General features: G+C 69.7%; 56 protein-coding genes, 2 tRNA genes and 1 pseudogene (1 of these 59 running past the window's edge). 25 read left to right on the plus strand and 34 right to left on the minus strand.

Annotated features, from left to right (window positions below):
- Positions 1 to 704 precede the first annotated feature (704 nt).
- The 3 genes from JNB50_RS20310 to JNB50_RS20320 are packed head-to-tail and all read right to left on the minus strand — an operon-like array spanning position 705 to position 2,981.
- Positions 705 to 1,274 carry a dihydrofolate reductase family protein gene (locus tag JNB50_RS20310; protein WP_307794814.1) on the minus strand — a complete coding sequence of 190 codons (570 nt, stop codon included), beginning with the start codon at positions 1,272 to 1,274 and terminating at the stop codon, positions 705 to 707.
- Positions 1,275 to 1,317: 43 nt separating this feature from the next.
- Positions 1,318 to 2,052: an AraC family transcriptional regulator gene (locus JNB50_RS20315; RefSeq protein WP_208041969.1), complete on the minus strand. Its 735-nt coding sequence runs from the start codon at positions 2,050 to 2,052 to the stop codon at positions 1,318 to 1,320.
- A gap of 47 nt (positions 2,053 to 2,099) precedes the next feature.
- The gene (locus JNB50_RS20320) at positions 2,100 to 2,981 is read right to left on the minus strand and encodes an AraC family transcriptional regulator (protein ID WP_208041970.1); all 882 of its coding nucleotides are present in this window, start codon (positions 2,979 to 2,981) and stop codon (positions 2,100 to 2,102) included.
- 122 nt (positions 2,982 to 3,103) lie between these two features.
- Between JNB50_RS20320 and JNB50_RS20325 the strand changes: the two genes are divergently transcribed.
- Genes JNB50_RS20325 through JNB50_RS20335 form a run of 3 tightly spaced genes read left to right on the plus strand, consistent with a single transcriptional unit; the run spans position 3,104 to position 5,945 of the window.
- Entirely contained in the window at positions 3,104 to 3,883 is a 780-nt protein-coding gene (locus tag JNB50_RS20325; RefSeq protein ID WP_208041971.1) for an SDR family NAD(P)-dependent oxidoreductase, read from the plus strand.
- Positions 3,880 to 4,695 carry an SDR family NAD(P)-dependent oxidoreductase gene (locus JNB50_RS20330; protein WP_208041972.1) on the plus strand — a complete coding sequence of 272 codons (816 nt, stop codon included), beginning with the start codon at positions 3,880 to 3,882 and terminating at the stop codon, positions 4,693 to 4,695. The genes JNB50_RS20325 and JNB50_RS20330 overlap by 4 nt, the downstream gene beginning before the upstream one ends.
- The gene (locus tag JNB50_RS20335; protein ID WP_208041973.1) at positions 4,692 to 5,945 is read left to right on the plus strand and encodes a low temperature requirement protein A; all 1,254 of its coding nucleotides are present in this window, start codon (positions 4,692 to 4,694) and stop codon (positions 5,943 to 5,945) included. Before JNB50_RS20330 ends, JNB50_RS20335 begins: the two co-directional genes overlap by 4 nt.
- Here the strand turns inward: JNB50_RS20335 and JNB50_RS25230 are convergent.
- Positions 5,905 to 5,997: pseudogene (locus JNB50_RS25230) on the minus strand (AraC family transcriptional regulator); the annotation flags it as partial. The gene JNB50_RS20335 and the pseudogene JNB50_RS25230 sit on opposite strands and share 41 nt — an antisense overlap.
- Before the next feature lie 38 nt (positions 5,998 to 6,035).
- Here JNB50_RS25230 and JNB50_RS20340 point away from each other — a divergent pair.
- Complete coding sequence (locus JNB50_RS20340) at positions 6,036 to 6,752, plus strand: class I SAM-dependent methyltransferase (RefSeq protein WP_208041974.1); 717 nt, start codon at positions 6,036 to 6,038, stop codon at positions 6,750 to 6,752.
- 25 nt (positions 6,753 to 6,777) lie between these two features.
- Here the strand turns inward: JNB50_RS20340 and JNB50_RS20345 are convergent, their stop codons facing one another.
- A complete protein-coding gene (locus tag JNB50_RS20345; RefSeq protein WP_208041975.1) occupies positions 6,778 to 7,299 on the minus strand; it encodes a hypothetical protein in 522 nt (173 codons plus the stop codon).
- Between the two features lie 68 nt (positions 7,300 to 7,367).
- Here JNB50_RS20345 and JNB50_RS20350 point away from each other — a divergent pair, with 68 nt between their 5' ends.
- A complete protein-coding gene (locus tag JNB50_RS20350) occupies positions 7,368 to 7,709 on the plus strand; it encodes a hypothetical protein (protein ID WP_208041976.1) in 342 nt (113 codons plus the stop codon).
- 48 nt (positions 7,710 to 7,757) lie between these two features.
- On the plus strand, positions 7,758 to 8,390 hold the full coding sequence (locus JNB50_RS25855) for a septum formation family protein (protein WP_208041977.1): 633 nt from the start codon (positions 7,758 to 7,760) through the stop codon (positions 8,388 to 8,390).
- Positions 8,391 to 8,397: 7 nt separating this feature from the next.
- Here JNB50_RS25855 and JNB50_RS20360 read toward each other — a convergent pair whose 3' ends face one another.
- Positions 8,398 to 10,782 (minus strand): excinuclease ABC subunit UvrA, encoded by a 2,385-nt coding sequence (locus JNB50_RS20360; RefSeq protein ID WP_208041978.1) that lies wholly within the window; start codon positions 10,780 to 10,782, stop codon positions 8,398 to 8,400.
- A gap of 176 nt (positions 10,783 to 10,958) precedes the next feature.
- Here JNB50_RS20360 and JNB50_RS20365 point away from each other — a divergent pair, with 176 nt between their 5' ends.
- Entirely contained in the window at positions 10,959 to 11,591 is a 633-nt protein-coding gene (locus JNB50_RS20365) for an HdeD family acid-resistance protein (RefSeq protein ID WP_208041979.1), read from the plus strand.
- Here the strand turns inward: JNB50_RS20365 and JNB50_RS20370 are convergent.
- A complete protein-coding gene (locus JNB50_RS20370) occupies positions 11,588 to 13,585 on the minus strand; it encodes a S9 family peptidase (protein WP_208041980.1) in 1,998 nt (665 codons plus the stop codon). The genes JNB50_RS20365 and JNB50_RS20370 overlap by 4 nt on opposite strands.
- The gene (locus tag JNB50_RS20375; RefSeq protein WP_208041981.1) at positions 13,582 to 14,370 is read right to left on the minus strand and encodes an SDR family oxidoreductase; all 789 of its coding nucleotides are present in this window, start codon (positions 14,368 to 14,370) and stop codon (positions 13,582 to 13,584) included. The genes JNB50_RS20370 and JNB50_RS20375 overlap by 4 nt, the downstream gene beginning before the upstream one ends.
- Before the next feature lie 127 nt (positions 14,371 to 14,497).
- On the opposite strand from JNB50_RS20375, the gene JNB50_RS20380 reads away from it, so the two are divergent.
- From JNB50_RS20380 to JNB50_RS20395, 4 genes are all read left to right on the plus strand, one after another.
- Positions 14,498 to 14,998, plus strand: coding sequence for an NfeD family protein (locus tag JNB50_RS20380; RefSeq protein WP_208041982.1), 501 nt, complete (start codon positions 14,498 to 14,500; stop codon positions 14,996 to 14,998).
- Positions 14,995 to 15,960, plus strand: a complete 966-nt coding sequence (locus JNB50_RS20385; RefSeq protein WP_208041983.1) for an SPFH domain-containing protein — start codon at positions 14,995 to 14,997, stop codon at positions 15,958 to 15,960. The genes JNB50_RS20380 and JNB50_RS20385 overlap by 4 nt, the downstream gene beginning before the upstream one ends.
- Positions 15,957 to 16,706, plus strand: coding sequence for a glycerophosphodiester phosphodiesterase family protein (locus JNB50_RS25860; protein WP_208041984.1), 750 nt, complete (start codon positions 15,957 to 15,959; stop codon positions 16,704 to 16,706). The genes JNB50_RS20385 and JNB50_RS25860 overlap by 4 nt, the downstream gene beginning before the upstream one ends.
- A gap of 116 nt (positions 16,707 to 16,822) precedes the next feature.
- Entirely contained in the window at positions 16,823 to 17,194 is a 372-nt protein-coding gene (locus JNB50_RS20395; protein WP_208041985.1) for an RNA polymerase-binding protein RbpA, read from the plus strand.
- A 60-nt stretch (positions 17,195 to 17,254) separates the two neighbouring features.
- On the opposite strand, the gene lnt is transcribed toward JNB50_RS20395, so the two are convergent.
- The 10 genes from lnt to JNB50_RS20445 all read right to left on the minus strand — a co-directional run bounded on the left by lnt (position 17,255) and on the right by JNB50_RS20445 (position 27,516).
- On the minus strand, positions 17,255 to 18,829 hold the full coding sequence (gene lnt, locus JNB50_RS20400; RefSeq protein WP_307794815.1) for an apolipoprotein N-acyltransferase: 1,575 nt from the start codon (positions 18,827 to 18,829) through the stop codon (positions 17,255 to 17,257).
- A 59-nt stretch (positions 18,830 to 18,888) separates the two neighbouring features.
- Positions 18,889 to 21,324 carry an RNA helicase gene (locus JNB50_RS20405; RefSeq protein WP_208041986.1) on the minus strand — a complete coding sequence of 812 codons (2,436 nt, stop codon included), beginning with the start codon at positions 21,322 to 21,324 and terminating at the stop codon, positions 18,889 to 18,891.
- 9 nt (positions 21,325 to 21,333) lie between these two features.
- Positions 21,334 to 22,086: a twin-arginine translocase subunit TatC gene (tatC, locus tag JNB50_RS20410; protein WP_208042072.1), complete on the minus strand. Its 753-nt coding sequence runs from the start codon at positions 22,084 to 22,086 to the stop codon at positions 21,334 to 21,336.
- 43 nt (positions 22,087 to 22,129) lie between these two features.
- Positions 22,130 to 22,354, minus strand: coding sequence for a Sec-independent protein translocase subunit TatA (gene tatA, locus JNB50_RS20415; protein WP_208041987.1), 225 nt, complete (start codon positions 22,352 to 22,354; stop codon positions 22,130 to 22,132).
- A gap of 3 nt (positions 22,355 to 22,357) precedes the next feature.
- A complete protein-coding gene (locus tag JNB50_RS20420; RefSeq protein WP_208041988.1) occupies positions 22,358 to 22,708 on the minus strand; it encodes a hypothetical protein in 351 nt (116 codons plus the stop codon).
- Between the two features lie 9 nt (positions 22,709 to 22,717).
- Positions 22,718 to 23,692 carry a YafY family protein gene (locus tag JNB50_RS20425; protein WP_208041989.1) on the minus strand — a complete coding sequence of 325 codons (975 nt, stop codon included), beginning with the start codon at positions 23,690 to 23,692 and terminating at the stop codon, positions 22,718 to 22,720.
- A complete protein-coding gene (locus JNB50_RS20430; protein ID WP_208041990.1) occupies positions 23,685 to 24,743 on the minus strand; it encodes a YafY family protein in 1,059 nt (352 codons plus the stop codon). Before JNB50_RS20430 ends, JNB50_RS20425 begins: the two co-directional genes overlap by 8 nt.
- Before the next feature lie 55 nt (positions 24,744 to 24,798).
- Positions 24,799 to 25,749: a peptidylprolyl isomerase gene (locus JNB50_RS20435; RefSeq protein ID WP_208041991.1), complete on the minus strand. Its 951-nt coding sequence runs from the start codon at positions 25,747 to 25,749 to the stop codon at positions 24,799 to 24,801.
- Between the two features lie 64 nt (positions 25,750 to 25,813).
- Complete coding sequence (locus JNB50_RS20440; RefSeq protein WP_243768760.1) at positions 25,814 to 26,857, minus strand: tRNA (adenine-N1)-methyltransferase; 1,044 nt, start codon at positions 26,855 to 26,857, stop codon at positions 25,814 to 25,816.
- Positions 26,854 to 27,516, minus strand: coding sequence for an HAD family phosphatase (locus JNB50_RS20445; protein ID WP_208042073.1), 663 nt, complete (start codon positions 27,514 to 27,516; stop codon positions 26,854 to 26,856). Before JNB50_RS20445 ends, JNB50_RS20440 begins: the two co-directional genes overlap by 4 nt.
- Before the next feature lie 110 nt (positions 27,517 to 27,626).
- On the opposite strand from JNB50_RS20445, the gene JNB50_RS20450 reads away from it, so the two are divergent.
- On the plus strand, positions 27,627 to 28,568 hold the full coding sequence (locus tag JNB50_RS20450) for a proteasome assembly chaperone family protein (RefSeq protein WP_208041992.1): 942 nt from the start codon (positions 27,627 to 27,629) through the stop codon (positions 28,566 to 28,568).
- A 48-nt stretch (positions 28,569 to 28,616) separates the two neighbouring features.
- On the opposite strand, the gene JNB50_RS20455 is transcribed toward JNB50_RS20450, so the two are convergent.
- Entirely contained in the window at positions 28,617 to 29,480 is an 864-nt protein-coding gene (locus JNB50_RS20455; protein WP_208041993.1) for an undecaprenyl-diphosphate phosphatase, read from the minus strand.
- Positions 29,481 to 29,488: 8 nt separating this feature from the next.
- Positions 29,489 to 30,826 (minus strand): M20/M25/M40 family metallo-hydrolase, encoded by a 1,338-nt coding sequence (locus tag JNB50_RS20460; RefSeq protein WP_208041994.1) that lies wholly within the window; start codon positions 30,824 to 30,826, stop codon positions 29,489 to 29,491.
- Between the two features lie 123 nt (positions 30,827 to 30,949).
- On the opposite strand from JNB50_RS20460, the gene JNB50_RS20465 reads away from it, so the two are divergent.
- The 4 genes from JNB50_RS20465 (at position 30,950) to JNB50_RS20480 (ending at position 34,167) form a co-directional block, all read left to right on the plus strand.
- Positions 30,950 to 31,034, plus strand: a tRNA-Leu gene (locus JNB50_RS20465).
- 72 nt (positions 31,035 to 31,106) lie between these two features.
- Positions 31,107 to 32,102: a cation diffusion facilitator family transporter gene (locus JNB50_RS20470; protein WP_208041995.1), complete on the plus strand. Its 996-nt coding sequence runs from the start codon at positions 31,107 to 31,109 to the stop codon at positions 32,100 to 32,102.
- Positions 32,103 to 32,119: 17 nt separating this feature from the next.
- Complete coding sequence (locus JNB50_RS20475) at positions 32,120 to 33,085, plus strand: YafY family protein (protein ID WP_208041996.1); 966 nt, start codon at positions 32,120 to 32,122, stop codon at positions 33,083 to 33,085.
- On the plus strand, positions 33,082 to 34,167 hold the full coding sequence (locus JNB50_RS20480) for a VIT1/CCC1 transporter family protein (protein WP_208041997.1): 1,086 nt from the start codon (positions 33,082 to 33,084) through the stop codon (positions 34,165 to 34,167). The genes JNB50_RS20475 and JNB50_RS20480 overlap by 4 nt, the downstream gene beginning before the upstream one ends.
- 25 nt (positions 34,168 to 34,192) lie before the next feature.
- Here JNB50_RS20480 and JNB50_RS20485 read toward each other — a convergent pair whose 3' ends face one another.
- Positions 34,193 to 34,708 (minus strand): DUF1707 domain-containing protein, encoded by a 516-nt coding sequence (locus JNB50_RS20485; protein ID WP_208041998.1) that lies wholly within the window; start codon positions 34,706 to 34,708, stop codon positions 34,193 to 34,195.
- Positions 34,709 to 34,794: 86 nt separating this feature from the next.
- On the opposite strand from JNB50_RS20485, the gene JNB50_RS20490 reads away from it, so the two are divergent.
- On the plus strand, positions 34,795 to 35,085 hold the full coding sequence (locus JNB50_RS20490) for a DUF6504 family protein (protein WP_208041999.1): 291 nt from the start codon (positions 34,795 to 34,797) through the stop codon (positions 35,083 to 35,085).
- 30 nt (positions 35,086 to 35,115) lie between these two features.
- Here JNB50_RS20490 and JNB50_RS20495 read toward each other — a convergent pair whose 3' ends face one another.
- The 3 genes from JNB50_RS20495 to JNB50_RS20505 are packed head-to-tail and all read right to left on the minus strand — an operon-like array spanning position 35,116 to position 37,710.
- Positions 35,116 to 35,718: a TetR/AcrR family transcriptional regulator gene (locus JNB50_RS20495; RefSeq protein WP_208042000.1), complete on the minus strand. Its 603-nt coding sequence runs from the start codon at positions 35,716 to 35,718 to the stop codon at positions 35,116 to 35,118.
- 16 nt (positions 35,719 to 35,734) lie between these two features.
- Positions 35,735 to 37,027, minus strand: coding sequence for an ABC transporter permease (locus tag JNB50_RS20500; protein ID WP_208042001.1), 1,293 nt, complete (start codon positions 37,025 to 37,027; stop codon positions 35,735 to 35,737).
- Entirely contained in the window at positions 37,024 to 37,710 is a 687-nt protein-coding gene (locus JNB50_RS20505; RefSeq protein ID WP_208042002.1) for an ABC transporter ATP-binding protein, read from the minus strand. The genes JNB50_RS20500 and JNB50_RS20505 overlap by 4 nt, the downstream gene beginning before the upstream one ends.
- A 162-nt stretch (positions 37,711 to 37,872) precedes the next feature.
- Here JNB50_RS20505 and JNB50_RS20510 point away from each other — a divergent pair, with 162 nt between their 5' ends.
- The 5 genes from JNB50_RS20510 (at position 37,873) to JNB50_RS20530 (ending at position 45,477) form a co-directional block, all read left to right on the plus strand.
- A complete protein-coding gene (locus JNB50_RS20510) occupies positions 37,873 to 38,712 on the plus strand; it encodes a DUF3097 domain-containing protein (protein ID WP_208042074.1) in 840 nt (279 codons plus the stop codon).
- A 66-nt stretch (positions 38,713 to 38,778) separates the two neighbouring features.
- Entirely contained in the window at positions 38,779 to 39,489 is a 711-nt protein-coding gene (locus tag JNB50_RS20515; RefSeq protein WP_208042003.1) for a hypothetical protein, read from the plus strand.
- The gene (locus JNB50_RS20520) at positions 39,490 to 41,058 is read left to right on the plus strand and encodes a DNA polymerase Y family protein (RefSeq protein WP_208042004.1); all 1,569 of its coding nucleotides are present in this window, start codon (positions 39,490 to 39,492) and stop codon (positions 41,056 to 41,058) included. It abuts the gene before it with no gap.
- Entirely contained in the window at positions 41,058 to 44,447 is a 3,390-nt protein-coding gene (locus tag JNB50_RS20525) for an error-prone DNA polymerase (protein ID WP_208042005.1), read from the plus strand. Before JNB50_RS20520 ends, JNB50_RS20525 begins: the two co-directional genes overlap by 1 nt.
- A 124-nt stretch (positions 44,448 to 44,571) precedes the next feature.
- Positions 44,572 to 45,477 carry a hypothetical protein gene (locus tag JNB50_RS20530; protein WP_208042006.1) on the plus strand — a complete coding sequence of 302 codons (906 nt, stop codon included), beginning with the start codon at positions 44,572 to 44,574 and terminating at the stop codon, positions 45,475 to 45,477.
- Positions 45,478 to 45,561: 84 nt separating this feature from the next.
- Here the strand turns inward: JNB50_RS20530 and JNB50_RS20535 are convergent, their stop codons facing one another.
- The 3 genes from JNB50_RS20535 to JNB50_RS25240 all read right to left on the minus strand — a co-directional run bounded on the left by JNB50_RS20535 (position 45,562) and on the right by JNB50_RS25240 (position 47,392).
- A complete protein-coding gene (locus JNB50_RS20535) occupies positions 45,562 to 46,113 on the minus strand; it encodes a YceI family protein (RefSeq protein WP_208042007.1) in 552 nt (183 codons plus the stop codon).
- 108 nt (positions 46,114 to 46,221) lie between these two features.
- Positions 46,222 to 47,046, minus strand: a complete 825-nt coding sequence (locus JNB50_RS20540; protein WP_307794821.1) for a glycoside hydrolase family 3 N-terminal domain-containing protein — start codon at positions 47,044 to 47,046, stop codon at positions 46,222 to 46,224.
- Between the two features lies 1 nt (position 47,047).
- Entirely contained in the window at positions 47,048 to 47,392 is a 345-nt protein-coding gene (locus JNB50_RS25240; RefSeq protein WP_243768762.1) for a hypothetical protein, read from the minus strand.
- A 109-nt stretch (positions 47,393 to 47,501) separates the two neighbouring features.
- On the opposite strand from JNB50_RS25240, the gene JNB50_RS20545 reads away from it, so the two are divergent.
- Positions 47,502 to 48,335, plus strand: coding sequence for a UbiA family prenyltransferase (locus JNB50_RS20545; protein WP_208042008.1), 834 nt, complete (start codon positions 47,502 to 47,504; stop codon positions 48,333 to 48,335).
- Here the strand turns inward: JNB50_RS20545 and JNB50_RS20550 are convergent.
- The gene (locus JNB50_RS20550; RefSeq protein WP_243768763.1) at positions 48,317 to 49,705 is read right to left on the minus strand and encodes an MFS transporter; all 1,389 of its coding nucleotides are present in this window, start codon (positions 49,703 to 49,705) and stop codon (positions 48,317 to 48,319) included. The genes JNB50_RS20545 and JNB50_RS20550 overlap by 19 nt on opposite strands.
- A gap of 67 nt (positions 49,706 to 49,772) precedes the next feature.
- Here JNB50_RS20550 and JNB50_RS20555 point away from each other — a divergent pair, with 67 nt between their 5' ends.
- Together JNB50_RS20555 and JNB50_RS20560 are read left to right on the plus strand one after the other, a co-directional pair.
- Positions 49,773 to 50,399 (plus strand): hypothetical protein, encoded by a 627-nt coding sequence (locus JNB50_RS20555; protein WP_208042009.1) that lies wholly within the window; start codon positions 49,773 to 49,775, stop codon positions 50,397 to 50,399.
- Positions 50,396 to 50,599, plus strand: coding sequence for a DUF6186 family protein (locus tag JNB50_RS20560; protein WP_208042010.1), 204 nt, complete (start codon positions 50,396 to 50,398; stop codon positions 50,597 to 50,599). The genes JNB50_RS20555 and JNB50_RS20560 overlap by 4 nt, the downstream gene beginning before the upstream one ends.
- Positions 50,600 to 50,625: 26 nt before the next feature.
- Here JNB50_RS20560 and JNB50_RS20565 read toward each other — a convergent pair whose 3' ends face one another.
- The 6 genes from JNB50_RS20565 to nadD all read right to left on the minus strand — a co-directional run.
- Positions 50,626 to 51,942, minus strand: coding sequence for an LCP family protein (locus JNB50_RS20565; RefSeq protein WP_208042011.1), 1,317 nt, complete (start codon positions 51,940 to 51,942; stop codon positions 50,626 to 50,628).
- Between the two features lie 106 nt (positions 51,943 to 52,048).
- Complete coding sequence (locus JNB50_RS20570; RefSeq protein WP_208042012.1) at positions 52,049 to 52,465, minus strand: hypothetical protein; 417 nt, start codon at positions 52,463 to 52,465, stop codon at positions 52,049 to 52,051.
- A gap of 133 nt (positions 52,466 to 52,598) precedes the next feature.
- A tRNA-Ala gene (locus JNB50_RS20575) sits at positions 52,599 to 52,671 on the minus strand.
- A 114-nt stretch (positions 52,672 to 52,785) separates the two neighbouring features.
- Complete coding sequence (rsfS, locus tag JNB50_RS20580; protein WP_208042013.1) at positions 52,786 to 53,160, minus strand: ribosome silencing factor; 375 nt, start codon at positions 53,158 to 53,160, stop codon at positions 52,786 to 52,788.
- Between the two features lie 73 nt (positions 53,161 to 53,233).
- Complete coding sequence (locus JNB50_RS20585; protein WP_208042014.1) at positions 53,234 to 54,559, minus strand: hypothetical protein; 1,326 nt, start codon at positions 54,557 to 54,559, stop codon at positions 53,234 to 53,236.
- Positions 54,556 to 55,067: the 3' portion of a nicotinate-nucleotide adenylyltransferase gene (gene nadD, locus JNB50_RS20590; protein ID WP_208042015.1), read on the minus strand. The gene runs 91 nt beyond the window's last position; 512 of the gene's 603 nt are visible here — the last part of the coding sequence; its start codon lies off the right edge, out of view — the gene reads right to left on this strand; it ends in the stop codon at positions 54,556 to 54,558. The genes JNB50_RS20585 and nadD overlap by 4 nt, the downstream gene beginning before the upstream one ends.

Raw genomic sequence — 55,067 nt, forward strand, 5'->3', positions numbered from 1 at the left:
CGCGACCAGATCCAGGGCTCGACGCCGGAACTCCGGCGGGTGAGCAGCAGGCATCTCACGGACTCCTCTCCGAGACGATCATCGCCTCAACTCAGGTGCCCGGAAAAGCGGGTCAGGCTCCGTTGGCTCTCTAGGGCTGTTGATCTGCACTCGCTCGTTTGGCGAGGTAGTCGATGAATTGGGCGCCGGCGTTGCGGCGGTGTTGTTCGGTGACGGTGTAGCTGTAGTTGAACGAGTCCGCGACGATGGGGCGGGCATTGGAGGACGAGTTCGCGGAGGGCGGCGTTCTTGGTTCCGCGGAGGGCGGCGTTGTTGGTTCCGCGGAGGTCGACGCCGGCGTCGCGGAGCAGGTTCATCAGGGTGCCCTGGTGGATGTGCTTCGTATTCGCATCCAATGGGGATAAGCCATCTTCATTCTGACATAATGTGCATTATCAGCGCTTCGAAGTGGTCACACGAAGTCAGGGCCGGCTCTCCGTCCGTGGGCCGGCGGGTTGCGCAATCGCCGTGATCAGCGACGCAGTTTGGGAGTCGTCATCGTCACTCAACGTCTCGTCAAGAAGCCGGTTCGGTCGATGGCTGGTAAGCGCCACGGCGGCCAGCTTCTTCAGAAGATCGACAAGCGCAGCGCCAGGTCCTCTCACCGCGAATTCCGTCATCCAATAGCCAAAGCTGACATAACGAACGGCTACATCTCCAGGACGTCACGCCTGGCGTCGGTACTGCAGCAGCAGGCATCCGCCCGAGCGTTCCACATCCACCAGGTCGAACCTCCGCAGCTGCTCGCCACTGCCGAACAGGCGCACCCCGTCTCCGGCGAGGCTGGGCGCCAGCACGATCCGCAGGTCGTCGACGAGTCCGGCCGCCAGAAGATCGCGGGCGACCGACAAGCTGCCGTGGATGCCGATATCGCCTCCAGGCGTCTCCTTCAGGTCCGCGACGAACGAAGCAGCGGGCGCCGCGACCGCTCGCGAGTTCGACCAGTCGAGCTCCTGGCGCGTCGAGGTGAAGACGTACTTGGGCGTCGAGTTGATGAAGTCGGCGAACGGCTGGACAGCGGAGGTCGGCCAATACGGTGCCCACTTCTCGTAGGTGCGTCGGCCGAGGAGCACGGCGTCCTGTGTCGCAATCGTGGCGGCGAGGAAGTCTCCAAGCTTCGGTCCGGTGTCGCGCAGCCAATCCCGTTCGCCTGGCTCGTCCGCGAACCCGTCGAGGGACATGAGTTCGTAGAGCACCACACGTCGGGGGGCGGAAGGCGGCTGGGTCTCGGTCACGATGGTCTCCTCTTCTGCGCCACGGGAGGGGCGCCTTCGGAAGCTACTGGGCGACTCCCCCATGCGTCTTGTACAGCAACGACAGAGGACGGCCGGTCGAGTCGCTGCGGGCGAGTTCCGTGGCGGACGGCCCGATGAAGCGGCGCAGCGACCTCGCGAGATGCGGCTGGTCGAAGTAGCCGGCATCCTGAGCGACAGCGGCGGGAGGCTCCCCCGACTGCAGGCGGACGGCAGCGTCCTGCGCGCGCGTGATCTGCTGCACGGTGCGCCGCGACAGGCCGATCGCGTTCAGGTGGTGGCGCTGCCGCGTCCGCTCGGTGGCCCGTTCACCGGGCTGCTCGGCGACGACGAGTAGTCCTTTCGCGACCAACAGCGCCACGAAATCCTCCGCTTGCGCGTACGACGGGATGGCAAAGCGTTCGCCTCCGAGATGAAGCCATCGACCATCCACGGGAAGCGCGACGAAACGGTCCACCAGCTGCGACGGAGGAAGCTTCGGAATCAGCACACCGAGCGCCAGCCTCACACCCACGAACTCCGTCTGTGGCGGCACGGGAGCCTCCGACGCCATGGACTCCGGACCCTGAATACCGGCGTGGCGGCCATCCGGCCCCTCCCAGAACACGAAGTCCCAGTGCGCTCGGGCAACCGACGTCATCCTGGAGGTGTCGCCACTTCGGCTGGTCCACGCGCGCTCGATCAGGTTCGAGTCGGCGGACCGATGCTGGAACCGCAAAGGCCGTCCGGTCTCCCCTCCACCGTTCTCCTTCGCCCCCATGAGCGAATCGTAGACCGTCGTGACCCCGTCGCTGCAGTTGAGCACTGCTACCGACGCAGGGATGCTACGTCCTCACTCGGGGATGCCCCGAATGCGCGCCGGTACTCCCGGCTGAACTGCGAAGGGCTCTCGTAGCCGACCGCGTACGCCGTCGCGCCGATGTCGCCGGGACCGGCGATCAGGCGCAGCCGTGCCTCCTGAAGCCGGATGGTCTTCTGATACTGGATCGGGCTCATGGACGTCACCGCATGGAACGCTCGATGGAATGCGGAGGGGCTCATCCTGGCGAGTTCGGCGAGCTGATCGACACGAAGCGGCTCCGTGAAGTGCTCACGCATCCACCGAACCACGTGCCGGACGCGGCTGAGACTGCTGTCGGCGAGGCCGAGCTGACGCACCGTCGCGCCCTGCTCCCCTGTCATGATCAGCCAGAGGATCTCCCGCTCGATCATCGGGGCGAGCACCGGGATGTCACGGGGGTGGTCGAGGAGTCGCAGCATACGGACCGCCGCGTCGAGCAGTCGTGGCGACACCTCCCCCACCGTGATCGCCGGTGGCGAAGACTCGCCCCGGGCTGCGCGGTGGAAATCGGCGGCTGAGCTGAGCATCAGCTCGGCGATCACCTCCGGGCGCAGCTCCAGGCCCAGACCCAGGGCGGGATGCCGAGGCGTCGCGTCGGTGAACTGCCCCGACACGGGGAGGTCGACGGACGCCACGAGGTATTGGCCGACACCGTAGTCGTGGACGCTGCCGCCGACGGAGAGCCGTTTGGTGCCCTGGGCGACGATCGCCAGGACGGTTCCTGTTGTCGATTCGTCCGGTGATCCGCCGTCGTCCATGCGGGAGACCAGCACTCCCGGGATCGCCGTGGCGCTGATGCCGCCGGGAGCGTGCTGTGCGACCAACCGCCGAAACTCTTCGAAGGACATGTCAAGAGTCAACCAGGAGCGCACGAACCAGACGCCGATTCCTGGCGGGAAAGGCAGGATCGTGCAAGGAGTCGCGCGGATCGCCCTAACCCGCGACGGGTGCCCGACGGTTGGCTTGAATCATGAGCGAACGGAAACCTGACCAGAAGATCGTCGTCGTCACCGGAGGGAGCTCCGGTATCGGCCGCGGCGCGGCGATCGAGATCGCTGCCCGCGGCATGGGCGTCGTCGTCACCTACAACGCCCGCCGGGAAGGCGCCGAGCGGACCGTCGCGGAGATCGGCGAGGCGGGCGGCCGTGCCGCGGCACTCCCCCTCGACCTCTCGCGCACCGACACCTTCCCCGACTTCACGGATGCCCTTCGCGAAGCGCTCGCGACGGAGTGGGGCGCGGATCGAATCCACGCCCTGGTGAACAATGCCGGCTTCGGAGGAGGCCGGAGCTTCGAGGACATGGGTGTGGACGCCTTCGACGCCTACTACCGTGTCCTCCTGCGCGGTCCGTACTTTCTCACTCAGGCGCTGCTGCCCCTGATCGAAGACGGCGGCGCGATCGTGAACACCTCCAGCAGTTCCACGCGACCCGGAGACACCGAACCCGGCTTCTCCGGGTACACGGCGATGAAGGGCGGCCTCTCCGTCGCCACCCGCTTCCTCGCGAAGGAACTCAGCAGCCGGGCGATCCGTGTCAACACGGTCTCCCCCGGCCCCACCCGAACCCGCCTCGGAGACAACGCCTTCGAGCGCTTCCCGGAGGTCATCGACGGGCTCGCTGCCAAGACCGCCTTCGGCCGGATCGGCGAACCGGCCGACATCGGCACGGTCATCGCCTTCCTCGTCTCCGACGACTCCGCCTGGATCACCGGGGAAGACATCCACGCGTCCGGAGGGTACGCCCTATGAGCGCACGGTTCGGAACCGTGGTCCTCACCGGGGCAACAAGCGGCATCGGTGCGGCGACCGCCCTCCGGCTCGCCGCTGCGGTGAACACGCTGATCCTCCTCGGTGTCGAGTCGGAGGAGGCCGCCGGCATCATCGGGCGCCTCCGACGCGCGGGAGCGGCCCACGTCCACTACATCGCAGCGGACTTCACGCACCTCGCGGAGGTGGCCGACGCCGCTCGACAGGTCATCGGCCTGGAATTGCCGATCGACCTGCTCATCAACGACGCCGGGGTCCCCGGTGCGGGGCAGAGGATTCTCACGGATGACGGGTTCGAGAGGACTCTGCAGGTGAACGCGCTTGCCGCCGCGCTCTTCACCCGACTGCTGATTCCGTCCCTCGCTGTCGGCGCCCGGATCGTCAACGTCGGCTCGTCGGCGCACCGACTCGAGCACTTCGACTTCGAGGACGTCGACCTGCAGCACGACTACGACCCGGTCTCCGCCTACGGCAGGGCGAAACTCGCAATGGTCACCTGGTCGTCACTCCTCGCCGAGGAGGAAGCTGGAACGGGCGTCCACGTCGTCTCGCTGTGCCCCGGGTTGAACGACACGCCCCTGAGCGCTGCGATGACCGGCGGCATCGGCGGCCCGCCCTCCCAGGGGGCCGACCGGGTGCTGTTCGCCGCCACTGCCGCGGTGCCCTCGGGCTCCTATCTGGAGAACGACCGAGTCGTAGCGCCGAGCTCAGATGTCGTGGACCCGGCCAACCGCTCCCGACTGTCCGCGCTGTTTCTCACGCGCCTGTCGCGTTTTGCCGGAACGAGACCATGAGAGGCGGCAGCATCGGTTCGAGCCGGACGCCCGGCGGGGCGGTGGCCAGTCGCGAGGGCGACCGCGTCACCACCCTCGAGCTCTTCTTCGACCTCGCCTACGTCTTCGCGTTCACGCAGCTGAGCCGACTGATGGCCCAGCAGCACGATGCGTTGGGAACGGTGCAGGCGTTGGTGATCCTCGCGCTGCTGTGGTGGGCGTGGACCTCCTATGGGTGGCTCACGAACCGCGCCCACGCCGACCAGGGCGTTGTACGCGTTGCCATTATCGTCGGCATGACGTCGATGTTCATCGCGGGCGTCGTCGTGCTCGAGGCGTATCATGACCTCCCCGGCGGCCTGTCCGGGCCCCTGGTGTTCGTCGGCGCGTATCTGGTCGCCCGAGTCACCCACGCGATCGTCTTCGTGTGGCTTGCAGAGCCTGGACTCCGTCGACGCACTCTCGTGACCGTCACGCTGTCGATGCTGCCGTCGGGAACCCTCCTGCTCGTCGGCGCCCTGCTCGGTGCGCCCTGGCAGCTCTGGTTCACCATAGCGGCGGTCGCTATCGAGCCGATCGTGTCGTATCGCACCAGCGCCGGCATCGCGTGGCCCGTGCGGTCCACCGCGCACTTCACCGAGCGTCACGGACTCATCGTCATTCTCGCCCTGGGCGAGTCGATCCTGGGCATCGGCGCGGGAGCGGCGACCCGGCCGATCAGCATCGGCATCCTTCTCGGTGTAGTTCTGTCGATGCTCATCTGCATCGCCCTCTGGTGGGCGTACTTCACCCGGCTGGCGGGCGACGCCGAGCACGCCCTCACGTCCCTGCCGGCGCGGGATCGCGGCCGGACGGCGACCGATGCTTACACGTACCTCCACCTCTCGCTGGTCGGTGGCATCGTTCTCGCCGCCGTGGGACTCGAGGTCGCGATGGCGCACATCGAGTCCGCCTCCGGGCTCGGACTCTTCGGGGCAGCCGCCATCGGCGGAGGCGTCGCCTGCTACCTCGCGGGAACCGCGTTCTTCGAACGACGCCTGCTCGGCACGTGGAACATCGTGCGTCTCGTCACCGCCGCCCTCCTACTGGTGCTGACGCCCGTCATCGGGATCCTGTGGCCGCTCCTCTCCCTGACCGCCGTGGTAGCCGCGCTGGTCGGTGTGTTCGTGGCAGAACGCAACTTCTCCCCCGCGACCCCCGAACGAAGAGACCGGGCCCGTCTCAGCCGACGCGCTCAGCAGGCAGCCAGAGTTCGCAGGTGGCGGTCGTGAAGTCGTCGGAGTGGTAGAGGACCGCGACGATGGATGGCCCCGGCACAAGCCTCGCTCGGGCTTGCTCGCACCTGTGGCACGATCGACCACATGACTCACGCCTATGACTCGATCGCCGAAGGCTACGCTGCGCTGAACGAGACCAGTCTCCTGAACGAGTTCTACAACCGGCCGGCCATCGTCGAGCTCGCCGGCGACGTCAGCGGGCGGCGGATCCTCGACGCGGGGTGCGGATCCGGTCCGATCCTCGCGGACCTTCGCGCCGGCGGAGCCGAGATAACGGGGGTCGACGCCAGTGCCGGCATGTTGGAGCAGGCCAAGCTCCGACTCGGCACGCAGACGGATCTCCTCGTCGCCGATCTCGCCGACCGCCTGCCGTTCGACGACGACACGTTCGACGACATCGTGGCCTCGCAGGTGCTCCACTACCTCGAGGACTGGGCGCCGACGCTGGCCGAGTTCCGGCGCGTGCTGAAGCCCGGCGGCCGGCTCATCGTCTCCGAGGAGCATCCGGCGGCGACATTCCTCGGCGACCGGTTGTCCGGCGGCACATCCGAGTACTTCGGCGTGCGGGCTCGAACCGAGGAATGGAACCTGGGCGGGCAGAGCACCCAGCTGGTGTTCTGGGACCGTCCGCTCCACGCGATGACCGATGCGTTCGCCGCTGCCGGATTCCGGATCACGACGATCAGCGAGCCCGCGCCGTCGCCCGCCGCCCGCGAGCGGTTTCCCGAGGAGTTCGCCGATCGACCGAGCGGCCGGTTCCTCGCCTTCCTGCTGTTCGTGCTGGATTCGACGAAGGTCTGAGCCCGTCGCGCTCCCCCGCGCTCGATCAGCCCCGGAACGCGAACCGATCCCCCGGCTCGTACACGTACTCGTCGTCGCAGCGGTAGCCGCGCAGCCACTGCTGGTGGTCGACGACCCGCAGGTAGAAGCCCTTGGGGTACTCCACGTCGTCGCTCAGCGGCGCCGAGGCAACCTTGAGCGAGCCCGCGGGCGATCTCCCGGCCGACAACACCGTGTCCGGTGCGTTCGGCTGGGAGGTCCACGCCAGTCGGAGGTACGGGCCGGTGTCGGGCGGGCACAGCGCGAGTCCGTGGGACTGAGCGGCCGCATAGACGTCGGGCAACGTTGCGCCCTCCGCGAACCCCAGGTCACCCACGTCCCGCACGACGATCCGGATGGTCTCCGGTTCCCGTGTATCGAAGACGGCATGTTCGAGCAAAGTCTCGGCATGCGCGTTCAGGAGCACACCGCCGGCATTCAACGCGGTCCGCAGCTCGGCGCGGGTGAGACCGCCGACCCGGACGGACTCGTGAGGGTTGCCCTCGTCGGAGCGGTCGGATTCCAGCACACGACCAGGCTAACCGTCCTGCGCCGGTCGGACCCGTTTCGCGTCGGCGACCTGGCAGGATGTGGGCCATGGAGACCGTCACCCTCTGGCGCCCCACCGGACCGGAGGAGCTCGCACTCGTCGAGGCCTCGGGCTGGAGGGAATGGCCGCCGCGCTTGCCCGACCAGCCGATCTTCTATCCGGTTCTCAACGAGGAGTACGCGACGATGATCGCGCGCGACTGGAACGTGAAAGCCAGCGGTGTCGGATTCGTCACGCGATTCGAGGTTCGCCGCGAGTTCCTGGACCGTTACGACGTCCACCAGGTCGGCGGCCAGAGCATCCTGGAGTACTGGATCCCCGCCGAGGAGCTGTCCGACCTCAACGCCCACATCGTGGGTGAGATCGAGGTCGTCGCCGAATACCGGTGACGTCTCGGCGGCCAGGTTCGGCGAGGGACGCGCACGTAGGATGAGCCGGTGAGAGACAGCCGGCCGAACAGAGAGATCTCCGATGGCCTGTCGCGGCGAGGGTGGCTGGTCCTGGTGTCCGTCACCGCCGCAGTACTGGTCGTCGGCGCCGGCGCGGCGGCTTTCGCGCTCGGCCTCCCCAGCGGACACACCGGCCCCGCGTCGTCGTCGACGTCGCCCGGCGCCGCGAGCGCTCCGCAGTTCGACCCTGCGCCCACACCCCTCGGTCTTCCGGCGCGCCCGACCCCGACCCCGGCCCCGTCGGTGACGGTCCCCATGCGGCCCCTCAGTACCCTCGCGGCCGGAGACTGCCTGCAGACCTACCCGTCCAAGTCGGAGGCCGCCTACCCGGTGATCGACTGCGCGTCGCCGCACATCGCCCAGCTGCTGGCGGAGGGCACCCTCCCCTCGTCCGCCGGCGCGGCGTTCCCGGGGAAGGATGCGCTCGACGCGCAGGTCGGCAGCCTCTGCGAGAAGCATCTGGACTGGGCGTGGGTGGCAGTCTGGAACGAGGACGTGCAGGTCGACCTGCGCTACGCCGACACACCGGCGCTCTGGGCGTCGGGAGACCGGTCGTACTACTGCTTCGTCTACACGTACTCGCGCCACGAACTGACGGGAAGCGCTGTCGCGTCCAGCTGACCCGCCCTTACGCTCCGACGTACTCCGCGAGGTGCTTCGCGGTCAGGGTGGAGCGGGCGGCGACCAGGTCGGCCGGCGTGCCCTCGAAGACGATGCGGCCACCGTCGTGGCCCGCACCCGGGCCGAGATCGACGATCCAGTCGGCGTGCGCCATGACGGCCTGATGGTGCTCGATCACGATGACCGACTTGCCGGAGTCGACCAGCCGGTCCAGGAGGCCGAGAAGCTGCTCGACGTCGGCCAGGTGGAGGCCGGTCGTCGGCTCGTCGAGCACGTAGACGCCGCCCTTCTCAGCCATGTGCGTCGCGAGCTTGAGCCGCTGACGCTCGCCGCCGGACAGAGTCGTCAACGGCTGACCGATGCTCAGATAGCCCAGCCCGACGTCGGACAGGCGCTGGAGGATGGCGTGGGCGGCAGGAAGGCGCCCCTCCCCGCCCGAGAAGAACGACTCGGCGTCGTCGACCGACAGGGCCAGCACTTCGCTGATGTCGAGCCCGCCGAAGCGGTACTCCAGCACGGAGGCGTCGAAGCGCTTTCCCTCGCACACCTCACAGACGGTGGAGACGCCGGCCATCACGCCCAAATCGGTGTAGATGACGCCGGCGCCGTTGCAGTTGGGACAGGCGCCTTCCGAGTTGGCGCTGAAGAGAGCCGGCTTCACGCCGTTCGCCTTCGCGAAGGCCTTGCGGATGGGCTCCAGCAGCCCGGTGTAGGTGGCAGGGTTGCTGCGCCGCGATCCCCGGATGGCGGCCTGGTCGATGGAGACGACACCGTCGCGCGTGCCGACCGAGCCGTGGATGAGCGAGCTCTTGCCCGAGCCTGCGACACCGGTGACCACCACCAGCACGCCGAGCGGGATGTCCACGTCGACGTCCCGGAGGTTGTGCTCGGTGGCGCCGCGGACCTCCAGCACGCCCGTCCGGTCACGTACCGACTCCTTGACCGACGCGCGGTCGTCGAGGTGCCGGCCGGTGAGTGTGCCGCTCCCGCGCAACCCCTCGATCGTCCCCTCGTAGACGATCTCTCCCCCTCCGGAGCCCGCACGCGGCCCCAGATCGACGACGTGGTCGGCGATCGCGATCATCTCGGGCTTGTGCTCGACCACGAGCACCGTGTTGCCTTTGTCGCGCAGCTGGACGAGCAGCCTGTTCATCCGCTGCATGTCATGCGGGTGCAGCCCCACCGACGGCTCGTCGAAGACGTAGGTGATGTCGGTGAGCGACGACCCGAGGTGGCGGATCATCTTGGTGCGCTGGGCCTCGCCGCCCGACAGCGTGCCGGAGGCGCGGTCGAGCGAGAGGTAGCCGAGGCCGATGTCGACGAACGAGTCGAGGGTGCCCTGCAGGTTCGCGAGCAGCGGGGCGACGGTCGGCTCGTCGAGTCCGCGTACCCATTCGGCGAGGTCGCTCAGCTGCATCGCGCACACGTCCGCGATGCTCACGCCGGCGATCAGCGACGACCGGGCGCCCGCGTTGAGCCGCGTACCGTGGCACTCCGGGCACGGGGCGAACGTCACCGCACGCTCCACGAACGCCCGGATGTGGGGCTGCATCGCGTCCACGTCTTTGGACAGCATCGACTTCTGCACCCGCGGAACGAGCCCCTCGTAGGTGAGGTTGATGCCGTTGATCTTGACCTTCAGCGGCTCCTTGTAGAGGAAGTCGTGGAGCTCGGTCTCCGAATAGTCCCGGATCGGCTTGTCCGGGTCGAAGAAGCCCGACTCGCTGAACATGCGCACGGACCAGCCGTCCGCTGTGTAGCCCGGGACGGTGATGGCTCCACCGCTCAGCGACTTCGTCTCGTCGTACAGCTGTGTCAGGTCGATCTCCGACGCCGTTCCCATGCCCTCGCACCGGGGGCACATGCCGCCCGTCTGCTCGAAGGTCCGGCGGACAGTGGAGTCTTCCTTGCCCTCGATAGTGATGGCCCCGGTGCCGCGCACCGTCGGGATGTTGAACGAGAACGCCTGCGGGGAACCGATGTGCGGCTGCCCGAGTCGGCTGAACAGGATGCGGAGCATCGCGTTCGCGTCGGTGACGGTGCCGACGGTCGAACGCGCGTTGGCGCCCATGCGCTCCTGGTCGACCAGGATGGCCGTGGTGAGCCCCTCGAGCACGTCGACGTCCGGTCGCGCGAGCGACGGCATGAACCCCTGCACGAAAGCGCTGTAGGTCTCGTTGATGAGCCGCTGCGACTCGGCGGCGATGGTGCCGAAGACGAGCGAGCTCTTGCCAGAGCCGGACACCCCCGTGAACACGGTCAGGCGGCGCTTGGGAAGGTCGACGCTCACGTTCTTGAGGTTGTTCTCGCGCGCTCCCCGCACCCGGATGACGTCATGAGCGTCCGCTGCCGCGATGTCGGACGAGGTGCTCTCGCTCGTGGCCGTGGTCATTCCTGTGCTCCGTCCGTTCGGTCTCCCTCGATCTAAGCAGGTGCGTCCGACGCGGCGCCGCTCCCCCACGCCCGCCGAATCGCCGAATGACGTCTGACGTTCACAGCGGATTGTCAGTATCGTCGGCTTCACGGCCCGGTAACGCCGCGGCCGCAGACTCTGAAAGGGTGTTCGCGATGTCCTCCACCGATCCACTGCAGTCCGCCGTCCACGATCTCTCCCTCGACGCCTCGGAGATGACCCGCTCGGCCATCAACGGAATCCGGGCCGTGCTCGGGGTCAGCGGCGCCGTCGCGGTCATCCTCGGCGTCGTGCTGCTCTTCTGGCCGGCCAAGACCATCGCCGTGCTGGCGGTCTTCCTCGGCATCTACTTCGTCATCGCGGGGATCATGCGCCTGGGCGTCGGGATCTTCGCCCGCGGGATCGGCGGAGGCATCCGCACCCTCAACATCATCCTGGGCATCCTGCTGGTCATCGCGGGCGTCGTCGCGCTCAAGAACGTGTCGACAGCCGCGACGGTCCTGGTCATCTTCGCCCTGGCGTTCATCGGCGTCGGCTGGATCATCGAGGGTGTGATGGCGCTGGTCGAGTCCGGCCGTGCGGCGTCCTCCGGCTGGGCGATCGCCTACGGGATCCTCAGCATCATCGCCGGACTCGTCGTGCTGTTCCTGCCCGCGTCCTCCGCGGTCTTCCTCATCCTCTTCGCGGCGATCGCCCTGATCGTCCTCGGAATCATCGGAATCGTCCGCGCCTTCACCTTCGGCCGAGATGCGCTCAAAGCGACGACCGCGGCAGCAGCAGCCGCCTAGCGACCGCCGCCCGGCACCGGGAGGTGGCGCTGCCACCAGTCGAGGATGATCTCGAAGCGCTCACGACGGTGCCGGGGGCGACCGCTGCGGCTGAGCTCGTGGTCTTCTCCCGGGAAGATCACGAGCTCGGTCTCCACCCCGTTGCGCTGCAGGGCCGCGTAGTACCGCTCCGCCTGGCCGAGCGGGCACCGCAGGTCGTTGGCGGAGTGCATGACGAGCGTGGGCGTCGTGACGGCGTCCACCACTGCCTGGGGGCTCTGAGCGGCGATCTGTGCGGCGTCGGTTCCCGTGTACTCGTCGCTGAAGAAGCTGCCGATGTCGCTGGTGCCCATGAACGCGGCGGGATCGAGGAACCCGCGCTCCACGATCGCTGCAGCGAAACGGTGGTCGTGCGCGATGGTCCACGCAGTGAGGTAGCCGCCGTAGGAGCCGCCCATCACGCCGACGCGGTCCGCGTCGAGCCCGGGCACTTCGGCGCACGCGGCGTCGAGGAAGTCGAGCACGTCGTCGAGATCGACCGTGCCCATCCGCTGCCGGATGCTGCGGCCGTGCTCCTGTCCGTAGCCGGCCGACCCGCGCGGGTTGCACATCACCACGGCGTAGCCGGCCGCGGCGTACACCTGGGCCTCGTCGAACAGCGCCGCGGTGTAAGCGGCGAACGGGCCGCCGTGGATGTTGAGGAGAACGGGATGCGGCCCCGCGCCGTGCGGGGACACGACCCAGCCGTGGATCGGGTAGCCATCGCGACCGTCGACCGTGAGCTCACGCGGGGCGATGATCCCGGCCGCGCGCAGTTGGCGCGAGAAGTCGGTGAGCGTACGCACTCCGCCGTCGTCGACCACGGCCACGTCGCCCGCCGTGGCGGCGGTCGAGACGCTGGCGACGATCGTGTCACCGGCGGTGCCGACCGCGTTGACGACCGTCGCGCTGTCGGTGAGGCGTCGAGTGGATCCGTCGGCGCGGACTTCGGTCAGCACCAGCGCGCCTCGGGCGCGGTCGGTCACGAGCACGGTGTCGTCGCGGTAGGCGACGATCTCCGACTCCGTCAGGTCGACCGTCTCGGGGTCGGTCAGCCGCCGAGGGGCGGAGCCCGGTCGATCGATCGCGTAGAGCGCGGTGTTCCGTGCAACGAAGTCGCGGCCGCTCTCGCCCACGTCCTGGGCGCTGAAGTAGAGGACGCCGTTGAGCCCGTAGGCCACGGCGACGATCGAGAGGCTGCCGTGCTCCCCCGTCGCATCCACCGGGTCGCCGCTGCCGTCGAGCGGCACCAGGAACACGCTCGAGCGCAGGTCGTGGTCGCGGCTCGCGTGGCGGGCGGAGACGAAAGCCAGGGTGTTCCCGTCCGGCGAGAACGCGATGGTCGTGTCGTCCCACTCCCCCGAGGTCAGCGCGCGCGGCGTCGCGACCGCCGGCGCCGGCGGCAGAGAGCCGTCCGGTTCGGCGACAGGTGCGACCGCGGGCTCCGCCCAGACGTCGGGAGCCGGCACGACATAGACGTGGGCACGACGATCGGTGATGTAGCCGAGCCCGTTCTGCTGATATTTCACCGTGTCGATCCGGCGCGGGCGCTCCGCGTTCGCATCGATCCCGTCGACCGTGCCGTAGCGACCCTGCTCCGGTTCCCGGCTGACGAACGCCAGCGAGCGGCCGTCGGGCGCCCAGGCGAACTCCGTCACGCCGAGCGTGCGGTCGGTGACCGCCACGGGCTCGCCGCCGCCGGCGTCCACCACGTGCAGCTGCGGCGGCGCCTTCGGGGCCGCGCGCAGGAAGGCGATCAGCCGCCCGTCCGGCGAGAAGCGCGGAGCGGTGTCGCGGAATCCGCGCGTGAGCCGTCGGGGCGCGGCATGACCGGAGAGGGGGATGTTCCACAGCTGCCCGACGACGGCGTCCGCGGCGAGCGAGGGATGCGTCACCGAGACGACAGCGCGGGAATTGCCCGGGTGCACGGTGGGGCGCGACACCCCGGTCAGGAGATCGAGATCGGACGGCCTCATTCGGAGACCGGAGCGAAGCTCGAGACGTCACCGACCAGGCGGGTGTGGTCGGCCGGAACCGGGTCGACGACGGCCGCAGCGACCTCGGCGGCGAACTCGCCGACGTTGTAGAGTCGGCCTGCCGCCTCCTTGCGCGCGTCGATGGCGCCGGGGTTCAGACGGTTCAGCAGTGTCGCGGTGATCGTGCCCTCGATCATGTCGCCCGAGACGACGACGAACTCGATGCCCTTCTCGGTCAGAGCGGGGAGCAGGGCGCGCAGGGCGTCCTCGCCCGCGCGCTTGCTGAGCGCGACCGCCTCGTACTCCGGCATCGTGGGAGTGCTGCGGATGAAGTGCGCCTGGTGGCTGGTGACGAACACCACCCGCGATCCCGGTCCCATCAGCGGCAGCGCCGCGTTCAGGACGTTCACCTGGGCGTCGCGGTTCAGCTGCATCGCGTAATCCTCTGCCATGCCGGACTCCATGCCGCCCGAGGCGTTGAGGACCAGGATGTCGAGACCGCCCCACGCGTCGCCGACCGCCTGGAACAGGCCCGCAACCGACGCGGGATCGGTGAGATCGGCGCCGACCGTGATGGCCGTGCCGCCCTTCTCGCGGATGGCGTCGGCCAGCTTGACCGCACGCGCCTCCTTGTTGCGGTAGTTGATCGCGACGGAGGCGCCGGCGTCGGCGAGGTACTGCACCGTGTCGGCGCCGATCCCGCGGGAGGAACCGGTGACGAGGGCGCGCTTGCCGCGGAGGCTGCCGGGCTCGAGGGGGCTGGCGGACGCGGACGGGTTGGACACGGATACTCCTAGAGCGTTGGACGACACGGCTTTCTGAGACTACCAAGTGGGTTCCCTGCAGCCGAGCGCCCTGATGCTAGCTTCGTATTAAGTTAGTGACATAGCGAATGCTGGGAGGGGGCCGCTGATGGACATCACATCGTTCGCCTGGATCGCGTGGTTGGTCCTCATTCTCGTCTTCGTCATCATCGAGATGCTGACGCTCGACTTCGTCTTCCTGATGATCGCCGTCGGCAGCCTCGGCGGCTTGATCTCCGGGCTCTTCGGCGCGCCCTGGTGGCTCCAGCTCGTGATCGCCGCAGCGCTCTCCGTCGTGCTGCTCTTCTTCATCCGCCCGCCGTTGCTGCACAGGCTGAAGCGCGGAGGCGACCCGACCAAGAGCAACGTCGACGCCCTGATCGGGATGTCGGGCGTCGTGGTCTCGACCGTCTCGCGCACCGCGGGGCTGGTCAAGCTCGCCGTCGGTGAGACCTGGACCTCGCGCCTCGCCACCGCATCCGGCGGCCCCGTCGAGCTCGTGCCCGGCGAGCACGTCATCGTTCTGAGCATCGAGGGCGCGACAGCCGTCGTCGCCCCATCACCCGTGTCGGCGGGAGCCGACGGCCTCACCGAGAGGAGCATCCCGTGACCGATGTCACCCAGCTCGTCGTGACCATCGTGGTCTCGATCATCATTCTGGTGATCGCGATCTTCGTGCTGGTCACGCTGTTCCGTGCCATCCGGATCATCCCGCAGGCACGGGCAGGGGTGGTGGAGCGGCTCGGCCGCTATCACAAGACGCTCACCCCTGGGCTGAACGTGGTCGTCCCCTTCATCGACAAGGTGCGCCCGCTCATCGACTTGCGCGAGCAGGTCGTCTCCTTCCCGCCGCAGCCGGTGATCACCGAGGACAACCTGGTCGTCTCGATCGACACGGTCGTGTACTTCCAGGTCACCGACGCGCGCGCCGCGACCTACGAGATCGCGAACTACCTCGGCGCCGTCGAGCAGCTCACAACGACCACGCTCCGCAACGTGGTCGGCGGCCTCAACCTCGAGGCGGCGCTGACCAGCCGCGACAACATCAACGGCCAGCTGCGCCTGGTGCTGGATGAAGCGACGGGCAAGTGGGGCATCCGAGTATCGCGCGTCGAGCTGAAGGCGATCGACCCGCCCGTGTCGATCCAGGACTCGATGGAGAAGCAGATGCGTGCGGAGCGGGACCGTCGCGCGCTGATTCTGACGGCCGAGGGCACGAAGCAGTCCGAGATCCTCAACGCAGAGGGGCTGCGCCAGGCGGCGATCCTCAAGGCGGAGGGTGACGCGAAGGCGGCTGTGCTGCGGGCGGAGGGCGAGGCGAAGGCGATCACGACGGTCTTCGGCGCGATCCACGAGGGCAACCCCGACAATCTGCTGCTCGCGTACCAGTACCTGCAGACCCTGCCGAAGCTCGCCGAGGGCTCTGCGAACAAGCTCTGGGTGATCCCGAGCGAGCTCACGGAGGCGCTGAAGGGCATCGGGCAGGCGTTCGGGCCCAAGGGCGCTCCGGCAGCGTCTCCTGACACGGCCGCAGTGGTGCCGGCCTCGACCCAGGCCGCTCCCCCGGCGTGACGTTCCTCGACGGGCCGCGGCCGCGCATCATCGCGCACCGCGGCCTCGCGATCGACGCACCCGAGAACACGCTGCTCGCCTTCCTGAAGGCGCTCAGCGCGGGTGCGACCCATCTCGAGACCGACGTGCACTGCTCGGCCGACGGCGTCGCCGTGATCAGCCACGACCCCGACCTCAGCCGGGTCGCCGGCCGCAGCATCCGCGTCGAGCAGCTCACGATGCCCGAACTGCGGCGCATCTCGCTCGGTCACGGCCAGAGCCTGCCGTCGCTGGCGGAGGCACTGGACGCGTTCCCGGAGGCCCGCTTCAACATCGACATCAAGGACGAGCGGGCCGCAGCTCCGACGGCCGCGGCGATCCTCGCGGCGCGGGCGACCGACCGGGTGCTCCTCACGAGCTTCTCGGCCGCGCGCAGGACGGCCGCGGCCGCCGCGCTCTCCGGCGTCGCCGTGTCGCCGTCGGTCTCCGAGTTCGTTCCGGCGCTCGTCGGTGCGAAACTCGGCCTTCGGGCCCTGACGGCACGCACGCTCCGCCCGTTCGCGGCCGTCCAGATCCCCGAGCGACGCGGTCCGCTGCGGCTGGTCACTCCGCGCACGGTCCGCGCCGTGCACCGTGCGGGCGCCGAGCTCCACGTCTGGACGGTTGACGAGGTCGACGCGATGACCCGGCTGCTCGATCTCGGCGTCGACGGAATCGTCACCAATCGTTGCGACCTCCTGAAAGACCTGGTCAGCGCGCGAAACTGAATCGCTTCCCTGTCTTGACGCTGTGAGCCTACTGAGAGTGCAGGGCTCCGCGGAAAGATAATCCCCAGCTTGCTGGTTTATAAAAGTGAGGATTCGCGCGAAGAGGAGACCACACGATGGCAGATCGCAGTTTGCGCGGAATGAGACTTGGCGCTCAGAGCTTACAAAGCGAAGAAGGCGTCGTCTACTCTCCGCGTTCCCGTTACACCTACCTGTGCCCGAGCTGCGGCAAGGAGACCGAAATGGTCTTCGCAGCCGAGGCCGAAGCTCCCGATGCCTGGGAGTGCAAGCACTGCGGCCACGAGGCCCACTTGCTGATCGACGACAAGCCCGTCGAGATCGACCACTCGGACGTCAAGGCGCCGCGGAGCCACTGGGACATGCTCCTGGAGCGCCGCACGCGCGCCGAGCTCGAAGAGCTGCTCGAGGAGCGCCTCCAGTATCTGCGCGCCCGCCGCGGCACGAGCGAGCACAAGCACACCGCCTGACGCGGCTGTCGCTTCCCGACTCGGCCCCTCCCGCTCTCGCAGCGGGAGGGGCTTTCGCTGTCACAGGGCGCGGAGGATGAGCGGATCCGACCGGCGCCGGGACCCTGCGGCGACGATCAGACCGAACAGTCCGAGGCCCGCGACGAGGAACTCGATCCCCCGGCTGAGCAGCGTGGCCGGGGTCGTCGTCGTCCCCAGCGGCACGTCCGCGACCATGTGGCCCGGCGTGAACGGCGGGATCTCGCTGATGGTGCGCCCGTCGGGGCCGATGATCTGGCTGCTCCCGACGGTGGAGATGTTGACGAGGGCCCGTCCCGACTCGATCGCGCGCAGACGCGCGATGGCGAGCTGCTGCTGGTTCTCGTCCGTCTCGCCGAAGTCGGCGTTGTTGGTCTGCGCGAGGATCACCTGCGCGCCGTCCTGCATCATGTCGGTGAGCAGCTGGTCGTCGACGATGTCGAAGCAGATCGAGATCCCCGCCCGCACGCCGCCCACGTCGAAGACGTTGTCGCGGGTGCCCGGCGTGTAGTCACGAGCGATGAGGTCGATCAACGAAGGGGCGAACGGTCGCCAGAACGCTCGGTCGGGCACGTACTCGCCGAACGGCACCGGGTGCTTCTTGTCGTAATAGTCGACGGCGCCCTTGCCCGCCTCCCACTGCAGCGAGGAGTTGTAGTACTTGCCGTCACGGTAGGTGACCGTGCCGACGATGAAGGGGGCGTCGAAGCTGCGGGCCAGCGCATCGAGGGCCGCGGCACTCGCCGGGTCGCGCGTGGGATCGGGGAGGACAGAGCCCTCCGGCCACACCACCATGTCGACACGGCGGTCCCCGGTCACCTGGCTCGTCGGGATCTTCCTGGTCGCGTCGACCTGGGCGTTCAGCACCGCGTACGGCTGGTTGTTCGGGTCGAAGAAGCCGGCCGGCCCGTTGCCCTGCACAGCGGCGATCCTGGTCGTGCCGTGCGTGGTTGCCGGCCAGGAGGGCACGGCCAGGACGAGGGCGATCGCTGCAGCGGCCAGCACCGCCCGCACGGACGGCCGCACATCGACAGCGAACGCCGACTCGATGGCCAGAGCGACCAGCCATACCATCACGAAGCTCACTCCGGAGATGCCGAGCCACGCCGTCAGCGGAGCGAACGGGCTCTCCGACTGCGACTCGGCGACCCGACCCCAGGAGAACCCGCCGTACGGCCAGTTCCCGGTGACGTACTCCCGAAGGACCCACAGACCGGCCACGATCACCGGCACGAGCCCCAGCCGACCGGCGATCCCGGGCCACGCCCGCGGCACCCAGCGATACGCGAGCGTGATCAGGATGCCGCCCGCGCCCCAGAACAGGGCCTCGAGGGTCGACAAAGCCACCCAGGGAACCGGGCCGAGGTAGAGGGCCGTCCACGACACGTGGACCAGATAGAACGACTCTCCGGCCAGCCAGCCGACCAGGAACGCCGAGCCGGCACTCCGGCCGCGCTGGGCGATCAGCACCATCCCGATGCCGACGAACGTGAGCGGCCACCAGTCGCGGTCGGGGAACCCCGCGTCGAGCACCGGGCCGGCCGCAAGCGCCACCAGGACCGCGAGCCACAACGGCAACGGAGCACGCGGCAGCGGGGCGCGCAGCGATCGGGTCACGAAGGGAGAGCCTAAGGCATCCCGCTCTGTGCGCCGCTCAGGCTGACCGTCGCGATCGCTCACGCCACGGCCGAGTAGGCGACGATCCCCCGGCGGATGGACTCGAGCGCCTGTCGGGCGGTTCGGCCGACATTCCCCTGCGCGACCAGCGAGAGCTGATCCAGGAGGTCGATGGTCTGCTTGGCCCAGCGTACGAAGTCGCCCGCGGCCATGTCCGCCTCGCGCAGCACGACGTCGAGGGACGCGCCGCGGGCCCACTGGTACATCGCCAGCGCGAGAGCCGTGGAGATCGGGTCGCTTCCCGGCAGCCGGTTCTCACGCTCAAGGTCGTCGAGCCGCGCCCACAGATCGGTCGTGCGGTCCAAAGCCGGCCGGAAGGCACCGCGCGGCAGGTTACGGTCGTGCGCCAGCCCCTCGTCGCGCCGCGGTTCGAACACCAGAGCACACGCCATCGCGGCGAGGCTCGGCGCGTCGAGCTCCTTCCACACTCCGCGGCGCAGGCACTCGGCGACCAGGAGATCGCGCTCGCCGTAGATCCGCTTGAGCGTTCGCCCGTGCACGGTCAGGCTCGTCTCGCCCGCGTCGTCCGTGAGGTAGCCCAGCTCGAGGAGGACATCGGAGACGCGGTCGAAGACCTTCGCGACCGCGCCGGTGCGCGACTGGATCTGCGCGCTCAGGCGGTCCGTCTCGCGCTTGAGCTTCCACCAGCGCTCCGACCAGCGCGCGTGCTGCTCGCGGTCGGGGCAGCGGTGACAGGGGTGTTCCCGCAGCCGTTTGCGGAGCGCGGCCAGCTGGCGCTGACGCTTGTCGCGATCGGACCGGGAGGCGTTCTCGGCCCGCTGGCCCTTCTTCTCCAGGTCGCTGAGCTCGCGCCGGATGCGGGAGTATTCGCGGAAGTCGCCCAGATGGCACTGCATCGCCTTCTCGTAGCCGGCGAGCGACTCCTCCTGCTGCTTGACCTTGCGCGCGAGGTCGACGACTGCGCGGTCGGCCTGGAACTGCGCGAACGACGACTCCAGGATCTCGCGTGTGCGCTGGCGACCGAACTGGTCGACGAGGTTCACCGCCATGTTGTACGTGGGGCGGAAGCTCGAGTTCAGCGGATAGCTGCGGCGGGAGGCGAGAGACGCCACCGATTGCGGGTCCAGGCCGTCCTCCCACTGGATGACGGAGTGGCCCTCGACGTCGATGCCGCGCCGGCCGGCCCGACCGGTGAGCTGGGTATACTCCCCCGGCGTGATCGGCACTCGCGATTCGCCGTTGAACTTCTCGAGCTTCTCGAGCACCACCGTGCGCGCGGGCATGTTGATGCCGAGCGCGAGCGTCTCCGTCGCGAAGACGACCTTCACCAGCTTGCGGCGGAACAGCTCCTCCACGACCTCCTTGAAGGCAGGGAGGAGTCCCGCGTGATGGGCCGCGACGCCGCGCTCGAGGCCCTCCAGCCACTCCCAGTAGCCCAGCACCGCCAGGTCCTCGTCGAGGAGGGTACGGCAGCGCTCCTCGACGATCGCCCTGATCTCGTCGCGCTCACGCGCTTCGGTGAGCCGGATGCCCTCCCTGAGCGTCTGCCGGACCGCCGCGTCGCACCCGTTGCGGCTGAAGATGAAGAAGATCGCGGGCAGCAGGTTGTGCTCGCCGAGCAGACGCACGACGTCGGCGCGATTCATCCGGAACGAGTCCGGCCGGCCGCCGCGGGAGTGGTAGCGGCCCACATCCCGCGTCTGGCGACTGCTGAGCACCCGGCCGCCGTAGCGGGCCATCTGCACCAGCTCCGGGTTCACCCGGTTCGTGGCTGCGAGCCCCGACGAGTCGAACAGATCGATGAGCTTGGAGCGCATGAGGATGTGCTGCTCGAGCGGGACGGGCCGCTCCTCCGAGACGACGACATCGGTGTCTCCGCGAACCGCCTGCAGCCAGTCGCCGAACTCCTCCGCGTTGGACACGGTCGCGCTGAGCGAGACCATGCGCACGGCGGGAGGGAGGTGGATGATGACCTCCTCCCAGACCGCGCCGCGGAACCGGTCGGCCAGGTAGTGCACCTCGTCCATCACGACGTACGCCAGGTCGGTCAGCAGATCGGAGTCGGCGTAGAGCATGTTGCGCAGCACCTCGGTCGTCATCACGACGATCCTGGCGTGCGAGTTGATGTTGGTGTCGCCGGTGAGCAGCCCGACGGACTCCGCGCCGTAGGCCTGGACGAACTCCTGGAACTTCTGATTGCTCAGCGCCTTCATCGGCGTCGTATAGAACACCTTCGAATTCGCCTCGCGCATGGCCAGGAACACCGCGAACTCGGCCACGATCGTCTTGCCCGCGCCGGTCGGCGCCGCGACCAGCACGCTGCGACCGTTCTCGAGGCTCGCGCACGCCTCGCGCTGGAACGGGTCGAGGTCGAAACGCAGCCCGGCGCGGAACGTCTCGAGGAGCGGTTGCTTCGCACGCTGTCGAGAGGCGGCGAAGCGCTCGGCCGGAGAGAGCTGCTGCTGGTCGGTCACGCGACCAGCCTATGCCGCGAGCTCCGCCTCCAGCCGCATCGCGGCCTTCGCCGCCCGGCGGTCGTGCAACCACGACACCGCGTAGGCGGCGAAGTAGAGCACCACCATCGGCACCGCGAGCAGGAACATCGAGAGCACGTCGGCGGCCGGCGTCGCGATCGCCGTGAACAGCGCGATCAGGATGATCGCCCACCGCCAGGAGCCGATGATCGACTTGGCGCTGAGCACGCCGACGAAGTTGAGCAGCACCAGGAAGACCGGCAGGACGAAGGCGACGCCCACCGCGATCACCAGCTTGGTCACGAAGTCGATGTAGGTCTTGGCGTCGATGATCGCGGAGTCCTGCTCCGGCGCGAAGCTGGTGAGCAGACCGACCATGTGCGGCACGAGCAACCAGCCGACAACTCCGCCGGCGATGAAGAGCGGCACTGCGGTGAAGAAGAACCCGAAGGCGTACTTGAGCTCCTTGCGCGTGAGCGCCGGCACGAAGAACGCCCAGATCTGCCAGAGCCAGATGGGGCTGGAGATGACCACGCCGATGGTGATGGCCACCTGCATCTTGAGGTCGAACGCTCCGGTGATGGTGCCGTAGTTGAGCATCGCCTCGCGGCCCTGCTGCTTGGCGATCTCGGTGATGGGACCGCGCAGCGCGTTCATCACCGGATCGGCGAGGAGCCAACCCGCGATCGCGCCGACCAGAAGTCCGATCGCAGCGCGGAACAGACGTTTGCGAAGCTCGATGAAATGCTCGGCCAGCGACATCCGGCCTTCGCGGTTCTTGCCTCGCTTGGTGGAGGCCACGCGGTTACTGCTTCGGCTTGGAATCGGTCGTGTCGGCGGAGGCGGACGAAGCGGCGTCGTCGGCACTGCCGTCCTTTCCGTCCTTCTTCATTTCATCGACCTCGCCCTTGAAGATACGCATCGACTGGCCGATGCTCCGGGCGAGTGCGGGCAGCTTCGGCGCGCCGAAGAGGAGGAGGATGACCGCGAGAATGATGAGCAGGTGCCATCCGGTGAGGCCGCCGAGCATGATTTACGTCCTTTTGCCTAAGTCGGAGTAGCGGAACGGATCCGCTGTGACAAGTATTTTACCGCGCCGGACTCGCTGATCTCTGCGAGCTTGCCGTGCGACACGGCGGTCGGCGATGGCTTGCTCACGGTGAGCGCGGAGTTCATCCGGGTCGTCGAAGACCGCGCTGTGAAACTCAGCGTACCGCATGTCAGCCGAGCGTTCGCTGAGGACCTCCGCCTTCTCCATCAGCGCACCGGCTTCCCGCGCGGCCGCCATCACCTTGCGGAACAGCGACCACCCGAAGTATGCGAGCATGCCGAACAGACCGAGCACGAGCACGGTCCAGATGACCACCCACGACCACCACGGCATGGTGGGAGCCTAGCGGTAGCGGTCGGCGCCCGCACGCGCCCACTCGGCCACGATGGTGCGTGCCTCGGGAGGGTCGAGCACCGTGAGAACTCCGGAGAGACCCGCCACCAGCCGCTTGAGACCGTGGAAGTGCGCCACCCGAACGCTGGTGCGCACCCGCCCGTCGCGCTCCTCGCGCGCCGCTCCCTCCGGGATGTAGTCCTCGATGAGCGGGATCGCCGACGCCGACACCTCGATGGTGACGAGCTGGTCCTCCGGCGTCCCCTCGAACAGCGTCTCCGGGAGCCGCAGGTCGCCGGGGCGATAGGTGATCGGGTCGTCGGTGGTCACCAGATCGTCGATGCGGTCGAGACGGAACGTCCTGATCGCCGTGCGCAGATGGTCCCAGCCGCGCAGGTACCAGTCCTGGTCGGCCGACTCGACGCGCAACGGGTCCACGCGACGCCGCTCCCGCTCGCCGCGGGAGTTGAGGTAGTCGAACTCCAGCTGGGTGCCGGCGATGACGGCGTCGCGGATCGTCGCGAGCGCCTCGTCGGACTCCGAGCGCGCCACGGCCACCTGACTCGGTGCCGCGGAGGCGCCGCGCGCCAGCTTGGCCATCAGCGACCCGATCACGTCGCGGTCGGCGTTCTCGGGGAGCGCGGTCAGGTACTGGAGGCCGGCGATCAGGGCAGCGGCCTCCCTGGCGGAGAACCGCGGGGAGTCGTCGATGGCCACCTGATGCGTGAGGACGATCCGGTCGTTCTCCTCGAAGTCGTCCCACGAGATGTCGAAGAGGTCGCCCGGCTGGTACGCGTTGGTCTCGCCGGGGATGCCGGAGACCGCGATCAGCCGCACGGCGTCGCGCATGCTCTCCTCGTCGACGGCGAAGTGCTCGGCCGCCTCCGCGACGCTCACCCGGTCGCGGTCCATCAGGTACGGCACGAGGGCCAGGAGGAACGCCAGCTTGTCCTGCGCCTGCATCGGGCGCCTGCGTTCAGCCATCAGAGCCCCCGCTCTGGTCGTCGTGCGCGTCGTGCGCGTCTTCGTGCGCGCGCGCCACGATCAGGAGGCGCTCGAGGACCTTCTCGCGCAGCTCCGCCGGCGAGAGCACGAGCACCTCCGGGCCGAAGGCCGCGAGCTGGTCGGCGAGGATGTTGATGTCGGAGAAGTTCACCGTGAGCGGGAAGGCCTCGCCGTCGTGGGCCGACGGCACGGCGTCGCCGTAGCGCTTGCGCAGCCGGGTGGCGGCGTCGGTGCCGGCGGTGACCTCGATCTCCGCGACGTTCGCCGTCCAGATGCGTTCGAGGTCGTCGAGCGCGCGCTCCGCGAAGTCGGACCCCTCCGGCTGGAAGGTGCGCGCGGTGACCTTGACCGGCCCGACCATGCGCGAGAGCAGGAAGGTGCGGGATCCTCCCGCATCCTGATCGATGCCCTGCAGGTGCCACCGCCCTTGGTGCTGCACGAGCGCGAGAGGGGCGACCGTGCGCACCCGCGACGCGCTCTCCCCCGGTTTCAGGTACGGGAACTGGACGATCGCGTGCCGTTCCAGCGCCTGGCTCAGCGGGTCGAACGCACTCTCCCGCGCCCGCAGCCGCGGCGCGTAGCCGACCACGGGGTCGTCGGCCTCCACGCCGAGCGAGCGCAGCTTCATCAGGGCGCGCCGGGACTCGCCGGACAGCGACCCTTCGCGCCACACGGTCGCGGCGAGGCCGAGCAGTGTGATCTCCTCCGGAGAGAACACGACGTCCGACGGGAGGTCGTATGCGCCCTTCGGGATGCGATAGCGCAACAGCTGGTTGTTGCCCGCTGCCTCCGGCGACTCCACGGTCTCGAGCGGGACGCCGAGTTCGCGGATGTCGTCCTTGTCGCGCTCGAACTGCCGCTCGAGGCTGCTGTTGTCACCGTGGGCATCGTACCGCTGGCGGTAACCCTGCACCGTCGAGAGGATCTCGCTCTTCGTCAGGCCGTTCTCGGTCGCGAGCAGCGCCAGCACGAGGCTGAAGAGACGCTCCTCGACCGGGACGCGCGACGGCGAAGACGAGGATCGGGGCACCCGTCCATCCTAGTCGCCTGGCCGTCGCCCGGCAGGCGACGACCGGCCGTTCGGCTCAGCGGACGCCGAGGATGTCGACGACCCAGGCCTGCGCGTCCATCGCGCTGTCCTTGGGCGTCTCGATCACGAGCTGCGAGCCGACCTTCTGGCCCACGAGCTGCTTCAGCATCGACTGCGGGAGCGCCGGCACGTTGTCGTTGTTCTGGATCTGCAGCTGGCCCGTCGCCATGTTGACGAGGGCGGGTCCGCCGTTGCTCCAGCTCTTCGTGGTCACGGACTTCGACTCCCAGCCGACGGCCGTGTACTGCAGCGTGACGATGCTGTCCTTCTTCACCGTGGCCCCGTCGCCGGCCTTCAGCAGCTCGCTGCGCGCGGTGGTGGGCGCGCCGCCGGACGACGGGATGGTGATGCCGGGCTGGCCGGTCGGTGCGAGGACGACGGTCGGGAAGCCCGACACGGACGGCCGGACGGCGCCGTTCGCCGCCGCGAGCGACGTGTCGATCACGTCCACGACGAAGATCTGGGTACCGCCGGCGCCCGACGCGTCAGAGCCGTTGTCCTTTGGCGAGACCACGACGGAGACCCGCGAGCCGACGGTCGTGCACTGGAGACCGCGGGCGATCGCGCCCGTCACACCGCTGGCGGAGGTGTCGAGCGGGAGCACGACGGCACTGTTGCCGTAACCGCTGCCGCCGATCTGGCCCGTCTGGCCGTCGTACATCGTGTAGCCGAACTCCACCAGCTGACCGGAGTGCACCGTCGTGCCGGAACCCGCGGTGATCACCGTGCGCTCGGAGCTCGACGAGTCGATCGGCGTCGGGAGCTCGACCTTCGGCTTCTCACCGATCTTCCCGGTCGCGCTCACCAGGTTCGATGCCTGGCCGCTCGTCAGGGCGGTGCTGCAGTCGGCGTTCGGGTTGGAGGAGCATCCGGTGAGCGCCACGGCGGCGATGCCGACGGCGAGAAGGGCGACGGACGATCTTCCGAGTGCGGTGATTCTGCGCACGGGTCCTCTTTCGATGCGATCGGTGGGGAGGCGGGGAGGCACACGCCTCACGACCCCATTCATGCTAGTCGACGTGCGGGTCGCGCTCGTCACCGGGGGCGTCGCCGGCGTCGGAGACGGCCTCCTGCTCGGTTCCGCGCGCCAGCTCGGCACTGGCCGTGGCCTCGCGCATGCGCTTGCGCAGGCTCTTCGGGCTCGACTGCCGCTCGCCGAGCGCCCCGGGGGTCCAGGCTTCGACGTCCGCGTCGTCGTAGTCGCTCTTGGACGGCCGCCGCTTGAGCTCGGGGAGCACGGTGCCCGGCGCGAGCCGCCGTGCCGTGATCAGGAAGCCCGTGTGCGCGATCATCCGGTGGTCGGGGCGCACGGCGAGGCCCTCCACGTGCCAGCCGCGGACCATCGTCTCGCTCGACTGGGGGTGCGTGTAGTGGCCGGTCGCCCTGATCGCCTCCGCGACTCGGGAGAGCTGCGTCACGGTGGCGACGTAGCAGAGCACCACGCCTCCGGGCTTGAGCGCCTCGGTCACCACGTCCAGCGTCTCCCAGGGCGCGAGCATGTCGAGCACGACGCGGTCGACACTGGCCGGCTCGACCGCGGCGGGCAGCGCGTCCTGCAGGTCGCCGACGGTCACGGTCCAGTTGTCGGGGTCGGAGCCGAGGAACGTCGCGGCGTTGGCCTTCGCGACGTCGGCGAACTCGTCCCTGCGCTCGAACGAGAACAACCGCCCCTCGCTGCCGATCGCGCGCAGGAGCCACAGCGACAGCGCTCCGGACCCGACACCGGCCTCGACGACCGTGGCTCCGGGGAAGATGTCGGCCAGCGCCAGGATCTGTGCGGCGTCCTTCGGATAGATGATCGCCGCACCGCGCGGCATCGACATCACGAAGTCGTTCAGCAGCGGACGCAGCGCCAAGTGCTCGACGCCCGCGTTGTTGGTCACCACCGAGCCGTCGGGCAGGCCGATGATGGAGTCGTGCGCCAGCACGCCGCGGTGGCTGTGGAACAGCTTGCCCGGCTCGAGCGTGATGGTGTTCATCCGGCCCTTCGGCCCGGTCAGCTGCACCCGGTCCCCCACCCGGAACGGACCGGAACTGCGGCGATCGACGCTCATCGCGCTTCCTCCCGTGCCGCTGCGACCGCGGCGATGTCGTCGGCCGTGCGCCCGTCGAGCGACTCCCACAGCGTGTGCTCGTCGGACTCCGGCAGCGGGACGATGTGCGGGACGCCGATCGTCGTCGCCCCGGAGGCCACGGCGGAGGCCAGCCCGACGAGCGAGTCCTCGATCGCCACCGCATGGCCCGGTTCGATGCCGAGGATCTCCGCGGCGCGCAGGTACGGCTCCGGGTGCGGCTTGGGCTCGGAGACCTCGTCGCCGCTGACGATGACGTCGAACGCGTCGAACGGGATGGCCCCGACGATCTGCTCGGCCATGCTGCGGACCGACATCGTCACCAGGGCCGTGCGCACCCCGCGCTCGCGTAGCGACTGCAACAGCTCGCGGGCACCGGGCCGCCACGGGACGCCCTCGCCGGCCAGCTTCTCGCGCACGCGCTCCGTCAGCCCGTACACGATCTCGTCGGCGGGCAGCTCGACACCGCGCGACTGCAGGATGGCCGCGGAGGTCCAGAGTCCCTGCCCGACCAGCAGCAGGCCGTCGTCATGGGTCCAGGTGCCCCCGAACGAGCGGACGAGCTCCTGTTCGGACGCCATCCAGTAGGGTTCGGTGTCGACGAGGGTGCCGTCCATGTCCCAGAGGACGGCGGCCGGCATCGCGTGCGTGGTCAGTTCGGTCACGACCGGCAAGTCTATCGCGACGGGGTCGGGCCTATCCTGGATGGATGGCGCCCGACCGGTCGCCGACGAGAGGACGAGGAAGCCACGTGACTGACGCGAAGAACATCCTCGGCGGCCGCATCCTGGTGGTGGCCTTCGAAGGGTGGAACGACGCCGGCGAGGCGGCCAGCGGCGCGGTGAGGACACTCAAGGAGCAGCTCGACGTCGTCCCGATCGCCGAAGTGGACCCTGAGCTGTACTTCGACTTCCAGTTCAACCGCCCTGTCGTCTCCGACGACGACGGCCGACGCCGGCTGGTCTGGCCGTCGGCCGTGATGATGGGTCCCGCGCGACCCGGGCGCGTCGGGGATGCGCTCGCCGGCGACGCCGAACTCGATATCACCGGCGACAACGCGGGCAATATCTTCCTGCTGCTCGGCACGGAGCCGTCACGCAGCTGGCGCAGCTTCACCGCAGAGATCATGGATGCCGCCCTCGCCGAAGACATCGGAGTGATCGTCTTCCTCGGGGCGATGCTCGCCGACGTCCCGCACACCCGGCCGATCTCGGTGTTCGCGTCCAGCGAGTCGGCGGCCGTGCGCGCAGAGCTCGGCATCGAGCGCTCGACGTACGAAGGTCCCGTCGGCATTCTCAGTGCGCTCGCCGAGGGCGCGGAGGACGTCGGCATCCCGACGGTCTCGATCTGGGCGTCGGTGCCGCACTACGTCCACAACGCACCGAGCCCCAAGGCGGTCCTCGCGCTCATCGACAAGCTGGAGGAGCTCGTCGACGTCACGATCCCGCGCGGCTCCCTCGTCGAGGAAGCTGCGGCGTGGGAGGCGGGCATCGACGCGCTCGCCTCGGACGACGAGGAGATGGCCGCCTACATCCAGCAGTTGGAGCAGGCGCGCGACACCGTGGACTCCCCCGAGGCGAGCGGCGAGGCCATCGCCCAGGAGTTCGAGCGCTACCTGCGTCGCCGCGGCGACGGAAGGGACGGCCGGGACGGGCGGGACGGTCACGCCGGAGACGACCCCCGGCGCGGCTGACGCCGCGGTTCCGCACCCGATATCACCCGTGCGTCGCGCTCGGGAGGATCAGGCCGCGAGCACTCCGGTGGCGAGCAGGATCATCAGGAGCACGCCGAGCACGATGCGGTAGATCACGAACGGCAGGAAGCTGCGCCGGGAGATGTAACCCATGAAGAAGGCGATCACGACCAGGCCGACCACGAAGGCGACGATGGTCGCGACGGCGGTCTCGACCGGCCCGAACACCTCGGGCGTGCACGTGCCCGCCGCTTCGAGCGCCTTCGTGCACGGCTCCTTGAACGCTTTGTAGAGCTGGTAGAGCCCGCTGCCGAACACGGCGGGGATCGCCAGCAGGAACGAGTAGCGCGCGGCCGCACGTCGCTGGTAGCCCATGAACAGACCGGCGGTGATGGTGCCGCCGGAGCGGGACACTCCCGGGATGAGCGCGAGCGCCTGGGCGAACCCGAAGATGATGCCGTGACCCCAGGTGAGCTCCCGCAACCGCCGCGTCTTCGCACCCACCCAGTCGGCGATCCCCAGCAGGATGCCGAAGACGATGAGGGTCGTCGCGACGATCCAGAGCGAGCGGAAGGTGGTCTCGATCGCATCCTGGAGGAGCAGTCCGAGCACCACGATCGGGATGCTGCCCACGATGACGAGCCACCCCATCCGCGCGTCGGGGTCGTTGCGCGGCACCCGCCCGAAGAGCGACTGGAACCAGCGCGACACGATCCGCGTGATGTCCTTCCAGAAGTACAGCAGGACGGCCGCCTCGGTGCCCAGCTGGATGATCGCCGTGAAGCGCGCGCCGGGGTCGGCCCCGGTGCCCAGCAACTCCCCGACGATGCGGATGTGCGCGCTCGAGGAGACCGGCAGGAACTCGGTCAGTCCCTGGACGAGTCCGAGGATGACGGCGTTGATGAAGTCCATGTGCTCTTTCAGTAGCTGCGCAGGAGATCGCGCAAGACGGTCCTGCCGAACACTAGCGCGTCCAGCGGGACCCGCTCGTCGACGCCGTGGAACATCCCCGGGAAGTCGAGGTCGCTCGGGAGGCGCAGCGGAGCGAAGCCGTAGCCGGTGATGCCGAGGCGGCTGAGCGCCTTGTTGTCGGTTCCGCCGGAGAGCAGATAGGGCAGCACGGGCGCGCCGGGATCGTGTCGCTCGAGGGTCCCGGTGATCGCCTCGACGAGGTCGCCGTCGAACGACGCCTCCAGGCCGATGTCGCGGTGCAGGATCTCGATCTCGATGTCGTCGCCGACCAACTCGCGCACCTCGGCGAGGACGCGGTCCTCGTCGCCCGGCAGCGTGCGGATGTCGACGAGCGCCTCAGCGGTGTCGGGGATGACGTTGTGCTTGTAGCCGGCCTCCAGGAGGGTCGGGTTGCTCGTCGCCCGCAGCGTGGCGAGGATGAATCCTGCGGCGGTGCCCGTCCGCAGGACGACCTCGTCGGGGCCGACGCGCTCCGCGTCGACGTCGAGCAGGCGCGCGAGCTCGGCGATGAGCCGCGTCGTGGTGTCCGTGAGCTGCACCGGCCAGTCGCGGCGGCCGATGGCGACGACCGCTTCGGCGAGCTTCGTGATCGCGTTGTCGCGGATGAGCCGGGAGCCGTGCGCCGCGCGCCCTCGGGCGATCAGCTTGATCCAGACGAGCGACTTCTCCCCCGTCTGCAGCAGGTACGCGCGACGGCCGGCGAGGTCGATCGAGTAGCCGCCCACTTCGCTGATGGCCTCGGTCGCCCCCGCGAAGAGCTCTGGCTGCGTGTCCACGAGGAAGTGCGAACCGCGTCGGCCGCCGTCCTCCTCGTCGGCGAAGAAGCCGAGGACGAGGTCGCGCTCCGGCTGCTCCCCCGCGCTCAGGATGTCGCCGACCGCGGTGAGGATCATGGCGTCCATGTTCTTCATGTCGACCGCTCCGCGGCCCCAGAGCAGCCCGTCGCGGACGACGCCGCCGAACGGATCCACCGACCAGTTGCGCGGGTCGGCCGGCACGACGTCGAGGTGTCCGTGCACGACGAGCGCCGGCTTGCTGCGGTTGCGGCCCTCCACCCGGGCGACCACGCTGGTGCGCCCTGGGTCGGACTCGAACATCCGCGGGGCCAGTCCGAGCCCCCTCAGCCGCGCCTCGACGTACTCCGCCGCGTCGGTCTCCCCGTTGGAGCGGCCCTCGCCGTAGTTCGTGGTGTCGAACCGGATGAGGTCACGCGCGATGATGGCGGTCTCGTCGAGGTCGGCCGGGTCGGAGGCGGTCGCGTCGGAGGTGTCGGGAACGTCGGTCATGGCTCCACGCTACCGGGGGCCGTTCCGCCACGCCCGGGCTGCGCAACGATGTGAAACCGCGGCAGCGTTTCGTGCTAGTGTCTTTCTTCGGCAGCCGGAACCGCGGCGGCCGAAGAAACACCTGTCCGGGTGGCGGAAATGGCAGACGCGCTAGCTTGAGGTGCTAGTGCCCGTATAGGGCGTGGGGGTTCAAGTCCCCCCTCGGACACCGAACCAAGAAGGCCCCGATCGAGAGATCGGGGCCTTCTTGGTTTCGGTCACCGGCCGTAGTGTGTCCTGCATGGCGTCCCGCAAGCGCTCGACGGACAGTCTCTTCACTGTTCTGCTCGCCTTCGGCGCGAACATCGTCGTCGCCATCGCGAAGAGCGTCGCAGCACTGCTGACCGGCTCGGCGTCGATGGTCGCGGAAGCGGCGCACTCCTGGGCCGACACCGGCAACGAGGTGTTCCTGCTCCAGGCCGAACGCCGAGCGGCACGCCCGCGGGACGAGCTCCACCCTGGAGGCTACGGCCGGGAGGCGTACGTCTGGTCGCTGTTCGCCGCCGTCGGGCTCTTCACGGCGGGTGCGGTCGTGTCCATTCTCCACGGGGTGTCGGAGCTGGGCTCCGACGCGCCCGACACGGACTACCTCATCAATTACGTCGTTCTGGCCGTGGCGTTCGTCTTCGAGAGCATCTCGTTCCTGCAGTCGTACCGCCAAGCGAGCGCCACCGCCTCCCGGTGGGGCACCGGCACCCTCGAGCACGTGATCAGCACCTCCAACCCGACCCTCCGAGCGGTGTTCGCCGAGGACGCCGCCGCGCTGGTCGGTCTGGTCATCGCCTTCCTCGGCGTGCTGCTGCACGAGCTCACCGGCGACGCCGTCTTCGACGCGATCGGCTCCATCCTGGTGGGCGTCCTCCTCGCCGTGGTCGCGGTGGTCCTGATCGACCGCAATCGGCGCTTCCTGCTCGGCGAGCCGGCTCCCGACCGGGTGAACCAGGCAGCGCTGGCTCTGCTGCTGCGCCACCCCGAAGTGGAGCGGGTCACCTACCTGCACCTGGAGTACGTCGGACCGGAGCGCGTCTTCCTCGTGGCCGCCGTCGACCTGCGCGGGAACGACCGCGAATCGGATGTCGCAGAGGACCTCTACGCCGTCGAGCAGGAGCTCGAGCGCGACGATCACATCGCCGAGGCCGTCCTGACCCTGTCCCGTGCGGGAGCGCCGGCACTGCTGCCCCGTCCTGATCCCGACCCCGACCTCGACCTCGATAGCGGTCACATTCCGACCGGTTGAGGCGCCAGACTGGTGACATGGCCAGCACCGGTTCCCGCACCCTCCAGTTGCTGTCGCTGCTGCAGACCCACCGGTACTGGCCGGGCCAGGAGCTCGCCGACCGACTGGAGGTCTCGCCGCGCACCCTCCGCCGCGATGTCGAGCGACTGCGCGACCTCGGCTACCCGGTGGACGCCACCCGCGGCGTCGCGGGCGGCTATCAGCTCGCCGCCGGCGCCTCGCTGCCGCCGCTCGTGGTGGACGACGAGGAGGCCGTCGCGCTCGCGGTCGGACTGCGGACGGCCGCCCAGAGCGGGATCGCCGGCGTCGCCGACGCCTCGGTCCGTGCGCTCGCCAAAGTGGTGCAGGTCATGCCGCCCCGCCTGAAGCGGAGGGTGGACGCCCTGCGGGTGGCGACCCTCGCAGCCGAACTGCGCCCGGGGCCCGTCGTGGACGCCGAGGCGCTCACCGTCGTCGCTCAGGCCTGCAGAGACGAGGAGCGGATCACCTTCGCGTACGTCCGGCGCGACGGGGAGGCCTCCCAGCGCGCCGTGGAGCCGCATCGTCTCGTCTCGGTCGGGCGCCGGTGGTACCTCGTCGCCTACGACCTCGAGCGGCACGATTGGCGGAGCTTCCGCCTCGACCGCATCGCAGAGCCCCGGTCGACGGGCGCGCGATTCCGGCCGCGCACCCTCCCGGCCGCCGACGCGGCCGAGTACGTCAGGGACTCGCTGGCCGGCGCGGCCGACGCCCTCGTCGTCGATGCGGTGATCGAGGCGCCGCTCGCCGACGTCGAGCGGGCCATCGGCCGGTGGGCGGCGGTCGAGGCGGCCGGGCCGACGCGCACGCGCGTGCGGATGACGGCGGATTCGCCCGAGTGGGCGCTCTTCGGCCTCGCCGCCGTCGACGCGCCGTTCCGCATCGAGGGTCCGCGCGAGGTGCGCGAGCTGGCTGAGCGCTGGGGGCGGCGGTTCAGCGCCGCAACTAGACTCGTCAACCGATGACCCCCGCCGAACGCACCCCCTCACCCGCAGACATCAAGCGCTGGCGGCGGTATCTCGCCGATGAGCGCGCCGAGGCCGCGGTCTATCGCGACCTCGCCGGCCGCCGGGAGGGCGAGGAGCGGGAGATCCTGCTCGCCCTCGCCGAGGCGGAGGGCCGTCACGAACAGCACTGGCTCACGCTGCTCGGCAACCAGGTCGGCCGGCCGCTCCGGGGCGACATCCGCACGCGGATGCTCGGCTTCCTCGCCCGGCGGTTCGGCTCGGTCTTCGTCCTCGCGCTCGCGCAGCGGGCGGAGGCTCGATCGCCCTACGCGGACGACGTCGACGCCACCCCGCAGATGGCCGCGGACGAGCAGGTGCACGAGGAGGTCGTGCGCGCGCTCGCCGCCCGCGGACGCCAACGCCTCTCCGGCACCTTCCGCGCCGCCGTGTTCGGCGCGAACGACGGCCTGGTCAGCAACCTGGCCCTCGTGCTCGGCGTCAGCGCGAGCGGCGTTCCGACGCACGTCGTGCTGCTCACCGGTATCTCGGGGCTGCTCGCCGGCGCGCTGTCGATGGGCGCGGGCGAGTACGTGTCGGTGCGTTCGCAGCGGGAGCTCCTGGAGGCCTCCAGCCCGAACCCCGCCACCACCTCCGCACTGCCGCACCTCGACGTCGACGCCAACGAACTGACGCTGGTCTACCGCGCGCGCGGAATGGACGAGGCGGACGCGCAGGCCCGTGCGCGCGAGGTGCTGGCGACGCTCGGCGCCTACACCTCCCCCGTGGCGGTGCAGGGCACGCCCGCCGACGAGCACGAGGCCATCGGCAACGGCTGGAGTGCGGCGGTGTCGAGCTTCTGCTTCTTCGCCTCCGGCGCGCTCATCCCGATCCTGCCGTTCCTGTTCGGCCTGACCGGAACGGCCGCGATCATCACCTCCGCCGTGCTCGTCGGCCTCGTGCTCCTCGGGACCGGCGCTGTCGTGGGCCTGCTCTCCGGAGCCTCGCCGCTCCGGCGCGCTCTGCGCCAGCTCGCGATCGGCTACGGGGCCGCCGCGGCCACCTACCTGCTCGGCCTGCTCTTCGGTGCCACCGTCGGCTGAGGCCGAGCCGACACTCGCCGGGTCGTCAGCGCCTGCGGCGGTCGCCCCCGTCGACGCCGTAGACGATCGCACCGGCGAGCGGGATGAGCAGGAACCACAGCCAGCTGTACTGGTAGCCCCAGGCCATCCCGCTCACGAAGAACAGGATGACCGCGACGAAGGGCATGATCGACACGATCAGAAGGCCCCAGCGGTTGACCGACCGGCCGTGATCGCCGGGAGCGGGACCCGTGCTGTACGGCGTCTGGCCGTACGGGTTCGAGCCCGGCTGCGACGCCTGCCCTGCCGCGGCGGCCGGGCCTGCTGCCGCGCCGTGTTGCGCGGCGGCATCGTCGAGGTGCAGTGCTCCCGGCAGATCGGCGAAGAGCGGTGCGAGATCACCGCGTGTCACCGCCGCGCGTGCGGCGGCCGTGCGTGACTGCAGTTCGGCGTCGTTCAGCCGGCCCTGGCCCGCGTGCGCCTGAAGCGCTGCGACCGCGCGCTCCCTCTCGTCGTTGCTGAGGCGCAGCGATGCGCCGGACGGGTCCCCGAAGTCAGTCATGCGGCCCAGTATGCCAGTGTGCGATCGTCGCAGGTGAGGCGTACACTGGTCTTCGAACATATGTTCGAATCAGGAGGATCGCACTCATGACCGAGATCGACGAGGCGGTCGCCGTCTGGACGACGGAGGAGGGCGTCCCGACCCGCCTGGTCTGGCGCTCCACCCGGTACCGGGTGAGCGACACCCCGACGGTGTGGGCCGAGATCAGCACGTGGTGGCGACCGTTCGGCGAACACCGCTACGGGGTCGGCACCCTGCCGAGGGAGATCGGCGGCTGGCGGTTCCAGGCGACCAGCGAGCGCGGGGTGGCGCACGTGTTCGACGTGCGCCACGACGCCGACGACCGCAGTTGGCGCCTGGTGCGCATCTTCGACTGATCGGCTCCGGGCAGCGGGGAGCCGGCGCTTTCAGACGAGGGGGATACCGAGATCGCGGAGCAGCTCTGCGATGCGGGCCGGTGTGACAGGTGCCTTCCCACCGGTTCGCGTGGTCGACTCGGCGAGGTAGCGGAAAAGTCCGGCGAGGAGCGCAGCCAGAAGCCTGGCCTGCTCCTGGCGCGTCGACTCGTCCGCCCCCGGGTTCTCGTTGAGGAGCCGCAGCCGGAGGATGTCGGTGATCTCGGCCTCGATGAGCGTGAAGCGCTGCATCTGGCGAGCCATCAGTTCAGGATGGCTGCCGACGGCACGGATACGCGCGGCCACCTGCTCCGGCGCGGCGACCTGGGGCAGCACCACGAGGCGGAAAGCGTCGGGCAGGAGGGGATCGTGGGCGACGATGAACTCACGCGCGAACTGCTGGTCGACGACGGGGCCGGCACTGCCGATCACGGCGGCGTCCTTCGTCTTGAAGTGATTGAAGAAGGTGCGCTGGGAGATCTCGGCACGTTCGCAGATCATGTCGACCGTGACGGCGTCATAGCCCAACTCGTTCACCAGGGCCACGGCGGCGGACTCGATGGCCGCAGTGGTCTGGGAGCGGGTGCGGCGCGGCGCGGCGTCAGCGGTCGACATGATCCTCCTGAAGTGATTACTCGTAGCGTAGCGAGTCGATCGGGTTCTGCCTGGCCGCACGGCGAGCCGGGAGCACACCCGCCAGGAAGGCGATGAGCATGATCGCCAGGATCACGAACACGATCGCCTGCGGCTGGAACAGCAACAGTGTCAGCCCGGGCAGCGACGCGAGCGGTCCCGCCGCCGCGACGGCGCTGATGCCCGTGCCCAGGAGCATCGCGACGACCACGCCTAGCACGCTGCCGAGGAAGCCGATCACGATCGCCTCGGTGCTGAAGAGCGCGAACACGCGCCGACTGGACATCCCCATCGCCTTCATGAGCCCGATCTCCCTGGTGCGCTCCTGCACGCTCATGAACAGGGTGTTCACGATCCCGAAGGCGGCGGCGATCAAGGCGACGATCGCGAAGGCGTTGAGGACGCCGATGATCCCGTTGATGACCGTCTGGATGGTGCCCAGCTGGTCCTCGACCGTCTGCCCGGTGAATCCTTCGTCCGTCAAGGCGTGCTTGAGATCGTCGATGCGCTGCGCAGTCGGTTCGCCTGCCACATAGGCGATCGCGACCTGGTAGCCGGCACGGCTGTTCAAGCCGGCGCGCTGACTGCTGGAAAGGGCGTCGATCAGGGCGTTGTTGGCCCCGGCACCCGTCGCGAGCAGGCTGGTGCGAGCCACCCCGACGATGTGCGCGGTGACCGTCTGCGCCTGCCCCTTCGCGTCGGTGAGCCCGAGGGTGACGTCCGTTCCGACCGCCGCGTCGTCCGAGGCGAACCCGAGCGGTTGGACGTAGTCCTGCGGGAGCACAAGCTGGTTCGCACTCGACTCCTGGTCGAGCTGCGCCCCCGCCGCGAGGTCGGACTTGGTGATCGAGGACGTCGCATTGATCGTCAGCTGGTATTTGTCACCACCGTCATGCGCGATCCAGTCGACAGCGACCTGCTGCACCGGAGCGACCCTGTCGACGCCCTCGATGCCGCGGATCGTCTCCAGATCCGTCTCGGAGAGTGTTCCACCGCTCGCGCCGAGCGGGCTCGGCGCGCCCGCGCTGCCGGCGCTCGTGCCGCCGGCAGACGGGTCGTACTTCTGCGGCCCCGACCCCGCGGCGGTCGCGGCGCGTTGCACGAGCAGCACGTCCTGCGATCCCAGACTGGAGACCTGCTTGGTGACGTAGTCCGAGACGCCCGCGCCGAGCGCGGTGGTCAGCGTGAGGGTGAACGCGCCGACGAAGAGCGAGAGCACGGTGAGGATGGTGCGGGTCTTGCTGCGGAAGGCGTTGCGTGTTCCCGTGCGCAGCAGGTCGGTCGTCTTCACGCGGCGACCTCCTCGACCTGGAGGCCGTCGGCGATGGTGATCCGCCGGTCGCAGCGCGCGGCCAGGTCGGAGTCGTGCGTGACCACCACCAGGGTGATGTCCTTCTCCGCGTTCAGTTCGAACAACAGATCCTCCACCTGCTTGCCGGTCACGCTGTCGAGGTTCCCGGTCGGCTCGTCGGCGAAGATCACCTCCGGGTCCCCCACCAGCGCGCGGGCGATGACCACTCGCTGCTTCTGGCCGCCCGACAGCGCGGTCGCGGGATTCTTCGCCTTGTCGGCCAGGCCGAGTTGCTCCAGCGCAGCCATCCCGCGCGTGCGCCGCTCGGCGCGCGGGACGCCCCTGATCGTCAGCGGAAGGACCACGTTCTCGAGCACAGAGGCGGATGGGGTGAGGAAGAACTGCTGGAACACGAAGCCGAAGCGCTCGTTCCGCAGCAGGTCGACGGTGCGCTTGGACAGCGCGCCCGCCGAGCGGCCGTCCACGGTTAGCTCACCGGCGTCGGGCTTGTCTAGCAGAGCGAGCAGGTGCATGAGCGTCGACTTGCCCGAGCCGCTCTTGCCGACGATCGCCAGGCTCTCTCCGCGGCGCACCTCCATCGTCACCCCCTTGAGAGCGTCGAAACGGCTCTCGCCGCGGCCGTATGACTTGGCGAGATCACGCACGCTCAGGATCGTTTCCATCAGCTTTCCCTTCAATTGCAGTAACTGCACCATAGCATGCAGTTGCTGCAATTATCCGGTGAGAACATCAGGATCGACGATGCGTCAGCGTCGTGCATCCGCGCCACCGCCGGGGAGCCTCCCCCGCGACCGGCCTCCGGTCGCCTAACCTCTCTCCTCGTGATGGACGACGACCGCTACGGATCCGATGTGCTGGCGACCGACTGGAAGAACGCGGGTCGCACGGCCGTGCCGACCGTGGAGGCCGTCCGCGATCTGGTCGTCGAGGAGGCCGCGACCGGCTTCTGCGGCGCGATCGTCCGCCTCGAGGCACAGACGGTCGAGCTCGAGGACTACTTCGGCGCCAAGCGGGTCTTCCCCCTCGGCGCTTCCTTCCTCATCGACGGCAAGCCCGTGCGGCTGGTCGTCCCGAGCCGAGCCCCCGCCGGGCGCGGCCGCACCGCCTCCGGGTCGTTCGCCGTCGGGGAGCACAAGGCCCGGGTCGCTCGCGCCAGCAGGATCTTCGTGGAGGGCCGGCACGACGCCGAGCTGGTCGAGCGCGTGTGGGGCGACGACCTCCGGGTGGAGGGCGTCGTCGTGGAGTATCTGGAGGGCGTGGACGACCTGGACGCGATCGTGCGCGAGTTCGCCCCCGACCGCGGTCGGCGCATCGGCGTCCTGGTCGACCACCTGGTGCCCGGTTCTAAGGAGAGCCGCATCGCCGATCAGGTGGCGCGCGGCCCGTTCGGCGCCCACGTTCTGGTGGTCGGGCATCCGTACATCGACATCTGGCAGGCCGTGAAGCCGGCCAGGGTGGGCCTGGAGGCCTGGCCGCAGATCCCGCGCTCCGTTCCGTGGAAGCACGGGATCTGCGCCGCACTGGGACTCCCGCACGAGACGCAGGCCGACATCGCGCGGGCCTGGAAGCTGATCCTGGGCCGCGTGCGCACGTACGCCGATCTGGAGCCGGAACTGCTCGGGCGAGTGGAGCGGCTGATCGACTTCGTGACGGAGCCGGGGTAGCCTTCCCGGCACGAGCGGGGCTCAAATACATTTGCAGTATTCGAACATGTGTTCGAAAATAAGGGTATGTCCCTGGCAGCTGCGCGCACGATCGCCGACCCGGCCATCACCGGCCCCGTCGCCGACCGCGCGCAGGTGCACGAACTGCAGACGCGCATCCGCCAGATGCAGGCGACGAAGCTCGACGCGCGCCGGCTGGAGACGCATCCCGCCCTCGCCCCGCTGCTGCCAGGCGGGGCGCTCAAAGCCGGTGCCGCCTACACGGTGCACGGCTCCACCACGCTGCTGATGGCGATGCTCGCCGGCCCCAGCGCCGCGGGAGCCTGGTGCGGCGTCGTCGGGATGCCCGACTTCGGAGCGGAGGCAGCAGGGCGGTTCGGCATCGACCTGGAACGGCTCGTGCTGGTGCCGCATCCCGGGCAGCAGTGGCTGACGGTCACCGCGGCGATGGCCGACGTGCTCGGCGTCATCGCCGTCGCGCCGCCCGAACGTCCGGCGAACGGCGACGTGGCCCGGTTGAGCGCGCGGTTGCGCCAGCGGGAGTCGACCCTCCTCGTCGCCGGCGACTGGCCGCAGCCGGAGGCCGCGCTCACCGTCGTCCGCAGCGGCTGGGACGGCCTGGGCGCCGGTGCGGGCTACCTCTCGTCCCGACGGGTGACCGTGGAGGCGGCGCCGCGCGGCGGCGCAGGTCCCCGCCGGCGCGCCGAGCTCTGGCTGCCCGCCCTCGACGAGACGTTCCGGGCCTCCGGCCCCACCCGCCTGGAGGCGGTGGGCTAGATGCGCCAGGTCACCCGCGCGATCGTGCTCTGGTGCCCCGACTGGCCGGTGATCGCCGCCCGGCAGCGCCTCGAGCTGCCGGCGGAGGTCCCGCTGGCGCTGGTCGAGAAGGGCATGGTGTTCGCGTGCTCCGCCGCGGCCAGGGCCGACGGCGTCAAGCGCGGCCTGCGGGTACGCGAGGCGCAGTCGCGCTGCCCGCAGCTGGAGATCGTCCCCTACGACCCGGTACTGGACGCGCGGGCCTTCGAACCGGTGCTGACCGCGATCGAGGAGATCACCCCCGGTGTTCAGGCGATGCGACCGGGCACGTGCGTGCTGCGGGCGCGCGGCCCCGCGCGGTACTACGGGGGCGAGGAGGCCGCGGCGGCCGAGCTGCTGCGCCGCCTGGAGCAACTGGAGGACGCAGCGGGGCTCGCCCTCGGCGACGTGCGGGCCGGCATCGCCGACGGCCCCTTCGCGACCGAGCAGGCGGCGCGGTCGACCGGCGCGGACCGGGTGCGCATCGTGCCCTCCGGCGGCTCCCCCGCCTTCCTGGCCCCTCTGCCCGTCGCCCAGCTGGGGCTGGTCGAGCTGACGCCGCTGCTGCGCCGGCTGGGCCTGCGCACGCTCGGCGACCTCGCCCGCCTCGACCGGGTGGACGTGCGGGAGCGGTTCGGGGAGCGCGGCGAGCACGCCCACGACCTGGCGAGCGGGATGGATGGCGCCGCTGTGGTCCCGCGCGTCCCACCGAAGGTGCTCGACAGGGCGATCGAGTTCGAGCCTCCCCTCGACAGGGTCGACCAGGTGACCTTCGCCTTCCGTGCGACGGCGGAGCAGTTCGTGGCCGGCCTCACCAAGGCCGGCCTGGTCTGCACTTCGCTGCGCATCGAGGTGACCGACGAAGACGGCAGGGTCAGCGACCGCACCTGGCTGCACCCCCGGCTGTTCTCCGCGTCGGATGTCGTCGACCGGGTGCGCTGGCAGCTGCAGGGCGCAGGGTCGATCGAGTCCGGCCTGGCCTCGCCGATCAGCCGGGTAGCGGTCGCGCCGGAAGCGGTCGACGACATCGGCCACCACGAGGACGGCCTGTGGGGCGGCGGAGCGGACGAGCGCATCCACCACGGACTGACCCGGGTGCAGGGCATGCTCGGCCACGACGCCGTCGTCACGGCGACCATCGGCGGCGGGCGCGCACTGTCCGACCGCCAGGTGCTCGTGCCCTGGGGCGACCGGGCGGTGGGCGTCGCCCGCTCCGACCGACCCTGGCCCGGATCGCTGCCCGCGCCCGCGCCCTCCACCGTGTTCGAGGTGCCGCGGCCGGTGGCGGTGCTGGCGGAGTCCGGCGAGACGGTGGAGGTCACCGACCGCGGCGACCTCACCGCCCCGATCGCGTCGTTCTCGCCGACAGGCGCCTCTCGCGATGCCCGGCCCGTCGACTCCTGGGCAGGACCGTGGCCGGTGCGCGAGCGCTGGTGGGACGCGACGCTCGCCCGCGCCATGCACCGCTTCCAGCTCGTGGACGCCGACGGCACCGCCTGGCTGCTCTCCCTCACCGGCACCGCCTGGTTCGCCGAGGCGAGGTACGACTGATGGGCTGGAACAACCCGCCGATCCCCTGGGCCGAGTTCGAGCGGCGGCTCAGCGGGCGGCGCACGAGCGAGCAGGAGCAGCCGGAGCGGCCGTCGTCGCGCAAGCGGCAGAAGTACGTGGCGCAGCCGATGCCGGAAGAACCGGACGCCGGCCACGTCCGCTACGCCGAGCTCCACACGCACAGCACCTTCAGCTTCCTCGACGGCGCCAGCGCCCCGGAGGAACTGCTGGAGGAGGCGACCCGCCTGCGGCTGCACGGCCTCGCGCTCACCGACCACGACGGCTTCTACGGCGTGGTGCGGATGGCCGAGGCAGCGGAAGCCTACGAGCGCGTGAAGACCGTGTTCGGCGCCGAGCTCTCGCTGTCGCTCAGCCGGCCGCAGAACGGCGAGGCAGATCCGGAGGGCAGCCACCTGGTCCTCCTCGCCCGGCAGCAGTCCGGCTACCACCGGCTGGCCTCCGCCATCACGGCCGGACAGCTCGCCGGGGAGGAGAAGGGCCGGCCGCTGTACAGCCTCCCCGACCTCGCGGAGCAGTCGGGCGGCGAATGGATCGTGCTCACCGGCTGCCGCAAGGGCGACGTGCGCCTCGCGCTGGCCGAGCACGGCGAGCGGGCAGCGGAGCGGGAGGTCGCCAGGCTCGCCGAGCTGTTCGGCCGCGACAACGTGCTGGTGGAGCTGATCGACCAGGGCGGACCCCGCGACACCACAGACAACGACGTCCTCGCCCGGATCGCCGGCCGCCTGGGCCTGCCGGTCGTCGCCACCAACAACGTCCACTACGCGACCCCCGCCCAGTACCCGCTCGCGACGGCGATCTCGGCGGTGCGCGCCCGCAGGAGCCTGGACGAGATGGACGGCTGGCTGCCCGCCGCCGGGGCGGCGCACCTGCGCAGCGGCCGCGAGATGGCCGCCCGCTTCGCCCGGCACCCGGGGGCCGTGGAGCTCACGGCCGACATCGCGGACGACCTCGCCTTCCGGCTGCGCAGCGCTCGCCCCCGCCTGCCCAAGCAAGAGGTGCCGGAGGGGCACACCCCGATGAGCTGGCTGCGCGAGCTCACCTGGCGCGGAGCGGCGGAGCGATACCCCGACCTCGACCGCGACCCGGCCAAGCGGGAGCGCATCGAACGCGAGCTCGACGTCATCGAGGCGAAGGACTTCCCCGGCTACTTCCTCATCGTCCACGACATCGTGAAGTTCGCCCGCGAGCGCGGCATCCTCTGCCAGGGCCGCGGCTCCGCCGCCAACTCGGCGGTCGTCTACCTGCTCGGGATCACCGCCGTCGACTCGATCAAGTACGACCTGCCGTTCGAGCGGTTCCTGTCCTCCATGCGCGAGGAGGAGCCCGACATCGACGTCGACTTCGACTCCGACCGGCGCGAGGAGGTCATCCAGTACGTCTACGCCAAGTACGGCAGGCACAACGCGGCCCAGGTCGCCAACGTCATCACCTACCGCCCGAAGAACGCCGTGCGCGACATGGCGAAGGCGCTCGGCCACTCCACCGGGCAGCAGGACGCCTGGAGCAAGCAGATCGACTCCTGGAGCAGGGTCACGACGACCGACGACCACGACATCCCGGATGCCGTGGTCGACCTCGCCCAGCAGGTGCTGAAGTTCCCGCGGCACCTCGGCATCCACTCGGGCGGGATGGTGCTCACCGACCGGCCCGTCGGCGAGGTCTGCCCGATCGAGCACGCGCGCATGGAGGGCAGGACCGTCCTGCAGTGGGACAAGGACGACTGCGCCTGGATGGGCCTGGTGAAGTTCGACCTGCTCGGGCTCGGGATGCTCTCGGCGCTCGACTACGCGATGCGCACGATCGAGGCGTCGCTCGGCGAGGCCTGGACGCTGGACTCCATCCCGAAGGAGGAGGCCGGTGTGTACGACATGCTGTGCCGGGCCGACTCGATCGGGGTGTTCCAGGTGGAGAGCCGGGCGCAGATCGGCACGCTGCCGCGCCTGCAGCCGCGCAGCTTCTACGACCTCGTCATCGAGATCGCCCTGATCCGGCCCGGCCCCATCCAGGGCGGCGCCGTGCACCCGTACATCCGCCGCAAGCTCGGCAAGGAGGAGGTGACCTACCTGCACCCCGCCCTGGTGCCGGTGCTCGAGCGCACGCTGGGGGTTCCGCTGTTCCAGGAGCAGCTCATGCAGATGGCCGTCGCGGTCGGCGACTGCACGGCGGAGGACGCCGACCTGCTCCGCAGGGCGATGGGCTCCAAGCGCGGCGTCGAGAAGATCGGCGCCCTGCGGACGAAGCTCTACGAGGGGATGGCGCACAACGGGATCGTCGGCGACGACGCCGATGCGATCTACGAGAAGATCGAGGCGTTCGCCAACTTCGGCTTCGCCGAGAGCCACGCCATCAGCTTCGCGCTGCTGGTCTACGTGAGCTCGTGGATGAAGCTGCACTACCCCGGCGCGTTCCTCGCCGCACTGCTGCGCGCGCAGCCGATGGGGTTCTACTCGCCGCGCACCCTCACCGCCGACGCGCGGAGGCACGGCGTGGTGGTGCGCAGGCCCGACATCCAGCTCTCCGGGGTGTTCCCCCTGCTGGAGGCGATCGACGAGGCGCGCCCCGGCCCGACCGGCACGGACCCGTGCCTCGAGACCGACCAGCCCCCGGTGGCCGACTTCGACCGGTCGGTGCCGCTCGACTTCTCCACGCACCGCCGCGACGCCGGCCATGCCGTGCGGCTGGGGCTGGCGGCCGTGACCTCCATCGGCGAGACCCTCGCCGGGCGGATCGTCGCCGAGCGGGAGGCCTCGGGCCCCTACCGCGACCTGGGCGACCTCGCGCGACGGGTCGGCCTCACCGTGGCGCAGCTGGAGGCGCTCGCCGCCGCCGGCGCGTTCGAGGGCTTCGGCCTGAGCCCGCGGCAGGCGATCTGGGAGGCAGGCAACGCCGCCCAGGAGCGCCCCGAGTACCTCGCAGGCACGGCCATCACCGTGCAGCCGCCGCTGCTTCCGCTGCTCTCCCCCGCCGAACAGCTTGCGAGCGACCTGTGGGCCACCGGAATCTCGACCGACGACCACCCGATCCGCTTCCTCCGCCCCGGGCTCGCCGCGCGCGGAGTGCTGGCCGCGGACACGCTCGCCGTCGCCGAGTCCGGGCGGCGCATCGAGGTGGGCGGCGTGGTCACCCACCGGCAACGGCCGGCGACCGCGGCCGGGGTGACCTTCCTCAACCTGGAGGACGAGACGGGTCTCGTGAACGTGATCTGCCCGGTCGGGGTGTGGCGCTACCGCCGGGTGGCGAGGCAGGCTCCCGCGATGATCGTGCGCGGCATCCTGGAGCGCAGCGAGGAGGGCGTGGTGAACGTGCTCGCCGACCGGCTGGAGCCGTTGGAGACCGCGATACGCACGGTTTCCCGCGACTTTCGCTAAGGCATCTATTCCGCTAGCATTTCCAATGTTTATTCCTGTGCGCTACATCGATAGGCGCGCGCACATCGACCAACAGGAGCCAACCTTGCCCCCGACCCCCGTATCCCCCATACCCACGACCGGCGTGAAGCGCCGCACCCTGGTCGGCGCGGCCGCCTGGACCGCACCGGCGATCGTGCTGGCCAGCGCCGCCCCGGCGTACGCGACCTCCACTCTCGGCCTCATCACCTTCATCGACCCCGAGGACATCATCGGCAGCGGCTACACAGCCACCCTCACCGTGCAGTTGACCGTTCCCGCCGGCGGCTCGGTCCCCTCGAGCGTGAATATCCGTTACGGCACTCCCAACGTGCTTCGCGGCCCGACGAGCGCCCCCACCGGCGGCAACGCCACATTCACTTTCCAGGTGACGGCCCTCGACGTCAACGCGTCGACCGAGATCACCGTTCGGGCGCCCGGGTACGTCGACGGCACGACCACGATCACCGTGACCGCGGACCGCTCCGGCTTCCTCTTCTTGCAGGGCTTCTCCTTCCGCAGCACGAGCACGCAGAACAAGATGGTGGGCAGTCCGGTACGCACCACCTCGGCGAACGGCACCGTCACCGACAGCTTCCGGGGCGGCGAGTTCAAGTACAACGGCCTCGGCGACGGAAACGCGCTGAACATCAACGGTTTCCTCCTTCGCAGCGATATGAAGGCCATGGCCGGAGTCGTCGAGTTCAACCTCGACGTGTTCGCCGTCGGCTATGTCCCGAACGGCGTCTCCAGCTACCTGCTGTGGCAGAACAGCGGAAACCGGCCGAACTCCGGCAAGCCGATCACCGAGATCGCTGCCCGCATCAACGGCAAGACCGCACGAGACGGAAGCCTCAACCACACTTCCGCAACCGCCGCGGGAACGAACGGCATCCTCCCCATCCTCCGCGGGAGCACCACGACCGCGTCACGCCCGGGCGGCTACCTCTACCTCGCCTTCACGTTCCCACGCTTCCCCGGCTATACCGCGAACGTCTCCTTCGTCTACTGACGGACACGTTCCACGAGCACGACGAACGCCCTCATCCCAGCGGGATGAGGGCGTTCGCGTCGTGCGCGGCTCCGCCGCAGAGACTCAGGCCTGGTTGAGGACGGCCTGGAGCTCGAGGGTGATCACGACGTCGTCGCCGAGCAGCATTCCGCCGGTCTCGAGCGCGGCGTTGTAGGTGAGACCGAAGTCCTCGCGGTTGACCTTGGTCTTGGCGGTCGCGCCTGCCTTGTAGTTGCCGTACGGGTCCTGGCCGAAGCCGCCGAAGTCGAACTCGAACGTGACCGGCTTGGTCACGCCCTTGATGGTGAGGTCGCCGTCCACGAGGAACTCGCCGCCCTCGTGACGCACGCCGGTCGACACGAAGTCGATCGTCGGGAACTCCTCGGCGAGGAAGAAGTCGCCGGTGCGCAGGTGCGCGTCGCGGTCGGGGTTCTTGGTGTTGATGGAGGCGACGTGCGCCTTGGCCGAGACGGTCGACTCGAGCGGGTTCTCTGCCGTGACGAACGTGGCGTCGAAGTTCTCGAAGACGCCCTTCACCTTGCTGATCATGAGGTGGCGGATGCTGAAGCCCACCTCGCTGTGCGCGGGGTCGATGGTCCAGGTGCCGGCCTTGTACCCGGGGATGTCGATGCTCATTGCGGTTCTCCTTGCTCGAAGCTTGTGCTGTCGGACGCTGTCAGCTCCATGCAACTGCATGCACCTGGACCCTATTCCGAAATCTCGAAAAAAAGTTGACGCGTCACCCTACTGAGCCAGCGAGCGCCGCACGTCGAGCAGAGCGCGCGCGTCGGTGTCGATCACGGACGGCGGGATCCGGCCGTCCTCGACGGCTGCCGTCACGGCGTCGATGAGCGTGGTCGGGTCGGTGTCGGCGCCCTGGATCATCAGCACCATCGTGTTGCCCGCCGCGATCGCCGCCACCGCGTCGGCGCCGGCGTCGGCGTACTGCGCAAGCCCCGTGTCCTGGAGCATCCGCAGGTCGTCGGTGATGGTGATCCCGCGGAAGCCCAGCTCGTCGGTGAGGATGCGGTGCCAGGTCGGTGACAGGGATGCCGGCGCCGCATCCACCCCGCTGTAGACGAGGTGGCCGAACATGACGACCTCCGCACCTGCCGCGACGCCCGCGCGGAACGACGGTGCGTCCTGCGTGGCCCAGCGAGCGTGATCGACAGCGGCGGTCGGCACGGAGTGGTGCGAGTCCGCCTCGGTCTCCCCGTGCCCCGGGAAGTGCTTGAGGGTGCTGAGGACACGTCCCCGCTCTCCCGCAACGGAGGCCGCGACGCGTGCCGCCGACGACTCCGGGTCGGTGCCGAGTATGCGGTCGGAGATGAACGAGTGCGGATCCGCCGTCACGTCGGCGATCGTTCCGAAGTTGAGGTTCACACCGGCCTGCCTCAGGAGCTCCGCCCGCTGCGCGAACGCCGCCTCGGTGGCGGCGGGCGGTTGCGACCGCAGCACCTCGGCCCCCGGCTGCCCGTCCCAGGGCAGCCGGGTGACGTCGCCGCCCTCCTCGTCGATGCCGACCAGCGGGGGCAGGCCGGGGTCGGAGGCCCGGGTCGCCGCGGTCAGTTCAGCGAGCGCCTGGGGGGGGGGACGCCGGGATGTTGTCGGGCATCAGGATGACACCGCCGGGGCCGTAACGGTCGACGAACTGTCTCAGCGTCGCCGGGTCGGTGCCCGGGGCGTGCAGCATGAAGAGACTCGCCACCTTCTGACGGAGCGTCAGGTTGCGCAGTCGCTGGTCGGCATACGCGGCGACCGGGTCGACGGTGGCCACCGGCGACGGCGACCCCGATGCCGGAGGGCGGGTGACCGTGGCCTCGCCAGGGCGTGACGAAGCTGCTGCCGCGCACCCTGCGAGCGTCCCAGTGAGGACGACGAGGGCCGCGGCCGTCTTCCAGGGGGCACGGCGCACCGACCGATGCTAACCCCTCGCGCCTGCCAACCCCCGGTGTCCGCAAGACGTCGACGACCGCTGCACAGTGCTACACGGTCAACGGCGACGCACCGCCTACGATGGCGGCATGGCGTCCAAGCCGTTCTCGCTGCTGCTCGCCAGCCACCCGGGACCCACCGTCGTGGTCACCGTGGTGGCGACGGTGCTCGGAATCGGCCTCGGCTACCCTCCGGGGCGCCTCGGCATCCTGGCCCTTGCGATCCTGTTCGGCCAGCTCTCGATCGGCTGGTCGAACGATTGGCTCGACGCTGCGCGCGATCGGGAGGTCGCCCGTGCCGACAAGCCGGCCGCTCGCGGAGACATCCCCACAGCAGCAGTGCGTGCCTCCGCGTTCGTCGCTCTCGCTCTCGCGGCGGTGACCACAGCACTCCTGGGACCCGCGGCGCTGATCGCCCATGCGGCCGCTCTCGCGGGAGGCTGGGCCTACAACCTGGGTCTCAAGTCGACCGTGGTCTCCTTCGCGCCCTTCGCGGTGAGCTTCGGCCTGCTCCCGGCGATCGCGACGCTCGGTCAGGCTCGGCCCGCGTGGCCCGCGCTCTGGGTGCTCGCCGCCGGCGCCCTCCTCGGAGTCGCCGCGCACGTCACCAATGTGCTGCCCGACCTCGCCGACGACGCGAAGACCGGCATCCGCGGCCTCCCGCACCGGCTGGGGGCGCGCTCCAGCGGCCTGCTCGCGTTCGCGTGCCTCGCGGTGGCGACCGCCCTCATCACCGTCGGCCCCGGCCTCCCCGTGCGGCCGCTGCTCATCGTCGGGCTGGTCATCGGCTTGGCCGCGGTGGTCGTCGGCGTGATCCTCCTACTCCGCAGGAGCCCGACTCGGCTGCTGATGCAGCTGATCATGACCTGCGCGATCGTCGACGTGGTGATGCTCGCGCTGGCGGGTCAGTCGATCGCCGTCTGAATCGGCTCGGCGGCGGGCTCGTGGTTGCGAATGCCGATCGCCGAGACCACGCCCCCGACGATGAGGAGACCCGCCGTCGCGAGCATCGCGCGGTGCATGCCGTCGACGTCGAGCTGCTGGCCGATGACGATGCCCGCCATCGCGACGGTGAGGAGGCCGGCGATGCGCGCGACCGCATTGTTGACCGCCGACCCGATGCCCGCCTGCCCGGGATGGATGGAACCGAGGATCGCGCTGGTGAGCGGAGCGACGGTCATCGAGAGCCCGACGCCGAAGAGCAGTACCGCCGGAAGCAGCTCGAACCAGTAGTTCACATTCGTGCCCAGCATCAGCAGCCAGAGGAAGCCCAGCGACGCAAGGATCGGCCCGAACGCCATGAAGAACCGCGGACCGTACTTGCCCGCCAGCCCGCCGAAGAAGCCGGACAGCAGCAGCATGCAGAGCGTCGACGGGATGAAGACGAAACCGGCCACGAACGCCGAGAAGCCGGCGACCTGCTGAAGGAACAGGGTGACCATCAGCGGGCCGAACGACAGCGCGCCGTAGACGAACGCGGTGGCGAGGTTGCCGACCCAGAAGTTGTGCACGGAGAACAGCCCGAGCGGCAGCATCGGCTGCTTCACCCGGGTCTCCGCGACGAAGAAGCCGATCAGGGACAGCACACCCACCAGGAACGGGATCCAGACCCGCGGGCTCCCCCAGCCGTATGCGCCCTGCTCGATCAGCGCGAACACGGTGCCCGCCAGTCCGACCGAGCCGAGCACCGCGCCGATGATGTCGACGCGGCCCCCCGAGCCGGTATCCGTGTCGCCCAGGGTCAGCATGAGCACGAGTGTCACGGCGATCGGGACCACGTTGATCACGAACACCCACCGCCACGACAGCGCGTCGACGAAGAAGCCGCCGACGACAGGACCGGCGATCATCGCGATGCCCGTCCAGGCGGTCCAGCGCCCGATGGCCTTCGCCTGCGCCTGCCCCTCGAAGCGGGAGATGATGATCGCCAGCGAGCTCGGAACCAGCAGCGCGCCTGCGACGCCCTGCAGCGCGCGCGAGAGCACGAGGAAGACCCCGTTCGGTGCGAACGCGCACAGCAGCGACGTGACGCCGAAACCGATCAGGCCGACGTAGAGGATGCGCTTGCGACCGAACACGTCCGAGAGCGAGCCGGCGATCAGGATCAGCGACCCGAGCGTGACCAGGTAGGCGTCGACCACCCACTGCTGGAGCGGCAGGCCGCCGCCGAGCTCCTTGTCGATCGCCGGCAGCGCGACATTGATGACGGCACCGTCGAGGAAGGCGACGAAGCTGGCGAGGATGGCGATGAGCAGGACGCGCAGTTGCAGTGATGTCATCTTCTCGCCGGCCATGGACTCATTCAACGACCCGGCGCGCCCGCACGCAAGCGCCGCCCGGTTCGGGCGTACGGTATGGCTCGTGGATCGGGAGCAACGCTCCGTGCCGTCACCGAGCCGCCGCCGACCGTCGGCGACGGTGATCATCCGCGCCGGCTGGACCGGCGTGCTGGTCGTCACCGCCGTCTTCCACGTCGTGCGCGGCGCGCCCGTCGACGCAGCGATCTACGCCGTCGGCGCGGTCGTCCTCGTCTTCGACGCGCTCGGCTGGTTGCGGATCCCGCTGCGGATGCCGGCCGACCGGGACACGGTCTCGCGTCGGGTGGTCGCCTACGCCCTGATCGCGGTCGCCTCGCTCACGCTGGGCTTCACACGCCTCTACGGCATGGCGGACACCGCCATCGTCGTGGGCCTCGGCATCCTGCTGCTGCCGGTCGGGTGGGCCGATCGCGGCGAAGGCCCGCGCCGACCGCCCAGCGCCGCGGTCCGCCGGGCGGCCGTCCTCTGGTCGATCGTGATCGTCGCCGGCTGCCTGTGGGAGATCGGCGCCTTCTTCCTCGGCCGCGATCTCACGGGCAGCGAGACGGCGTTCCCCGCCCTCTCCGACCTGATCGATCCGCTGCTCGCGTGGCCACCTGCGCGGGCGCTCCTCGTCGCGTGCTGGCTCCTCGGCGGTTACGCGCTCCTGCGCAGGGGGCGACGGACATGAGGGCGATCACCATCGGCGGGTTCGTGCTGTGCGGCGTGCTCATGGTCGCACTGGTGGTCCAGTCGCGGTGGAAGCCCGATCGGGTCGCGCCCCTCGGAACGCTTCTCGACCGGATCATGGCCGACCGCGCCGCGCGCTTCACGATCCTGCTGTTCTGGTGGTGGTTGGGCTGGCACTTCCTGGTGACCCCGCCGGCGTGACCGCGAGCGGCCGCTGTCGCCGGTGGTCAGTTGTTGCCCTTGGTACAGGTCTGCTGTGCGGCCGTCTGCCCGGTGACGTTGGAGGGGAGCTTGACCGGGCCCGATGTCGACGTCGGTGCGGGCGCGCCGGAACCCGTGTCGCCTGGCGCGGTGGTGGGCGTGTTCGCCGGCGTCGACGAGTCCGTCGGCGTGGGTGTTCCGGTAGCCGTCGGGTCCTCCGCGGCGCGACCCGTGGACCCGGTGAGGACGACCGGCTGATCGTTGACGAGCGCGTCGTTCACCGCAGAAGCGGCGTAATCGTCCGGCACAACCCGGTTCGGGTTGTCGGGATCCGGGGCCGCCGGGTACTGGAGGAAGACCATGTTCTGGAGGCCGGTGTCCTTAAGTGCCAGCGCGATCTGCACGAGGGTCGTCGGGTTGGTCAGCGTGTCCGACGGCGTGATGTTCTGAACGGCGGCTTTCGCGAGCGCGTAGAGCTGCACCGGTTTCGAGAGCACACCGCCGCTCACGATCTTGCGCGCGAGCGCCGAGAGGAAGACCTGCTGGTTGGAGATGCGCCCCAGGTCGCTGCCGTCGCCGACGCCGTAACGGCTCCGCAGGAACGACAACGCTTCGTCGCCGACCAGGGTGCTCTCCCCAGCAGGCAGGTCGAGCGGGGGGTTGGTCTTGTCGTCCTTCACCCGGGAGGCCAAGCACACGGTCACCCCGCCGACCGCTGTCGACATCGCGCTGACGCCGTTGAAGTTGATGACGGCGCCGAACGGGATGGACAGTCCCGTGAGCTTCTCAACGGTCAGGACGACGCAGGCGAGGCCGCCGCGCGAGAGCGCGGTGTTGAACATCGCCTTCGACGACCCGCTCACGGTCCCCTTGCCGTCTGGCGCGGGGCAGGTCGGAATGCGCACCATCAGGTCGCGCGGGAAGCTCACCACCGCCATGCTCTTGTGGTCCTGGGCGATGTGCAGCAGCATCGTGACGTCGTTGTTGCCCTCGCCGGTGCTGGCCGCCTGCTCGTCTGCCGAGTTGTAGACCCCGCCCAGACCTGTGCGGCTGTCCGTGCCCGCGAGCAGCAGGTTGACACCGCCGTCGATCGCGGCGACATTCGGGATGTCCTGCGGAGCCGCCGAGTGGCCGGGAAGCGCCGCGAGGTGGATGCCGTGCTTGACCGAACGCGAGACGTCCCACACGGCGTAGGCGGCGACAGAGACGCTACTCACCACAGCGACCGCCACCACGCCCGCAAGAAGCTTGGCGATCGCGACGCCGGGTCGGCGCCGCGGCAACTTCCCGTGCCGGACGGGCGCCGGGCCGCGCGCACGCTGGCGGCGTGGCAGATCGGTCATGGAATCCCCCGGCTTTCGGATTTGTGGCTGGCAGAATACTAGGCGATCGCGGCGGTTCGGTGGCTGCTGGGCGCGCTGAAGACGGCCCGAATGTCATCGCGCCGACTCAGCGGATCGTGAGTGCCGTCGTGTATCCGGCGCACGACCCGTGTGTGTCGTCGCAGTGGTCGTAGGGGCTGCCCTCGACGACGACCCAGGCGTCGCCCGAGGGGAAATCGGCGGGAATGGTCAGCTCCGCCGAGAACCGTCCGGCGCCATCGACAGGCACGACGGACTCTGGCGACCGGTGATGCGGTGCGATCACCGCGACCGAGTAGGTGTGCCCCTCCCGGTACCCGAGGTCGCAGTCCGCGGCCTCGCTGCTGACCGTGATCGTCTCGCCCGGAGCCGCGGTGCCGGGAGCGACGTGGATACGGGACGGGAAACACTTCTGCGGACCGACCTCGACAATGCCGCAGCCGGTCAGAAGAGCGGCAAAGGCCACGACGACCCCCAGCGTTGCAGTCCACTCGCGAACCCGCATCGGCTCACCCCCTGTGGTGAGACTAGCCCTGTGCTGAGACCAGCCCTGTCGTGAGAGTACCCGTCGCACCCGGTCCGGGCCGCTGCAAACGTCGCAGGGACAGCAAAAAGCCCCGGTTTCCCGGGGCTCTCGGTGGATCTGAGGGGACTCGAACCCCTGACCCCCTGCATGCCATGCAGGTGCGCTACCAGCTGCGCCACAGACCCGTATTCACTTGACTTTCTGTTCCCCGAGGCTCCCCGGACAACTCATTCAGCGTACTACACGCGGCCCGCGCAATGAAAATCGAGCGCGCAGCCCGGGCGTGTGGCAGCGCGGGGCTACTCCGCGCTGTGGACCGGGAGCTCCAGCGGAAGCACCGGGCAGTCCTTCCAGAGCCGCTCGAGGGCGTAGTACATGCGGTCCTCTTCGTGGAAGACGTGGACGACCAGGTCTCCGAAGTCGAGGAGGATCCAGCGACCCTCGGCCTTGCCCTCGCGGCGCAGGGTGCGCACGCCGGCGTCGTTGAGGCGGTCCTCGACCTCGGACGCGATCGCGATGACGTTGCGCTCCACCGAGCCGGACACCAGCAGGAACGCGTCCGTCAGCGGCAGTGGACCGGACACGTCGAGCGCGACGAGGTCGATGCCCCCCTTCGCGTCGGCGGCGGCTGCCGCGATCTGCAGGATGTCCCGGGCATGCGGGGAGGCGGTCACAGAGAGTCCTTCACGATTGGGAATGGCGCCATCGATCGAGGCGACGCCGGAAGAGTCAGGGGGAAACGCGTCATCAGAACACGTTGAGCACGTACGCCGCGATCAGGAGCCCGATCACGCCGACGGCGAGGACACCGGCGGTGACCATGAGAACGACGGGAAGCGTGTTGCCGCGCTTCTTGGGAGGTGCGATCACTCCGCGCGTCGACGTGTGGGTGCTGATGGCGCGCGACGCGCGAACCGGAGCGACCTCAGACGTGTTGAACTCGTTCTCCTCACCGTCGAGCAGACGGTCGATGTCGGACGAGTCGATGCGATCGTGGGCGCCCGTGGCGCCGAGGGTGCGCGGGAGGTCGATCGAGCCCGTGACGAGGATCTCGCCCGTGCTCGTCAGCGGCCCGGTCGCGTCGGCCTGCGGAAGCGACGGGAGGATGAGCGCGTTGGTCGTGGTGGCGGCCGTCGAGTGCCCGACGTTGCGGGACGTGATCGGCTCGGATTCGTCTTCGAGCTCGGCCGCGGTCGACCAGTGGCCGGTCGGCGGCGTGAACGGGCGGCGCTCCTGCCCGGCGACGTCCTCGTCGTCCGCGTCGAGCTGCCCGGACTGAGCCGGAGCGGCGGCGGCGACGGGCGTCGCGGTCGTCGGTGCTCCGAACGCGGTGAAGGCGGACGTCGGGGACGAGCTCACCTCGGTGTCGGGCGCCTGCCCGGCCTGGCGGGCGCTGACCGGAGCCGCCACCGGGGCGGCCTGCGGGTCGGCGGTCTCCGCGTCGGCGTCGTGGGTGAACGTCACCGGGAAGACCGGATCGGCGATCGCCGGCGCGTGATTCGCCTGCTGGTTCGCCGCCTGCGCCTGCAGCATCGCGCGCATCTCGCGACGGGTCAGCGTGCGCTCGCCGGTCGATCCCCCGGTCTCTGCCGACGACGCGTCGCCGGAGGGGAACACGATCTCCTGCGGGGCCGGTGCCGCGGAGGCCGCCGCCGCCGGAGCGGTGACGACGGTCATCGGCTGTGTGACCGGCTCGGGCTTCGACGCATCCGGAGCCTGCCGGAACAGGTCGAACGCCGATGCGTCGGAAGCGGCATCCGCGTCGGAACGCTGCGGAACGCTGAAGAGGAGGCTGTCGAAGCTGCCGGCACCGGAGGGCGGAGTGACGCCGGGCTCGGCGAACGCCGAGGCGGGGATGGCGGGCGACTGGTCGTCGTCGGCGGCCGGGCGTTCAGCTGTCGGCGCCGCGCCCGGGGTCGCCGTGGTCTCGGGGATGACACCGGCAGGGGTCGCTTCGGAGGTGCCGGCGCGGCGCGCCGCTTGACGCGCGGCGGTGCGCTCGTTCTCTCTGGCCTGTCGCCGTGTCTGCGGCGGCTGGCTCGCTTCCGCTGGCTCTTCAGGCCACAACGTCATGCCACGCTCCGATACAAGTGATGTTTGGAGATGTACTGGACCACCCCGTCGGGGACGAGGTACCAGACGGGGAATCCCCTGCTCACCCGGCTCCGGCAGTCGGTGGACGAGATCGCCAGGGCCGGAACTTCCAACAAGCTTACGTCTTGTTTCGGCAATCCAGAAATATTGAGGTCATGTCCCGGACGACTCACAGCCACGAAATGCGCGAGCTTCCAGAGTTCGTCGATGTCGCGCCAGCTGAGGATCTGCGCGATGGCGTCCGCGCCGGTGATGAAGAACAGCTCCGCCTCCGGGCGTTCCTCCCGCAGATCGCGCAGTGTGTCGATCGTGTACGTCGGTCCGACGCGGTCGACGTCGACCCGGCTCACCGTGAACCGCGGGTTGGACGCCGTCGCGATGACCGTCATGAGGTAGCGGTGCTCGGCGGGGGTGACCTCGCCCTTCTGCCAGGGCTGCCCGGTCGGGACGAACACGACCTCATCGAGGTCGAACGACTGCGCGACCT

The organism is Leifsonia sp. TF02-11, from assembly GCF_017565305.1.
Lineage (GTDB): Bacteria > Actinomycetota > Actinomycetes > Actinomycetales > Microbacteriaceae > Leifsonia.

What these genes read in the sequence shown, in the direction of transcription:
- JNB50_RS20315 (WP_208041969.1), bottom strand. Translation starts at nt 2,052, where the DNA reads ATGGGGGCGAAGGAGAACGGTGGAGGGGAGACCGGACGGCCTTTGCGG.
- JNB50_RS20320 (WP_208041970.1), bottom strand. Translation starts at nt 2,981, where the DNA reads ATGTCCTTCGAAGAGTTTCGGCGGTTGGTCGCACAGCACGCTCCCGGC.
- JNB50_RS20325 (WP_208041971.1), top strand. Translation starts at nt 3,104, where the DNA reads ATGAGCGAACGGAAACCTGACCAGAAGATCGTCGTCGTCACCGGAGGG.
- JNB50_RS20330 (WP_208041972.1), top strand. Translation starts at nt 3,880, where the DNA reads ATGAGCGCACGGTTCGGAACCGTGGTCCTCACCGGGGCAACAAGCGGC.
- JNB50_RS20335 (WP_208041973.1), top strand. Translation starts at nt 4,692, where the DNA reads ATGAGAGGCGGCAGCATCGGTTCGAGCCGGACGCCCGGCGGGGCGGTG.
- JNB50_RS20340 (WP_208041974.1), top strand. Translation starts at nt 6,036, where the DNA reads ATGACTCACGCCTATGACTCGATCGCCGAAGGCTACGCTGCGCTGAAC.
- JNB50_RS20350 (WP_208041976.1), top strand. Translation starts at nt 7,368, where the DNA reads ATGGAGACCGTCACCCTCTGGCGCCCCACCGGACCGGAGGAGCTCGCA.
- JNB50_RS20360 (WP_208041978.1), bottom strand. Translation starts at nt 10,782, where the DNA reads ATGACCACGGCCACGAGCGAGAGCACCTCGTCCGACATCGCGGCAGCG.
- JNB50_RS20365 (WP_208041979.1), top strand. Translation starts at nt 10,959, where the DNA reads ATGTCCTCCACCGATCCACTGCAGTCCGCCGTCCACGATCTCTCCCTC.
- JNB50_RS20370 (WP_208041980.1), bottom strand. Translation starts at nt 13,585, where the DNA reads ATGAGGCCGTCCGATCTCGATCTCCTGACCGGGGTGTCGCGCCCCACC.
- JNB50_RS20380 (WP_208041982.1), top strand. Translation starts at nt 14,498, where the DNA reads ATGGACATCACATCGTTCGCCTGGATCGCGTGGTTGGTCCTCATTCTC.
- JNB50_RS20395 (WP_208041985.1), top strand. Translation starts at nt 16,823, where the DNA reads ATGGCAGATCGCAGTTTGCGCGGAATGAGACTTGGCGCTCAGAGCTTA.
- tatC (WP_208042072.1), bottom strand. Translation starts at nt 22,086, where the DNA reads ATGTCGCTGGCCGAGCATTTCATCGAGCTTCGCAAACGTCTGTTCCGC.
- tatA (WP_208041987.1), bottom strand. Translation starts at nt 22,354, where the DNA reads ATGCTCGGCGGCCTCACCGGATGGCACCTGCTCATCATTCTCGCGGTC.
- JNB50_RS20420 (WP_208041988.1), bottom strand. Translation starts at nt 22,708, where the DNA reads ATGCCGTGGTGGTCGTGGGTGGTCATCTGGACCGTGCTCGTGCTCGGT.
- JNB50_RS20425 (WP_208041989.1), bottom strand. Translation starts at nt 23,692, where the DNA reads ATGGCTGAACGCAGGCGCCCGATGCAGGCGCAGGACAAGCTGGCGTTC.
- JNB50_RS20440 (WP_243768760.1), bottom strand. Translation starts at nt 26,857, where the DNA reads ATGAGCGTCGATCGCCGCAGTTCCGGTCCGTTCCGGGTGGGGGACCGG.
- JNB50_RS20445 (WP_208042073.1), bottom strand. Translation starts at nt 27,516, where the DNA reads ATGCCGGCCGCCGTCCTCTGGGACATGGACGGCACCCTCGTCGACACC.
- JNB50_RS20455 (WP_208041993.1), bottom strand. Translation starts at nt 29,480, where the DNA reads ATGGACTTCATCAACGCCGTCATCCTCGGACTCGTCCAGGGACTGACC.
- JNB50_RS20460 (WP_208041994.1), bottom strand. Translation starts at nt 30,826, where the DNA reads ATGACCGACGTTCCCGACACCTCCGACGCGACCGCCTCCGACCCGGCC.
- JNB50_RS20470 (WP_208041995.1), top strand. Translation starts at nt 31,107, where the DNA reads ATGGCGTCCCGCAAGCGCTCGACGGACAGTCTCTTCACTGTTCTGCTC.
- JNB50_RS20475 (WP_208041996.1), top strand. Translation starts at nt 32,120, where the DNA reads ATGGCCAGCACCGGTTCCCGCACCCTCCAGTTGCTGTCGCTGCTGCAG.
- JNB50_RS20480 (WP_208041997.1), top strand. Translation starts at nt 33,082, where the DNA reads ATGACCCCCGCCGAACGCACCCCCTCACCCGCAGACATCAAGCGCTGG.
- JNB50_RS20485 (WP_208041998.1), bottom strand. Translation starts at nt 34,708, where the DNA reads ATGACTGACTTCGGGGACCCGTCCGGCGCATCGCTGCGCCTCAGCAAC.
- JNB50_RS20490 (WP_208041999.1), top strand. Translation starts at nt 34,795, where the DNA reads ATGACCGAGATCGACGAGGCGGTCGCCGTCTGGACGACGGAGGAGGGC.
- JNB50_RS20495 (WP_208042000.1), bottom strand. Translation starts at nt 35,718, where the DNA reads ATGTCGACCGCTGACGCCGCGCCGCGCCGCACCCGCTCCCAGACCACT.
- JNB50_RS20505 (WP_208042002.1), bottom strand. Translation starts at nt 37,710, where the DNA reads ATGGAAACGATCCTGAGCGTGCGTGATCTCGCCAAGTCATACGGCCGC.
- JNB50_RS20510 (WP_208042074.1), top strand. Translation starts at nt 37,873, where the DNA reads ATGGACGACGACCGCTACGGATCCGATGTGCTGGCGACCGACTGGAAG.
- JNB50_RS20515 (WP_208042003.1), top strand. Translation starts at nt 38,779, where the DNA reads ATGTCCCTGGCAGCTGCGCGCACGATCGCCGACCCGGCCATCACCGGC.
- JNB50_RS20520 (WP_208042004.1), top strand. Translation starts at nt 39,490, where the DNA reads ATGCGCCAGGTCACCCGCGCGATCGTGCTCTGGTGCCCCGACTGGCCG.
- JNB50_RS20525 (WP_208042005.1), top strand. Translation starts at nt 41,058, where the DNA reads ATGGGCTGGAACAACCCGCCGATCCCCTGGGCCGAGTTCGAGCGGCGG.
- JNB50_RS20535 (WP_208042007.1), bottom strand. Translation starts at nt 46,113, where the DNA reads ATGAGCATCGACATCCCCGGGTACAAGGCCGGCACCTGGACCATCGAC.
- JNB50_RS20545 (WP_208042008.1), top strand. Translation starts at nt 47,502, where the DNA reads ATGGCGTCCAAGCCGTTCTCGCTGCTGCTCGCCAGCCACCCGGGACCC.
- JNB50_RS20550 (WP_243768763.1), bottom strand. Translation starts at nt 49,705, where the DNA reads ATGGCCGGCGAGAAGATGACATCACTGCAACTGCGCGTCCTGCTCATC.
- JNB50_RS20560 (WP_208042010.1), top strand. Translation starts at nt 50,396, where the DNA reads ATGAGGGCGATCACCATCGGCGGGTTCGTGCTGTGCGGCGTGCTCATG.
- JNB50_RS20565 (WP_208042011.1), bottom strand. Translation starts at nt 51,942, where the DNA reads ATGACCGATCTGCCACGCCGCCAGCGTGCGCGCGGCCCGGCGCCCGTC.
- JNB50_RS20570 (WP_208042012.1), bottom strand. Translation starts at nt 52,465, where the DNA reads ATGCGGGTTCGCGAGTGGACTGCAACGCTGGGGGTCGTCGTGGCCTTT.
- JNB50_RS20585 (WP_208042014.1), bottom strand. Translation starts at nt 54,559, where the DNA reads ATGACGTTGTGGCCTGAAGAGCCAGCGGAAGCGAGCCAGCCGCCGCAG.